General features: G+C 73.3%; 32 protein-coding genes and 1 pseudogene (2 of these 33 cut by a window edge). 19 read left to right on the forward strand and 14 right to left on the reverse strand.

Translation table 11 applies throughout. From position 1 onward, the window contains the following. Window positions 1–489 carry the end of a PfaD family polyunsaturated fatty acid/polyketide biosynthesis protein gene (locus tag ACZ79I_RS32070; RefSeq protein ID WP_471502004.1) on the forward strand. Its footprint begins 1947 nt before the window's first position, so only the last 489 of its 2436 coding nucleotides appear in the window; its start codon lies off the left edge, out of view; it ends in the stop codon at window positions 487–489. Here ACZ79I_RS32070 and ACZ79I_RS32075 read toward each other — a convergent pair. Next, on the reverse strand, window positions 428–2407 hold the full coding sequence (locus ACZ79I_RS32075) for an alpha/beta fold hydrolase (RefSeq protein ID WP_471502006.1): 1980 nt from the start codon (window positions 2405–2407) through the stop codon (window positions 428–430). The two genes, ACZ79I_RS32070 and ACZ79I_RS32075, sit on opposite strands and share 62 nt — an antisense overlap. A gap of 146 nt (window positions 2408–2553) precedes the next feature. Between ACZ79I_RS32075 and ACZ79I_RS32080 the strand changes: the two genes are divergently transcribed. Genes ACZ79I_RS32080 through ACZ79I_RS32100 form a run of 5 tightly spaced genes read left to right on the forward strand, consistent with a single transcriptional unit; the run spans window position 2554 to window position 25465 of the window. Then, window positions 2554–2811 (forward strand): acyl carrier protein, encoded by a 258-nt coding sequence (locus tag ACZ79I_RS32080; protein WP_471502008.1) that lies wholly within the window; start codon window positions 2554–2556, stop codon window positions 2809–2811. Beyond that, window positions 2808–4274, forward strand: coding sequence for an amino acid adenylation domain-containing protein (locus ACZ79I_RS32085; RefSeq protein WP_471502010.1), 1467 nt, complete (start codon window positions 2808–2810; stop codon window positions 4272–4274). Before ACZ79I_RS32080 ends, ACZ79I_RS32085 begins: the two co-directional genes overlap by 4 nt. Window positions 4275–4296: 22 nt before the next feature. Next, entirely contained in the window at window positions 4297–23937 is a 19641-nt protein-coding gene (locus ACZ79I_RS32090) for an SDR family NAD(P)-dependent oxidoreductase (RefSeq protein ID WP_471502012.1), read from the forward strand. After that, window positions 23934–24194 carry a phosphopantetheine-binding protein gene (locus ACZ79I_RS32095; RefSeq protein ID WP_471502014.1) on the forward strand — a complete coding sequence of 87 codons (261 nt, stop codon included), beginning with the start codon at window positions 23934–23936 and terminating at the stop codon, window positions 24192–24194. The genes ACZ79I_RS32090 and ACZ79I_RS32095 overlap by 4 nt, the downstream gene beginning before the upstream one ends. 11 nt (window positions 24195–24205) lie before the next feature. Next, on the forward strand, window positions 24206–25465 hold the full coding sequence (locus ACZ79I_RS32100) for a beta-ketoacyl synthase N-terminal-like domain-containing protein (protein ID WP_471502016.1): 1260 nt from the start codon (window positions 24206–24208) through the stop codon (window positions 25463–25465). Here the strand turns inward: ACZ79I_RS32100 and ACZ79I_RS32105 are convergent. Further along, window positions 25428–26942 (reverse strand): class I adenylate-forming enzyme family protein, encoded by a 1515-nt coding sequence (locus ACZ79I_RS32105; protein WP_471502018.1) that lies wholly within the window; start codon window positions 26940–26942, stop codon window positions 25428–25430. The genes ACZ79I_RS32100 and ACZ79I_RS32105 overlap by 38 nt on opposite strands. Before the next feature lie 141 nt (window positions 26943–27083). Between ACZ79I_RS32105 and ACZ79I_RS32110 the strand changes: the two genes are divergently transcribed. From ACZ79I_RS32110 to ACZ79I_RS32120, 3 genes are all read left to right on the forward strand, one after another. After that, window positions 27084–28649 carry an MFS transporter gene (locus ACZ79I_RS32110; RefSeq protein WP_471502020.1) on the forward strand — a complete coding sequence of 522 codons (1566 nt, stop codon included), beginning with the start codon at window positions 27084–27086 and terminating at the stop codon, window positions 28647–28649. A gap of 144 nt (window positions 28650–28793) precedes the next feature. Then, entirely contained in the window at window positions 28794–29861 is a 1068-nt protein-coding gene (locus ACZ79I_RS32115) for a flavin-containing monooxygenase (RefSeq protein ID WP_471502022.1), read from the forward strand. Then, window positions 29862–30173: a DUF6059 family protein gene (locus ACZ79I_RS32120; RefSeq protein ID WP_471502024.1), complete on the forward strand. Its 312-nt coding sequence runs from the start codon at window positions 29862–29864 to the stop codon at window positions 30171–30173. Window positions 30174–30262: 89 nt separating this feature from the next. Here ACZ79I_RS32120 and ACZ79I_RS32125 read toward each other — a convergent pair whose 3' ends face one another. Further along, complete coding sequence (locus tag ACZ79I_RS32125; protein ID WP_471502026.1) at window positions 30263–30664, reverse strand: DUF3224 domain-containing protein; 402 nt, start codon at window positions 30662–30664, stop codon at window positions 30263–30265. Window positions 30665–31018: 354 nt separating this feature from the next. On the opposite strand from ACZ79I_RS32125, the gene ACZ79I_RS32130 reads away from it, so the two are divergent. The 5 genes from ACZ79I_RS32130 to ACZ79I_RS32150 all read left to right on the forward strand — a co-directional run bounded on the left by ACZ79I_RS32130 (window position 31019) and on the right by ACZ79I_RS32150 (window position 38955). Continuing rightward, window positions 31019–32263 (forward strand): polysaccharide pyruvyl transferase family protein, encoded by a 1245-nt coding sequence (locus ACZ79I_RS32130; protein ID WP_471502028.1) that lies wholly within the window; start codon window positions 31019–31021, stop codon window positions 32261–32263. Further along, the gene (locus tag ACZ79I_RS32135; RefSeq protein WP_471502030.1) at window positions 32241–33686 is read left to right on the forward strand and encodes an FAD-dependent oxidoreductase; all 1446 of its coding nucleotides are present in this window, start codon (window positions 32241–32243) and stop codon (window positions 33684–33686) included. The genes ACZ79I_RS32130 and ACZ79I_RS32135 overlap by 23 nt, the downstream gene beginning before the upstream one ends. Before the next feature lie 211 nt (window positions 33687–33897). Further along, window positions 33898–34839 (forward strand): ABC transporter ATP-binding protein, encoded by a 942-nt coding sequence (locus tag ACZ79I_RS32140; RefSeq protein ID WP_471502032.1) that lies wholly within the window; start codon window positions 33898–33900, stop codon window positions 34837–34839. Then, window positions 34836–36194, forward strand: coding sequence for an ABC transporter permease (locus tag ACZ79I_RS32145; RefSeq protein WP_471502034.1), 1359 nt, complete (start codon window positions 34836–34838; stop codon window positions 36192–36194). Before ACZ79I_RS32140 ends, ACZ79I_RS32145 begins: the two co-directional genes overlap by 4 nt. Window positions 36195–36198: 4 nt before the next feature. After that, on the forward strand, window positions 36199–38955 hold the full coding sequence (locus ACZ79I_RS32150; protein WP_471502036.1) for a bifunctional YncE family protein/alkaline phosphatase family protein: 2757 nt from the start codon (window positions 36199–36201) through the stop codon (window positions 38953–38955). A 15-nt stretch (window positions 38956–38970) separates the two neighbouring features. On the opposite strand, the gene ACZ79I_RS32155 is transcribed toward ACZ79I_RS32150, so the two are convergent. The 3 genes from ACZ79I_RS32155 to ACZ79I_RS32165 all read right to left on the reverse strand — a co-directional run bounded on the left by ACZ79I_RS32155 (window position 38971) and on the right by ACZ79I_RS32165 (window position 40386). Then, entirely contained in the window at window positions 38971–39183 is a 213-nt protein-coding gene (locus tag ACZ79I_RS32155; protein ID WP_471502038.1) for a hypothetical protein, read from the reverse strand. 232 nt (window positions 39184–39415) lie between these two features. Beyond that, complete coding sequence (locus ACZ79I_RS32160; protein WP_471502039.1) at window positions 39416–39622, reverse strand: DUF397 domain-containing protein; 207 nt, start codon at window positions 39620–39622, stop codon at window positions 39416–39418. Continuing rightward, on the reverse strand, window positions 39619–40386 hold the full coding sequence (locus tag ACZ79I_RS32165) for a helix-turn-helix domain-containing protein (protein WP_471502041.1): 768 nt from the start codon (window positions 40384–40386) through the stop codon (window positions 39619–39621). The genes ACZ79I_RS32160 and ACZ79I_RS32165 overlap by 4 nt, the downstream gene beginning before the upstream one ends. A 322-nt stretch (window positions 40387–40708) precedes the next feature. Here ACZ79I_RS32165 and ACZ79I_RS32170 point away from each other — a divergent pair, with 322 nt between their 5' ends. Continuing rightward, window positions 40709–41659, forward strand: coding sequence for a hypothetical protein (locus tag ACZ79I_RS32170; protein ID WP_471502043.1), 951 nt, complete (start codon window positions 40709–40711; stop codon window positions 41657–41659). Between the two features lie 112 nt (window positions 41660–41771). Here the strand turns inward: ACZ79I_RS32170 and ACZ79I_RS32175 are convergent. Continuing rightward, window positions 41772–42035, reverse strand: a pseudogene (locus ACZ79I_RS32175) (hypothetical protein); the annotation flags it as partial. Window positions 42036–42571: 536 nt separating this feature from the next. Between ACZ79I_RS32175 and ACZ79I_RS32180 the strand changes: the two are divergent. Beyond that, window positions 42572–43795, forward strand: coding sequence for a hypothetical protein (locus tag ACZ79I_RS32180; protein WP_471502045.1), 1224 nt, complete (start codon window positions 42572–42574; stop codon window positions 43793–43795). Window positions 43796–43805: 10 nt separating this feature from the next. Then, window positions 43806–44564, forward strand: coding sequence for a type 1 glutamine amidotransferase (locus tag ACZ79I_RS32185; RefSeq protein WP_471502047.1), 759 nt, complete (start codon window positions 43806–43808; stop codon window positions 44562–44564). Between the two features lie 94 nt (window positions 44565–44658). Here ACZ79I_RS32185 and ACZ79I_RS32190 read toward each other — a convergent pair whose 3' ends face one another. The 6 genes from ACZ79I_RS32190 to ACZ79I_RS32215 all read right to left on the reverse strand — a co-directional run bounded on the left by ACZ79I_RS32190 (window position 44659) and on the right by ACZ79I_RS32215 (window position 53651). After that, on the reverse strand, window positions 44659–45741 hold the full coding sequence (locus ACZ79I_RS32190; RefSeq protein ID WP_471502049.1) for a DNA polymerase III subunit beta family protein: 1083 nt from the start codon (window positions 45739–45741) through the stop codon (window positions 44659–44661). Window positions 45742–46652: 911 nt separating this feature from the next. Further along, on the reverse strand, window positions 46653–47570 hold the full coding sequence (locus ACZ79I_RS32195) for a DUF4232 domain-containing protein (protein ID WP_471502051.1): 918 nt from the start codon (window positions 47568–47570) through the stop codon (window positions 46653–46655). 118 nt (window positions 47571–47688) lie between these two features. Beyond that, window positions 47689–48372, reverse strand: coding sequence for a formylglycine-generating enzyme family protein (locus tag ACZ79I_RS32200; protein WP_471502053.1), 684 nt, complete (start codon window positions 48370–48372; stop codon window positions 47689–47691). Between the two features lie 398 nt (window positions 48373–48770). Then, window positions 48771–49562: a S1 family peptidase gene (locus ACZ79I_RS32205; RefSeq protein ID WP_471502055.1), complete on the reverse strand. Its 792-nt coding sequence runs from the start codon at window positions 49560–49562 to the stop codon at window positions 48771–48773. A 216-nt stretch (window positions 49563–49778) separates the two neighbouring features. Continuing rightward, a complete protein-coding gene (locus tag ACZ79I_RS32210) occupies window positions 49779–52589 on the reverse strand; it encodes an ATP-binding protein (protein WP_471502057.1) in 2811 nt (936 codons plus the stop codon). Window positions 52590–52817: 228 nt separating this feature from the next. Continuing rightward, the gene (locus ACZ79I_RS32215; RefSeq protein ID WP_471502059.1) at window positions 52818–53651 is read right to left on the reverse strand and encodes a helix-turn-helix transcriptional regulator; all 834 of its coding nucleotides are present in this window, start codon (window positions 53649–53651) and stop codon (window positions 52818–52820) included. Between the two features lie 99 nt (window positions 53652–53750). On the opposite strand from ACZ79I_RS32215, the gene ACZ79I_RS32220 reads away from it, so the two are divergent. Both ACZ79I_RS32220 and ACZ79I_RS32225 read left to right on the forward strand, forming a co-directional pair. Further along, the gene (locus tag ACZ79I_RS32220) at window positions 53751–55439 is read left to right on the forward strand and encodes an AMP-binding protein (protein WP_471502061.1); all 1689 of its coding nucleotides are present in this window, start codon (window positions 53751–53753) and stop codon (window positions 55437–55439) included. After that, complete coding sequence (locus ACZ79I_RS32225; RefSeq protein ID WP_471502063.1) at window positions 55436–57049, forward strand: AMP-binding protein; 1614 nt, start codon at window positions 55436–55438, stop codon at window positions 57047–57049. Before ACZ79I_RS32220 ends, ACZ79I_RS32225 begins: the two co-directional genes overlap by 4 nt. Window positions 57050–57088: 39 nt before the next feature. Here the strand turns inward: ACZ79I_RS32225 and ACZ79I_RS32230 are convergent, their stop codons facing one another. Then, window positions 57089–57671: the 3' portion of a hypothetical protein gene (locus ACZ79I_RS32230; RefSeq protein ID WP_471502065.1), read on the reverse strand. It continues 119 nt past the right edge of the window; 583 of the gene's 702 nt are visible here — the last part of the coding sequence; its start codon lies beyond the right edge, outside the window — the gene reads right to left on this strand; its stop codon occupies window positions 57089–57091.

Raw genomic sequence — 57671 nt, forward strand, 5'->3', positions numbered from 1 at the left:
TACGGTTCGCGGGTCCAAGTGGTGCGCAAGGGCACACTGTTCGCGGCGCGGGGCAACAAGCTCTACCAGCTCTACCGGCAGTACGACGGCCTCGACGCCCTCGACGGGGCGACCCGGCGCAGCCTGGAGGAGAGCTGCTTCCGGCGCCCGCTGGAGGAGGTGTGGCGGCTCGTCAGGGAACGCTACGCCCGGTCCGGCCGCGCCGATCTGGCCGCCGCGGCCGAGCGGGACCCGAAGCGGCGGATGAGCGCCGTGTTCCGCTGGTACTTCGGGCACTCGACCCGGGTCGCGATGGCGGGGGACACGGCGGAACAGGCGAACTTCCAGATCCACTGCGGCCCCGCCATGGGCGCGTTCAACCGGTTCGTGGCGGGCAGCGGGCTGGCGGACTGGCGACGCCGCCACGTGGACGACGTCGCCGGCCTGCTCATGACCGGGGCAGCCGAAGCGCTGGGCCGCACGTCGTGGCGTCCAGAACGAAGTCGCTGATCAGCTCGCCGACCTCCTGGGCCCGGTCGTGCAGCAGATAGTGGGTGGCGCCCGGCAGGCTCAGATGCCGGGCGCCGGGGAACGCCCGCGCCGCCGCGCGCAGCCGCTCCGGTGAGGCGATGTCGTCGTACTCGCCGCCCAGGAACAGGACGGGCACGCGCACCTCGGCCGCACCGGCCAGGGGGTCGTGCGACCACAGGTCGAGGAGCTGGGCGGCGTACCGCAGCAGCGTCGGCCCCGCCGTGAAGGGCCGCCTCACCTCGTCCCGCAGCCGGGGGGCGACCCGGCGCAGCACGGCGGCCGGGTCGGGGGCACCGTCCTCCTCCTCGGCGGGCTCCCCGCCGAACAGGCCCATGAGGCGGTCCACCAGCCGGGGCTGACGGTGCAGCGAGGTGCACAGGAACTCGAGGTCGCGCTCGTACGGGGTGTCGAGGCCGTCGCCGTGGCCCAGGTGCTTGAACGACCCGTTCAGGAACACCATCGACCCGATCGCGCCGGGGCGGCGGCGGTACAGCTCCATGGCGACGCGCGGGCCCGTGCACCAGGCGGCCACATGACAGGACTCCACGCCCTCCTGCTCCAGGATCGCCTCGGCGTCGTCGGCCTGACCCGCGACGGCGGACGGGACGGGCCCGCTGCCGTACACGCCCCTGGGCTCCCAGGCGATCACCCGCCGCGGGGCGAGGTGACTGATCAGCCGGTGCCACCAACAGGTGCCGTAGCCCAGGGCGTTGAGCAGCAGCAGCGGAGGGCCGATGGTGCCGGCGGTCAGATACCGCAGCCGTGTGCCGCCGGCGACGGTGACCACCGAGGGAGCTCTGCCGAACAGCTCCCCCACACGCTGTTCCGCGGTGTGCCGCCGCAGCCGCTGCCCGGCCCGTACCGAGCCGATGAGCCGGCTGAGCGCGGGCCCGTCCAGGCCGTCCACGCAGACCGTCGCGGCGGCGGCCCCGTCCCCGCGCGCCGCGATCGCCTCCGCCCGCCGATGCCGGCCCGCGGGCCGGCTGAGCCGGCCGACGGCGCCGCCGAGCCGGTCGGCGAACTGCCGGTCCACCGGGTTCAGCCGCCCGGGATCGGCGACGGCGGTGACGGTCATACCGAACCCCTCGCTCAGCCGCCGGCACAGCTCCGGCACCGGGATGGGCGCGGCCGCCACCAGGTCGACGTGGGTGCGGCCCGCACCGCGCCGGTTCGCGACGGCCATCAGGGCCGCCGCCGTCCGGTCCACGGGCAGCGCGCCGAGCACGGACCCGTCGTGCGCGTGCAGCCGGAGGGGCTGGTCGCGGAAGTAGCCGGGGGCGCGCTCGTCCAGGTCCTCGCGTACCCGTTCCAGCGTCGTCAGCAGATGCAGCAGCCCGCCCTCCCGGTCGTCCGGGGGCTCACCCGGCCGGTCGACCGGGGGATCGGTGCGCACGATCCGGGCGGCGACGCCGAGTTCGCCGCACCGGGCGGCCACCTCCTCCTCCAGCTCCGCGCCGTGCTCCGGCTCCCCGGGCCACGGCCCCGCGGCCTCCGGCACCGGCCGGGCGGGCCCGACGTACCCGAAGCGGCGTGCTTCGAGGGCCGGGAGGAGCGTCAGCAGCGTCCGGGTGAGGGCGGTGTCCTCGGCGGTGCCGCGCTCACGGTCCGGGTCGCAGCCGGCGGCCAGGCACCAGACGTCCGTCGCGGACACCTCGGTGCCCCCGTCGTGCGGCTCGGGCACCAGCAGCCCGTGCGGGCCCGGTACGAGCGGCACATGGGTCAGCCGGGCCCGCGCGCCCGCCCGGTCACGCGGGGGCAGCCGGGCCACCACCCGGTCGACCAGATGACAGGCACCGCCGAGCAGGACCACCGTCGCGCCGGCGGCCGAGAGATAGCGGGCGGCGAGAGCCGTGGCCAGCGACCGCGGGCCGCCGGCGATGAGAACAGATGCGCGCATACACGTCTCACTTTTGTCGTCCGGGGAGGGTGGGACGTCCCATCGTGCGGACCCCTTCCGCAGCTCACCGCACACATTTGAGCACCGTCCGTCCCCGCCCTGTGCCTAGCATCGGGCCACTCGCAGGGCGACCACGGGAGACCCACGTGTGGGACAGGACATTCGAGCTGGTGCTGAGAACCTGGCTGCGCGGCCTGCCCGACCAGGCGGCCCTGGGGGCCGACGACCCGCTGGCGCCGTTCGGCCTCGACTCGCTCGCCACGGTCGGCCTGATCTCCGCGCTGGAGGACGCGTACGGGGTCAGCATTCCCGACGAGGCGGTCGTCCCGCTGAACTTCCGCACCCCGCGGACGATCTGGGCGGTGCTGTCGGCCGCCCGCGGCGGGGCGGAGGCGGCAGGATGAGCGCCAGGCTTCTGCACGAGTGGTTCCTGGACGGGCTGGCCCGCAACCCGCAGGGGCCGGCCCTCGCGGTCCAGGGCCGGGAGTGGACCTACACCGAACTGCACGCGCTGGCCACCGAGTACGCCGACAGGCTCACCGCGGGCTCCGGGCCCCCGCCGCGCCGGGTCGGGATACTCGCCGCCAAGAGCATCGAGGCGTACGCGGGAGTCCTCGGCGCGCTCTACGCGGGCGCGGCGTACGTCCCGCTGGGGCCGGAGGTGCCCGCGGAACGCAATCTCGCCATCGCCGCGGCCGCCGGCGTCGACGCCCTGGTGACCGACGCCTCGGGCGCCGAGCAGGCCGGGCGGCTGGAGCACGCCGTGCACAGCGCGCGGGAGTCCGCGGCGGCGCGGCCGGACCTGGCGTACATCCTGTTCACCTCCGGCTCCACCGGCACCCCCAAGGGCGTTCCCATCTCGCACGCCAACGTCAGCGCCTTCCTGCACGCCAGCCGGCCGCGCTACGACTTCCACGAACGGGACCGGTTCAGCCAGATCTACGAACTCACCTTCGACCTGGCCGTCTTCGACCAGTTCATGGCCTGGTCGGTGGGTGCCTGCGTCTGCGCCATGACACGGCTGCAGGCACTCGACCCGGTGCGCGCGGCCCGGCGCCACCGGCTGACGGTCTGGCACACCACGCCCAGCCTGGTCACCGCCGTCCAGCAGCGCGGCGGCCTGCCCGAGGGCGGGCTCGGCGGGCTGCGGCACAGCGTGTTCTGCGGCGAGGCACTGCCCGCCCGCACGGCACGTGCCTGGCACCGGGCGGCACCGAACGCGTCGATCCACAACATCTACGGGCCGACGGAGCTGACCATCGCCTGCACCGGCCACACCTGGGACCCGGCCCGGGACCCCACGGACTCGGGCACGGTGCCGATCGGCGAGCCCTACCCGGGCCTGGACGTGGTCCTCCTCGGAGAGGACGGCGGGATCCGCACGGACGCCGGGGAACTGTGCGTGACGGGCGCCCAGATGTTCGCCGGCTATCTCGATCCGGCCGCGGACGCCGGCAGGTTCCTGGACCACGACGGGCGCCGCTGGTACCGCACCGGCGACCGCGTCGGATACGAGGAGCACGTCGGGCTCGTGCATCTGGGCCGCACCGATCAGCAGGTCAAGATCCGCGGCTACCGGGTGGAGCTGGGGGAGATCGAGAACGCCGTCCGCCGGGCCACGGGCGCGGACGCGGTGGCTCTCGTCCTCGGCGAACCGGCGCGGGAGCTGGCCGTCTTCGTGCTCGGCGGCACCCCCGCCGATCTGCCGGCGCTGAGGAAGCGGCTGTCCGCGGAACTGCCCGGCTACATGGTGCCCGGCCATCTCTGGCACCTGCCGAAGGCGCCCCTGAACAGGCACGGAAAGGTCGACCGCGGAAGCCTGCGGACGGCTGCGGCACGGTACCTCGACCGGTCGGCCGGTGAGTGAGGACCAGGAAGGACTGGCGGACATGGCTCAGCGGACCATCACCTGCGATCTGCGCCTCACCCCGGACGACTTCATCCTGCGCGACCACCGGGTGCACGGCGTCTCCGTCCTCCCCGGCGCGGCGTTCCTCGACGTGGTCTACCGGATCCTTCAGGCCCGGGGTTTCGACTGCGCGGGCTGCGAACTGCGGGACATCGTCTTCGCGGAGGCCGTGGCCGCCGGCGCGGACACGGGCCGGGACATCAGGGTGACGCTCACCGAACGGGCCGACGGCGACTGGGACGTCGCCGCCCGCAGCCGCAGGAGCGGTACGGCGGACCCCGCGCCGTGGCGCGACAACCTCTCGGGACGGATCACCTGGACCACCGCCGAGCCGGAGCCCGCGACCGACCTCGCCGCGCTCAAGTCCGGGGCGGTCCGGCGCCGGGACCTTGCCGAGCTGTACGCCCAGGCACGCACCGAGCACATCCGGCACGGGCCGTCGATGACATGCTCCGGCGGCATGTGGGAGGGGCCGGACTATCTGCTGGCCGAGCTGAACCTCGACCCGGCCTCCCAGGAACTGGAGGACGGCTTCTATCTGCATCCGGCGAAGCTCGACGCCACCACGCTGGTCGCGTTCGGGATGACCGGCTCGCCCGGCGATCCCTACATCCCCATGTTCATCGAACGGTTCCGCGCGACCGGGCGGCTGCGCGGCCGGTGCTACGCCTTCCTGCCCGCGCCCGAGGTGGCTGCGCCGTCCCGCGAGATCGTGCGCAGCGACTGCCGCATCCTGGACGAACACGGTGGTCTCGTCGCCGAGTTCATTCAGCTGACGTGCAAGCGGATCAGGTTCCCCGAGCAGGTGACCGCCCTGGTCGCGGATCCGGAGACGGGAGACGCGACGGCCGACGCGGTGACGGCCGACGCGGTGACGTCCGAGGCGGTGACGTCCGAGGCGGTGACGTCCGAGGCGGTGACGTCCGAGGCGGTGACGGCCGACGTGAAGCCGGCTGATGTGAAGCCGGCCGACGTGAGGACGGCGGCCGGCTCCGTGGACCGGGCGGACCGCGCGGGTGCGGTGGCCGGCTATGTCGCGCTGCTGCGGGACCTCACCGCCGGTGCACTCGGGGTGACAGCCGGGGAGATCGACACCGGCACCGGCTTCTACGGCCTCGGACTGGACTCCGTCGCGCTGCTGAAGCTCGGCCGCGATCTGGAGAACGTACTCGGGGAACCGCTCTACCCCACCCTGCTGTTCGAGTACGGGACGGTCGACGACCTGGCACGGCATCTCGCGGAATCGGGTCCGGCGCTCCCGGCCGCCGACCCGCCGGCCGACCCGTCCGCCGGGACGGCCGTGGCGGACGCGCGGCAGGTCACCGTCGCCTACCGGCCCGTCTGGCACCCCGTCGACGCCGCGCCGGCCCCGGCCCCCGCCGGCGATGTGCTGCTCCTGGGCGCCGAGCCCGCGCTCGTGGCGTCCCTGCGGGCGGCCATGCCTCCGGGGCGGCGCCTCGTCGTCGCCGGGGACGACGGCGGCTTCGCCGCCGACGGTCCCGACGCCTACCGCCTCGACCCGCGCCGTCGAGACCACTGGGAGGCCCTGCTGGACCGGCTGGCCGACGACGGGACGTCCCCCGCCGCTTTCGTGCGGCTCCTGCCGGACGGGCCGGCACCCGGCGACCGCCACGCCTTCGAGACGGCACGCGCGCTGGCCGCGGCCCTCGCGTCGCGGCCGCTGCCGGCGCCGGCCGGGGTGCACCTGCTGTACCGGGCCGGGCAGGGCGATCCGCCACCCGAGTACGCCGCACTGGCCGCGCTGTGCCGCGCCCTCACCGCGGAGGTCCCCACGGTGCGCTGCCGTGCCGTCGAACTGGACCGGCCCGCGCGGGCCGAAGACGTGCTGGCGGTGGCGGCCGGCGACCCCGACGAGCCGTATGTGCGCTACGCGCACGGCCGGCCGCACGTGCTGCGGCACACCCGTGTCGACCTCCCGGCGCGCGAGGAACCGCCCGGGCCCGCGGCGTCCGTCTACCTGATCACCGGCGCCGGCGGCGGTCTGGCCGGCCACCTCGCCGCCCGGCTGGCCCGTGAACCCGGTGTCACCCTGGTCCTCTTGGGCCGTCGGCCCGCCGACGCCGAGCTGCGGCGCCGTATCGCCGGCTGGGAACGGCAGGGCGCCCGGGTCTGGTACCGCCCGGTGGACCTGGCCCGGGAGGCGGAGGTACGCGCCGCCGTGGGCGAGGCGGTCGCCAGGTTCGGCCGGATCGACCGGGTGCTGCACTGCGCGGGCGCCACCGCGGACGGGGTCTTCTTCCGGGAGGACCCGGCACGCACGGACCGGGTGCTCGCGCCCAAGACGGACGGCCTGCTGGCGCTGGACGCGGCCACCCGGGACCTCGCTCCCGAGTTCTTCGTCACCTTCTCCTCGCTGGCCGCGGTGCTGCCGAGCCCGGGGCAGAGCACGTATGCGTACGCCAACGCGTTCATGGACCACTTCGCCTCCCGCCGTAGCGGCCGGACGCTGTCCGTCGCCTGGCCGCAGTGGGCCGAGGGCGGCATGACCGTGCCCCCGGCCGCGGCCGCACGGGCGCGCACCGACCACGGGCTGTGGCCGATGCCGACGGCGGACGGGCTCAGGGCCCTGTGGTCCGCCCTCGCCTCCGGCGAGCACCGGATCGTCCTAGGGCACGGAGACCCGGACCGGATCGATGCGGCCCTGGGAACGCCCGAACCGGCGGCGCCCGAACCGGCGGGACCCGAACCGGCAGGACCCGAACCGGCGGCGGCCCAACCCACGGCGGCCCAACCCACGGTGGCCGAACCGGCGGTGGCCCGACCCGTGGCCGGTGCGCACCCGGGGGCCGGGCGGGCCGCCGCCGACGACGACATCGCGATCATCGGGCTCGCCGGCCGCTACCCGCAGGCCGACAGCCTCGACGAGTTCTGGGAGAACCTCAGGACCGGCCGTGACAGCGTCACCGGCATCCCCGCCGACCGGTGGGACCACGCGGCCGTCTTCGACCCGGACAAGAGCCGCCCGGGGCGCACCTACGGCCGCTGGGGTGGCTTCCTGAACGGCATCGACCGCTTCGACGCCGCGTTCTTCGGCATCTCCCGCAAGGACGCCGAACGGATGGACCCGCAGGAGCGGCTCTTCCTCACCACCGCCTGGCACACCCTGGAGGACGGCGGCTACCCGCCGCAGGCGCTGCGGGGCGAGACCGTCGGCGTCTTCGTCGGCGTCATGTGGAACCACTACCAGCTGGTCACCGGCGGCGACGGCGACGTGGCACCGACCGCGCTGCACTCCTCGGTGGCCAACCGGGTCTCGTACGCCCTGGACCTGAGCGGCCCGAGCATCGCGCTGGACACCGCGTGCTCGTCCTCTCTCACCGCGCTGCACCTGGCGGCCGAGAGCATCCGCCGCGGCGAGTCGGACCTGGCACTCGCCGGCGGCGTCAATGTGATGGTGCACCCGCAGAAGTACCTCCAACTGGCGCAGGGGCACTGGCTGTCGGAGGACGGCAGGTGCCGCAGCTTCGGTGCGGGAGGCACCGGTTACGTGCCGGGCGAGGGCGTGGGCGCGGTCCTGCTGAAGCCGCTGGCCCGCGCCCGCGCCGACGGCGACCACATCCATGCCGTGATCAAGGGCACGCGGGTCAACCACAACGGCCGCACCAGCGGATTCACCGTCCCCAGCCCGGCCGGACAGGCGGCCCTGATCAGCGACTCGCTGCGGTCGAGCGGCATCGACCCGGCGACGGTCGGCTATGTGGAGGCACACGGCACGGGCACCTCGCTCGGCGATCCCATCGAGATCGACGGACTGGAGCGCGGATTCGGGACGCGGGCGCCCGTGCGCTGCCCGATCGGCTCGGTGAAGTCGAACATCGGGCATCTGGAGAGCGCAGCCGGAATCGCCGCTCTCACGAAGGTCCTGTTGCAGCTGAAGCACCGGACCCTGGTGCCGTCGCTGCACGCCGGGACGCTCAACCCGCAGATCGACTTCGACCGTTCCCCCTTCGCCGTGCAGCGCGAGTGCGCCGACTGGACCGTTCCGGACGGCGTCCCGCGGCGGGCCGTCATCAGCGCGTTCGGGGCGGGCGGGGCCAACGCCCACGTGGTGGTCGAGGAGCACCTTCCCCCGCCGCGGGCCGCGGTGCCCCACGGCCCGCGGCGGGTGATCCTCTCGGCCCGCGACGAGGACGCGCTGCGCGACCAGGCCCGGGCGCTGGACGCCCATCTGGCCACGCTACGGCTGCCCGACGGCACGGAGGACGCCTACCTCGCCGACCTCGCGCACACCCTCCGGGCCGGCCGGGCGCGGATGTCCTGCCGGACGGAGGTGGTGGTGCGGAGCATTCCGGAACTGCGCCGGGAGCTGGCCCGGATCATCGACGACGGCGTCCCGGCGGGCTCAGGCGCCGCCGCGGACCGGGACCAGGGCCCGGACCCGGACAAGGACCAGGACCCGGACAAGGACCGGGACCCGGAACACGGGCAACTGCCGGCCGGTGACCTGCGGCGGATCCCGCTGCCCGGCTATCCGTTCCGGGAAGAGCCGTACTGGCTCGGCGCCTGGGAACGGGCGCACGGGCGGAAGCCCTCCCGGGCATCGGGCACCGTCACGTCGGCGACCGGCGGAGCGGAGCTGCGGGTGCTCGAACACGGCGTGGCCCTGGTCGTGCTCGGCGAGCCCATGTTCACCGACCGGCTGCTGCGCGAACTGGCCGATGTCTTCGCGGAGGTCGACACGCGTGACGATGTGCGCGCGGTGGTGGTCACCGGCAGCGACACCGTCTTCAGCATGGGTGCCACCCCCGAAGCCCTTGAGGACCTGGCCCGCGGCCGGGGCGCCTTCACCGACGAGCCCCTGGTCTACGGGGCGCTGACGGGGTGCCGCAAGCCGGTGGTGGCCGCGGTGCAGGGGCACGCGTCCGGCGGCGGCCTCACCTTCGGCATGTACGCGGACGTCGTGGTCCTGTCCGCGGACAGCACGTACAGCGCGAACTTCCTGAAGTACGGCTTCACTCCGGGCATGGGAGCCACGTACATCCTGGAGCACCGGCTCGGCCGGGCCCTCGCCCACGAGATGCTCCTGACCGGGCGCTCCTATCCGGGGAGCGAGCTGGCCGGGCGCGGCGCCGGTGTCACGGTGCTGCCGCAGGCCGAGGTGCTGCCCGCCGCCCTCGACCTGGCCCGGTCGATCGCCGGTCACCCGGCCGTCGCGACGGGCGCGCTCAAGGCCGAGTTCGCGAGCCGGGTGCGGACGGAGCTGCCCGGCGTCCTCGACCGGGAGGTGCGGATGCACCGGGAGGTGCTGGGCGAGGAGTCCCTGGACCGTATCCACGCCCGGCACAAGGACCGCGGCGACGGCCCCGCGCGGCCGGCGGCCCCGCAGCCGCCGCCCGTCGTGGAGCCGGGCGCCGCCGACCACGTCGAGCGGGCGGTACGGGAAGCGCTCGGCGCGCTGCTCTACGTCGAGCCGGCGGAGCTGGACGCGGGGCTGACGTTCAACGAGATGGGTCTGGACTCGGTCGGCGCCGTGGAGGTGGTCCGGGACCTGAACCAGCGCTACGGGCTCGACCTGGACTCCGTCGCGGTCTACGACCACCCCACGGTCCCCCGGCTGACCGAGCTGGTGACCACGGCGATCGAGGAGCAACGGTCCCTGCACGCGGCGGCGATGGCCCCTGCTCCGGCGCACCCCCGGGCGTTACCGGAGACGGCCCCGCCGGTCCCGCCGCAGTCACCCGACCCGGCGGGCTCGCCGGTCACCCTCGCCCCCCTGGAGCCGGAAAGCCACGCCCCGACGGCCGAACCGCCGTCACCCGGCGCGGTGCCGCCGTCCGGCGGGGTCGTACACCTCCCAGCGCCCGTGTCCGCGCCCGCGCCGGTGTCTGTGCCGGTGTCCGCGCCCGTGCCCGCGCCGGCGTCCGCGCCCGCGCCCGTGCCGGTGTCCGCGCCCGTGCCGATGGCCGGGGCGTCGGCCGGGGGACCGGCCGGGATGCCGGCCGGGGTGCCGGCCGGGGACGAAGCGGGACGCCCGGTCGATGCGCCGGCGCCGGCGCCTGCGCCTGTGCCCGCGACGGTGCCGTCGCGGGTGCACGGCGGGGCGGGCCTCCCCGCCGACGCCCCCACCGGCCCGGCAGACGCATCCCGCCCCGCCGGGGACCTCTCCACCGGGGCCGCGCGGCCTGCCGGCGGGGACCGGTTCACCGGGTCGCAGGAGATCGCCGTCATCGGCATGTCCGGTCGTCTCCCGGGCGCCGACGACCTGGACGCCTTCTGGCGCAACCTCGCCGCCGGCCGCTGTGAGATCGGCGAGGTGCCGGTCGAACGCTTCGACTGCCGGCCCGCCTTCGAGGCCCGCCGGGGTGCCGAGGGCAGGACCTACAGCCGGTGGGCGGCCATGCTCAGCGGGGTCGACGCGTTCGACCCGGCGTTCTTCCACCTGTCGCCGCTGGAGGCGCAGGCCATGGACCCGCAGCAACGGCTGTTCCTGCAGGAGGCGTTCCGGGCGCTGGAAGACGCCGGATACGCGGGCGGCACCGGTGAGCGCGACATCGGAGTGTTCGCCGGGTGCGCCGCCAACGACTACGCCCGTCTGCTCGCCGACAGCGGCCGCCAGGACTCCGGGCAGGCGTTCCTCGGCAACGCGCCGTCCATCCTCGCGGCCCGGATCGCGTACTTCCTCAACCTCACCGGCCCCACCCTCGCCGTCGACACCGCCTGCTCCTCCTCCCTGGTGGCGGTCCATCTCGCCTGTGAGAGCATCCGCCGCGGCGAGTGCACCGCGGCGCTGGCCGGTGGCGTCGCCGTGATGGTCACGCCCGAACTGCTGATCCGTACCAGCCAGACCGGGATGCTGTCCCCCAGCGGCAGGTCCGCGCCGTTCGACGCCACCGCCGACGGCATCGTCCTCGGCGAGGGGGTCGGCGTCGTCGTACTGAAACGCCTCGACGCCGCGCTCGCCGACGGTGACCAGGTGCACGGCGTGATCCGGGCCAGCGGCATCAACGGGGACGGCAAGACCAACGGCATCACGGCACCCAGCGCCGCCTCGCAGGCCGCCCTGATCCGCTCGGTGCTGCGAAGGGCCGGGCTGAGCGCGGAGGACATCGGCTACGTGGAGGCGCACGGCACGGGCACGCCGCTCGGCGACCCGATCGAAGTCAAGGCGCTCACGGAGGCGTTCCGCGCGGACACCGACCGGACCGGATACTGCGGCCTGGGCTCGGTGAAGGCGAACATCGGGCACACCACGACCGCCGCCGGGATCGCCTCCCTGCTGAAGGTGCTGCTGTCGCTGCGGCACGGGCGTCTCGCGCCCACCCCCGGCTACACCATCCCGAACGACAAGATCGACTTCCGGGGGAGCCCGTTCTTCCCGGTGACCGAACTGACGGAGTGGCGCCCGTCCCGCGGCGGCGCGCGGATCGCGGCGGTCAGCAGCTTCGGCTTCAGCGGCACGAACGGCCACCTCGTGGTGGCCGAGGCCCCGGCCCGCCCGGCCAACGCCCGGACGCACGGCACGGAGCGGCTCGTGGTGCCGGTCTCGGCGCGGACCGAAGCCACCCTGAACGAGATCCTGTCCCGGCTGGCCGACCACCTCGACGCCACCCCCGGGGTGCGACTGCGCGACGTCGCCCACACCCTCGCCACCGGACGCCGGCACCTGCGTGCGCGGGCGGCGTTCGTCGTCGACGGGACCGAACCGCTGCGCCACGCGCTGCGCGCCGCGGCGGCCGGCGAGCCGGGCCCCGGCCGGCTGCGGGGCATGGCCCCGCCCGACCCCGTGGACCCGGGGGACGGCCGCCGGCCGGGCGACACCTCACCGGAGGGGATCGCCGCCGCGTACGTACGGGGCGAACCGGTCGACTGGGCCGCGCTGTACGGGGGGCCGGGGGCGCGCCGGATCTCCCTGCCGGCGTACCCGTTCGCCCGCGAGCGGCACTGGCCGGACCGCGCCCCGAACCCGGGCGGTGGCCGGGACCGCGCCCCGAACCCGGGCGGTGGCCGGGACCGCGCCCCGAACCCGGGCGGTGGCCGGGACCGCGCCCCGAACCCGGGCGGTGGCCGGGACCGCGCCCCGAACCCGGGCGGTGGCCGGGACCGTGTCCTGAGCTCGGGCGGTGACAGGGACCGTGTCCCGAACTCGGACGGTGACAGGGACCGTGCCCTGAGCTCGGGCGGTGACAGGGACCGTGCCCTGAGCTCGGGCGGTGACAGGGACCCTGTCCCGAACCCGGACGGTGACAGGGACCGTGTCCCAGAACCGGACGGTGACCGGGACCCGGTCGGCGTCCCCACGTTCCGCCGGCGTATCGCCCCCGACGACCCGCTGGTCGACGGCCACCGCGTGGGCGGCCTCCGGCTCCTGCCCGCAGCCGCGGCGATCGCCCTCGCCGTGTCGGCGGCGGGCCCGGAGCCGCTGCGGCTCACGGCGGTCCGCTGGCCCCGCCCCTGCGAGTTCCGCGGCCCACGGGACCTGCTCGTCTCCCTGCGCCCGGCAGGGCCGGCGGACCGCCGATTCGCCCTGCACGACGAGAACGGCACCGAGTACGCCACCTGCGTGGCCGCACCGCCGCCCGCGGGCACCCGGGCGGAGCGCGTCGACGGCACGGCGGTGCTGCGCCGTTGCGGGCGACTGCGGACCGCGGCGGAGCTGTACGCGGACTTCGCCGCCGCCGGTGTGGTCTACGGACCGAACTTCCGGCTGCTCGGGGACGTCCGCTTCAGCGCCGACGAGGCCATCGCCACCCTCGACCCGGCGCCCGCCGGCCCTGCGGGCCCCTACCCCCTGCACCCGGCGGTGCTGGACGCGGCGATGCAGACCGTGTCCGTCCTGCTGCCCGCGGGACGGCCCGCGGTGCCGTTCGCCGCGGACGAGGTGACCGTGCTGCGGCCCCCGCCGGACGCCCCGCTGACCGTGCACGCGGTGCGCGAGGAGCGCGGCTTCAGGGTGCGCCTGGCCGACGGGCACGGAACCGTGTGCGTGACGATCGGCGGCTTCGCGCTGCGGCCGCCGGCCGACCCGCTGGAGGGCATGGTCTATGTGCCGGTCTGGCGGTCCGAGCCGCCGCGGGAACGCCCCGCGGCCGGCGGACGGACCGTGGTCCTGCACCTGAGCGGACCGGCGGAACTCGCCCGGGCCCTGGTGGCCGGCGTCCCCGGCCCGGACACCGCGCTGCTGACGGCGGACGCGTCCGGCCCGCCGTCCGGCGTGGACTGGGAGCGGTGCGACGCCGTGTACCTACTGGCCTGCGGGCGGCCCGACGAGGACACGGCGCCCGCCGTGCTGAGCGCACTGGGCGCCATGGCCTCCTCCGGGCAGGCGCACCGTGCGCCACGGCTCACCCTCGTGGTGGCGGGCGAGGACGACGTGGACCCGGCGGCACGGCTGCCGTATGCGGCGGCGGCGCAGGGCCTCGTCCGGGCCGTGGCCGCCGAATACCCGCGGTGGCTGGTGCAGTGCCTCGACATCGGCGCGGCCGACGGGGATCCGGAGGAACTGGCCGCCAGGATCCTCGCCGAACCCGGCACCGGCCGGCTCGTCGCCCTGCGCCGCACGGGCCGCTACGTCCAGCGGCTCGTCCCGGCCGGCCTGCCCGCCCCCGGCGCCGACCCCTACCGGGACGGCGGCGTCTACCTGGTCGTCGGCGGTGCCGGCGGCATCGGCCGGGAGCTGTGCCGCCACCTCGCGGCCACCCGGCACGCCCGGCTGGCGCTGGTCGGCAGGCGGCCCGCGGACGACCCGGACATCCGGGCGCTCCTCGGCGAGCTGACCGAACACGGCGGGCAGGCACGCTACTTCAGTGCCGATGTGGCCGACGCGCCGGCGCTGCGGGCGGCCGTCGCCGCCGTGCGCGCCGAGTGGGGCGGCGTCGACGGCGCCTTCCACAGCGCCCTGGTGCTGCGCGACCGCACGGTCGTCAACCTGGAACGGCAGACGTTGGACGAGGTCGGCCGCCCCAAGACCACCGGAGCGCAGAACCTGTACGAGGCGCTGCGCGACGAGGACCTGGACTTCCTCCTCTACTTCTCCTCCGCGGTCTCCTTCACCGACAGCGCCGGACAGGCCAACTACGCGGCGGCCAGCATGTTCGAGGACGCGTACGCCGCCCGGCTGCGCCGGCTCGGCCACCCCGTCTCCGTCATCAACTGGGGCTACTGGGGCGGTGTCGGCGCGGTGGCCGACGAACGCTACGCCCGCCGGCTCGCCGGGCTCGGCGTCGGCTCGGTCGAGCCGGCCGAGGGGCTGGCCGCCGTGTCCAGGGTGCTGTCCGCGGGCCTGCCGCAGGCCCTGGTCCTGCGGGCGGAGCCGCTCGGGCTGGCCCAGTTCGGCATCGGCGCACCGCCCGTCACCTCCGGGGCCGAGGCGAACGATCCGCGCCTGGACGGCGCGCGAGCCGCCTTCGCGGCCCTGGACGGGGCGGCCCGCGACCTGGTCCGGGCCGCCATGGCGGGCTTCGGCGGACTGGACCGGCCCGGCCGGCGGATCCCGGTCACCGAACTGGAGGCGCTGACCAGCGGCGCGCCCCACCACCGGAGGCTGCTCCACGCCGTCCTGCGGATGCTGGAACGCTCCGGCGCGCTCCGCCTGGACGGCGACACCGTGGTGCCGCTGCCCGCGGACGGCAGGGCGGCAGCCGGCCTCGCCGGCCTTCTGGAGACGCACCCGGAGATGGCACCGCACGTGCGGCTGCTGCAGACCTGCGCCGACGCCCTCCCGGACGTCCTCACCGGCAGGCGCGGCCACATGGAGGTGCTCTTCCCGCAGGGCAGCCTCGCGATCGTCGAGGACGTCTACCGCGGTCAGCCGATCGCCGACCACATCAACGCGCTGCTCGCGCACCGGGCCGCCGACGCCGTACGCGCGGCCGGCGACCGCCCGGCGCGGCTGCTGGAGATCGGCGCGGGCACCGGCGGCAGCACCGCGGCGGTGCTGGCCGCCTGCGCCGCGGCGGGGCGGCACCACACGTACTGCTACACCGACATCTCCACGGCGTTCCTGCGCCATGGCGAGCAGGAGTTCGGCGGCCGCTACGCCGGCCTCACCTTCCGGCAGCTCGACATCGCGCGCGACCCGGCCGGACAGGGCTTCGAGGAGGGCGTTCACGACGTCGTCCTCGCCACGAACGTCCTGCACGCCACCGCGGACATCCACACCGCACTCCGGAACGCCGCGTCCCTGCTGCGTCCCGGTGGGCTGCTGCTGATCAACGAGGTGACCCGGGTCTCCGACTATCTGACCGTCACCTTCGGCCTCACCCCGGACTGGTGGGCCGCCGAGGACGGCGAACGCAGGCTGCCCGGCGCCCCGCTGCTGGCCCCCGGCCAGTGGCAGGACGCGCTGGCCGCCGCGGGGCTGCACCCCCTGGGCGTCGAAGGCGCACCCGGTGTGCCGGCGGCGGACCTGGAGCAGTGCCTCATCGTGGCCGAGCGGCCGTCCGCGACGGCGGGGCGCCAGGCGCCGCCGGCGGTGGCGGGGCGTCGGGCGTCGACGACGGCGGGGCGTCAGGCGCCGCCGGCCGCGGATCGGCAGACGCCGACGGCGGCGGCGGACTATGTGCGGAAGGTCTTCGCCGAGGTGCTCGGTTTCCGCGAGGAGGACCTCGACGACCGGGCCACCTTCGAGACCTTCGGGATCGACTCCCTCGTCAGCCTGCGGATCGTCGACCGGTTCGCCCGGGACCTCGGCGATCTGCCGGCGACCCTGCTCTTCGAGCACCTCACCATCGAGCGGCTCGCCGCCCACCTGGAGCGCGAACACGCCGAGCGGCTCGGCACCGTGCTGCCCGCGGCGGCACCGCGGCCGCCCGCCCAGGCGCCGGCCCCCAGGACGCGTGACGGCGACATCGCCGTGATCGGCGTCAGCGGACGCTACCCCGGCGCGCCCGACGTGCGGCGTTTCTGGGAGAACCTGGCCGCGGGCACCATCAGCGTCACCGAGGTCCCGGCGGACCGCTGGGACTGGCGCACCCACTTCGACCCCCGGCGGGGCACCCCCCAGCACAGCTACAGCCGATGGGGCGGATTCCTCGACGACGTCGACCGGTTCGACCCTGCGTTCTTCGGCATCCTCGCCCGCGACGCGGCCGCCGTCGACCCGCAGGAACGGCTCTTCCTGGAGACCGTGTGGAACCTGCTGGAGGAGACCGGCTACCTGGGCACGCACACCCACGTGCCCCGCACCGGGGTCTTCGCGGGCCTGATGTACGGCACCTACGGCCAGCTCGGGGCCACGCTCTGGCGCGACGGGCAGCTCAGCGGCGCCCACTCGTCGTACTGGTCGGTGGCCAACCGGGTCTCGTACTTCTTCGACTTCACCGGTCCCAGCATGGCGGTCGACTCCGCCTGCTCCTCCTCCCTCACCGCCGTCCACCTGGCCTGCGAGAGCCTGCGCCGCGGCGAGTGCGACACCGCGATCGCGGGCGGGGTGAACCTGATCCTGCACCCGTCCCACCATGTGTCGCTGTCCGCGCTGAACATGCTGTCCGCCGACGGCGCGGCCAAGGTGTTCGACGAGCGGGCGGACGGGTTCGTCCCCGGCGAGGGCGTCGGCGCCGTGCTGCTCAAACCGCTCGGCCGGGCGATGGAGGACGGCGACGACATCTGGGCCGTGATCAAGGGCAGCGCGGTCAACGCGGGCGGCAAGACCGGTGGGTACACCGTGCCGAACCCGAACGCGCAGGCCGCGCTGATCAGCGACGCGCTGCGCCGGGCGGGCGTGGAGCCGCGCACCGTCTCGTACATCGAGGCCCACGGCACCGGCACCGAACTCGGCGACCCGATCGAGTTCGCGGCCCTCGCCCGGGCCTTCGCGGACGCGGGTGCCGCTCCGGGCAGGTGCGGGGTGAGCTCGGTGAAGGCGAACATCGGCCATCTGGAGGGCGCCGCCGGCATCGCGGGCCTGACCCGGACCCTGCTGCAACTGCGCCACCGCACGCTGGCACCCTGCGTCGGCCTGGACGTCGTGAACCCGAAGATCGCCCTGGCGGGCAGCCCGTTCTTCCTGCCCCGCACGTCGGCCGCGTGGGAGCCGGCGGAGCCGGGCGGACCCCTGCGCGCGGGAGTGAGCTCGTTCGGCGCGGGCGGCGCCAACGCGCATCTGGTCCTGGAGGAACCGCCGCCACGGCCCGCCGCGGCGGCCGGCCGCGCGGGCGAGCAGCTGTTCCTGCTGTCGGCAAGGACCCCGGCGCAGCTGACCGCGTACGCGGACCGGATCGCCGCCTTCCTCACGGCGGCCGACCCGGCGCCGCCCCTCGACGCGCTGTGCTTCACCAGCCAGACCGGCCGCCGTGAGATGGCCGTACGCGTGGCCTTCCGCGCCGCCGGCATCCCGGAACTCGCCGCGCTGCTCGGCGCGTTCGCCCGCGGGGAGGACGCTCCCGGTATCGTCCGCGCCGGGACGGACCCCTCGCCCCCGCCGCCCGACACCGCACCCGGCCTGCTGACGCGGGCCCGCTCCTGGGTGTCGGGCGGCCGACCGGACTGGCGCGCGCTGTGGCCGCCGCAGCCGCCCCGGAGGGTGCCCTACCCGACGTACCCGTTCGAGCGGACCCGGCACTGGATCACCCCGGCCACGCCGACGCCGCCCGCCGCGGCCGGCGCGCCGGTCACACCCCCGCTCGGCTCCCTCGCGGACGGGCAGGACGGCCGGGCCGTGGTCGCCCGTACCGCTCCCGGTGGGGAGCACGGCGGATCGGCGGCTCACGGTCCTGTCGCCGGAGGAGAGGACCGGCACCGGACCACCCCGGCCGGGACGGCGCCGCCCGCCGCGCCCGCCGCGCCCGCCGCGCCCGCCGCGCCGGACGCGTCGGTCGCGTCGGTCGCCTCGGGGCAGCGGCAGGGTGATGCGGCCGCCGTACCGGCCGGCGGCCGGGGCGACGGCGGGTCCGCCGCCGGCGGAGCGACGCGGTACCACGTGCCCGAGTGGCGGACGGAACCCGTCGCCGGTGCCCCGCGGGCGCCCGGCCGGGTCCTGGTGGTCGGTGCCGGCCCCGGCGTGCGCGAGGCCCTCGCGGCCGGCGTCCGCGAGGCGGGAGGGACATGCCCGTTCGCGGAGCCGGGGGACACGGACGACGACCGGCGCGCCTGGGTGGAGGAGCGCGCCGCCGAAGGGCGGCTGCCGGACACCCTCGTGTACGTCGCCGGAGCCGGCCCGCTGAGCGCCCAGCTCGACGCGGGAGTGCACACGGTGCTGTCCCTCACCGCCGCCGTGCTCGCCGCCGACCCGGGACGGCCGCTGCGGGTCGTCTTCGGCCATACGGCGGCGGAGCCGGCCTATGCCGCGGTGTCCGGCGCCCTGGCGTCCCTCTCCCTGGAGCACAGCGGGCTGCGCGCCACGAGCGTCCGGCTCGACGCGGACCCGCCGACGGTGGCAGGTCACCTCCTGTCCGAACTCGTCCACGAGCCGGCGGAGTCCGCGGAATCGGTCGCCTACGACGGGGGCGCGCGGTGGCGGCTGCACTGGGCGGAGCGCCGGCCTGCCGACAGCCCGCGGTTCCAGCCGGCCGGCACCTATCTGATCACCGGCGGCGCGGGCGCACTCGGCCTGCGCTTCGCCGCGTACCTCGCCCAGTGGCCCGTCACGGTCGTCCTGGCCGGCCGGCGCGCCCTGGACCCGGCCGAGACCGCACGGCTCACCGCCCTCGCCGGGCCGGGGGCGCGGATCCGCTATCTGCGCGCCGATGTGACGTCACGGCGCGAGGTCATGGACCTGATCGGCGTGATCCGCGAACGGTACGGTCCGCTGCGCGGGGTTCTGCACGCCGCGGGCATCACCCGTGACCGCCGGGCGGCGGAGAAGACCCGCGCCGAGGTGGCGGAGGTCATCGCGCCCAAGGTGTACGGGGCCGTGCACCTGGACGAGGCCACCCGGGACGAGCCGCTCGACTGCTTCGTCCTGTTCTCCTCGGTCGCCGCCGTCACCGGCAACCTCGGCCAGGCGGACTACGCGTTCGCCAACGCCTACCTCGACGCGTTCGCCGCGGCACGCGAGCAGCGGCGCCGGACGGGCGGGCGACGGGGCCGCACCGTGTCGATCGGCTGGCCGCTGTGGGACGGCGGCGGAATGAGCGTGGACGGACCCACGCGGCGGCTCTTCGAACGCCGATGGGGGATGGTGCCCATGCCGCCCGAGTCCGGACTGCGGGCGTTCGACCGGGCGCTGGCGCTGTCCGACAGCCACGTCGTCGTGGTCGAACGCACGGAGCGGGACGAGAGCCGTGCACCGGAGCCGCCCTCCGCCGCGGTCCCGGACGCGCTGCCCGAGGTGGAGCGGACCCTGCGGACCCTCGCCGCCGCGTTCCTCCTGGTGGACGAGGGCGAGGTCGACACGGACGCCGATCTCATGGAACTCGGCTTCGACTCGCTGTCGTTGACGGAGCTGGTCAACCAGGTCAACGAGACGTACGGTCTCGACCTGCTGCCCACCGCCCTGTTCGAGCACCCGACGCTGGCCCGGTTCGCCCGCCACCTGGTGAGGGAACATCGGGTGACCGGGACCCAGGTGGTGGAAGACAGGGTGGCGGAGACCGGGGTGGCGGAGACCGGGGTGGCGGAGACCGGGGTGGAGGAGACCCGGGCGGCGGAGACCCGGGCGGCGGAAGCCCGGGTGGCGGAGACCCGGGTGGCGGCCCATCAGGTCGGGGAACGCGGCGCCGCGATGCCCGCCGCCGCCGACCCCGTCGGTGACGTCCGCGCCGCCGTCCCCCACATCACCGGGGCCCGGGACACGGACATCGCCGTCATCGGCATGGCCGGCCGCATGCCGGGTGCCGACGACCTCGACGGGTTCTACCGTCGGCTGATCGCCGGGGACGACCTCACGGGACCCGTGCCCGAGGACCGGACCGACCTGCGCGCAGACCCGGAGATCGCCGGCCGGCGCGGCGGGTTCCTCGACTCGATCGGCGCCTTCGACGCCGGCCGGTTCCGGATCTCACCGCGCGAGGCGGCGCTGATGGACCCGCAGCAGCGGCTGTTCCTGGAGACCGCGTGGAGCGTCATCGAGGACGCCGGCTACCGCCCGGACGACCTGGCCGGCACGGACACCGGCCTTTTCGTCGGGGTCGCCACCACGGACTACAACGACCTGATGACCGGTCACGGCGTGCCCGTGCAGGCGCACATGGCCACCGGCATCGCACACTCCGTGCTCGCCAACCGGGTCTCGCACCGGTTCGACCTGCGCGGCCCCAGCGAAGCCGTGGACACGGCCTGCTCCAGTTCACTGGTCGCGCTGCACCACGCCGTCCGCTCGCTGGCCGACGGCGAGTGCACGATGGCCATCGTCGGCGGAGTCAACGCCGTCCTCGGTCCCTCCCTGTTCCGGGCCTTCCTGCGGGCGGAGATGCTCAGCCCCGACGGCCGCTGCAAGACCTTCGACGCCGCCGCCGACGGCTACGTCCGCGGCGAGGGCGTGGGCGCCGTGCTGCTGAAACCGCTGCGGCGGGCCGAGGCCGACGGCGACCACATCCACGCCGTGATCAAGGGCACCGCCGTCAACCACTGCGGCCGCACCGCCTCGCTCACCGCACCCGACCCGGAGGCACAGGCGCGGGTCCTGGTGCGGGCCCATCGCCGCGCGGGTGTCGACCCGCGCACCGTGACCTTCCTGGAGAGCCACGGCACCGGCACCCGGCTCGGCGATCCGATCGAGATCGAAGGGATGAAGAAGGCATTCGCCGCGCTGTACGAGGACTGGGAACTGCCCCCGCCCGAGGAGCCCCATGTCGCGATCGGCGCGGTCAAGACCAACATCGGTCACCTGGAGGCCGCTTCCGGCATCGCCGGCCTGCTGAAGCTGCTGCTGTGCCTGCGGCACCGGACCCTGCCCGGGAACCTGCACCTGGAGGCCGTCAACCCGTACCTGCGGCTCGACGGCTCCCCGTTCCGGCTCCTGAGCGGCGCCGAGCCGTGGCGGGGCGCGCGGGACGGCGACCGCACCGTGTGGCGGGCGGGCGTCAGCTCCTTCGGTTTCGGCGGCAGCAACGCGCACGTCGTGGTGGAGGCGTACGACCCTCCCGGGCGCCCCGCCACGGGCGGACACCCCCGGGTGTTCCCGCTGTCGGCGCCGAACGGGGAAGCGCTGCGGGAATACGCCGCGAAGCTGGCCCAGGCCCTGGAACGCGACCCCGCGATCCCGCTGGACAGGGTGGCGTACACCATGCAGAGGGGCCGTGCGGAGTTCCCGGTCCGCCACGCCGTGGTCGCCGCCGGCCCGGACGAACTCCGCGCCGCACTGCAGGAGCTGGCCGCCGCCACGGTGTCCGCTCCGACGGGTGCCGCCGCATCCGGGGCGGCCCTCGACCTCGACGACCCGCACGCGGTGGCAGCCGCCTGGACGGCCGGGGCACAGGTCCCGTGGGAGCGTCTGTGGACCACGGTCCCGGGCCGGACGACGCTGCCGGGAGTCCCGTTCACCCGCACCGGGCACTGGTTCACCGTCCCGGAACCGGCCCCCGCGCCACGGACCGCCGAGCCGGGGCCACGGCGCCGGAACGGCAGGATCGTCCTCAGCACTCGGGCCTCCGCGGCGGATCCGGACGAACCCCGGCTGCGCGAACGGCAGCTCGCCGCGCACGGACACAACCCCGTCCTGCTGCCCGCCGGGCAGGTCCCCTTCGACCTCCTCACCGACTCCTGGGCCGAGCTCGACCACCCGTCGGTGACCCGGCGGATGGCCGAACTCACCGCCGGGGCCTTCACCGACGGGCAGGACATCGAGGACCGCGGTGCGCCATGGCTGCCGTTCAAGCATGTCGTCGCCACCCCGTCGGGCCGGGCCGCCGAGTCCCTGCTGTGCCAGCTGTGGCCCGGCGGACGCGGCACCGTCCTGCACAACGGGCTCTTCCCGACCTGGCTGTTCAGCCTGGCCGAGAACGGGTTCCGCCCCGTCGCACTGGACCCGCCCGGCACCCCCTCGCGGCCGTTCAGGTCCGATGTGGATCCCGTCGCGCTGCGCGCGGCCCTGGACGCGGCCGTGCCGCCGGTCTCCTTCGTCTGTCTGGAGGTCTCCACGAACTCCGGGGGCGGGCACCCGGTCTCCCTGCGCGGCCTGACCGAGGTCCGCAGGACGCTCGGCGGTGACATCCCGCTGGTCATCGACGCGACCCGGATCGTGGACAACGCCTTCCACGTCGCCGCCGACGAGGCGGGACGGCCGGACCGCGAGGTGTGGGCGGCGGTGCGCGACCTCCTCGCGACCGCCGACGCGGTCACCATCAGCATGCCGAAGGACTTCGGCGTCGACTCCGGCGGTCTGCTCGCCACCGGCCTGCCCGGCCTCGCCGACCGGCTCGGCACCGAACGGGCCGCGCACGGCCCGTTCCTGCACGACCTGGGCCGGCGCACGCTCGCCGTGGCGGCGAACGACCTGGACCGGGTGGCGGGTCAGGTCAGGGACCGGATGCGGCACACCGCCACGCTGTGGGGGCGACTGCACGACGCGGGCGCCCCGCTGGACGGGCCGGCCGCCGCGCACTGCGTCGTCCTCGACATCGGCCGGCTGGCGCCGTACGCGCAACTGCCCGCGCCGGTACCGTCGTTCCTGGCCACGCTCTACCGGGAGACGGGCGTGCGGGGCGGCCCGCACCTGACGGGCGGCCCGGACGGGCGCCTGGTACGGCTCGCGGTGCCCGTGGGCCTCACCGACGCCGAGACGGACACCGTCGCGGACGCGGTCGCCGGATTCCTGGCCGGCCCCGTGGAGCCGATCGTCCTGACGCCCGCCGACGGTACCGCCGGCCCGGGCCACGCGGCGCGGGCCCGCTACCGCCGCACCGGCACCCGCCCCCGCGCCGTCCCGGCGCCCGAACCCGAACCCGAACCGAATCCCAACCTCGACGTGCTGCGCGAGGCGCTGCCCGGCGTACGCGCGCGCATGGTCCCGGTGCCCGGCGGCGTGGTCGAGGTCTTCGACGCGGGCCGGGGCCCCGCCGTACTGCTGATGCCGCCGTTCAACCTCGGCGCCGGTCTGTTCGCCGAGCAGTTCCGCACCCTGAGCGCGCACCACCGGATGCTGGCGGTGCACCGCCCGGGCGTGGGCCGTACCCGGGTCGACGGGGGTCTCGGGCTCGACGAGGTGTCCGCGCTGCACCGGCACGTCCTGGACGCGCTGGGCGTCAGCGGGCCGGTGCACGTCGTCGGTGCCTCCTTCGGGGGACTGCAGGCGCAGAGCTTCGTCCTCGGCCACCCCGAACGCGCGGCCAGCCTCACGCTGATCTCCAGCTCCCACCGCTTCGCGAACCGTCCCGGCGACGTCGCGAAGCTGGCCCGGGTGGCCGCCGAGGACCTGGACGCGGCCATCACCGGAAGCGGGTCCGAGCGGCTGGCGGCGGCCCGCGAGCGACTGCTGGCGACGCTGCTGCGCTGCGAGAGCATGGACCCGCAGACGGGGATGCGCTACCTCGACACGTTCGCCGGACACACCGGTACCCAGGACAGGCTGGCGGACATCAGCACACCCACACTCATCGTGCACGGCCGGTACGACACCGTCGTCCCGGTCAGGACCGTCCATCTGCTGCACGGACTGATCGGCGACAGCGAACTCACCGAGATCCCCGACGCCGGGCACTTTCCCGGGCTCACCAGCCCCGTCCCCGTCAACGAGGCCCTCACCGAGTTCTTCGCCGCACACCGACCCGAGGGGAGTCACCGATGACCGACGCGGCGAAGAACAGCGAAGGGCACATCCTCGACACCATCCGGCGGCGCGCCGTCGAGGTGGTGCCCGGCGCCGCCGACGGCGGGCGCCTGGACGCCGATCACACCCTGATGGAGGCCGGCTGCAACAGCATCGACCGGGCCGAGATCCTGGCCCTGGTCATGGAGGACCTGGACGTCGTCGTGCCGCTCGACGACTTCGAACGCTCCCTCACGCTGCGTCAGGTCGCCGAGCTGCTGCGGAAGCACCGGTGACACCGCCCGCGGTGGGAACCCTGGTGACCGGCTTCGGCGTCGTGTGCGCGGCGGGCGGGGACCCGGCCGCGTTCGGCGCGTCCCTGCGCGCCGGCCGCACGGGTGTCACCCGCGTCGGCGGCGGCCGGCCGGAGGGGGCGGGCTGGCCGGACCGGGCCGCGGTGATCCACGGCTTCGTGCTGTCCGACGCCCTGGCGGCCTGCGAGGGCCTGCCCGCCCCCCTGCTCGACACCGCGCGGCGGACCGCGGGGCGTTCGCCGTACGGCGTCCAGGTCGCCACCGTCGCGGCGCTGCAGGGGTGGACGTCGGCGGGTCTGGCCCGGGAACCCGCGCCGCCCGGGCGCACAGGCGTCGTCGTGGCCGGCTCGAATCTGACCGGCGGCTACGCCTGGCGGCAACAGGCCAGGTATGCCCGTGATCCGGCCTATCTGCCGCCCACGTTCGCGCTGCACTACCAGGACACCGACCATGTGGGGACGCTCAGCCAGCTGCTGGACATCCGGGGCGAGGGGTTCACCGTCGGCGGTGCGTCGGCCAGCGGCAACGTCGGGATCATCCAGGGCGCCCGGCTGATCGAGTGCGGGGCGCTGGACGTGTGCCTCGTCGTCGGGGCGCTGACCGAGCTGTCGCCGATGGAACTGCGCAGCTACTGCAATCTGCGGGCCGCCGCGACCGGTGACGGCGGCGCCGCGGCCTTCGGGGCACCGTTCGACAGCGGCCACCGCGGTTTCGTCCCCGGCGAGGGCTGCGCCGTGCTGGTCCTGGAATCCGAGCCGTCCGCGGCGCGGCGCGGCGTGCACCCGCTCGCCGAACTGTGCGGCTACGCCCAGCGGCTCGATGCCAACCGGCTGGCCGACCCCTCAGCGGACGGCGAGGCGGCCGTCATGACCGCCGCGCTCGACCGGGCCGGCCTGCCGCCCGCCGCCATCGACTACGTCAGCGCCCACGGAACCGGCGCGCCGCTCGGCGACGCCGCCGAACTGGAGGCGCTGCGCCGGGTCTTCGGCGTTCCCGGGCCGTGGCTCAACGCCACCAAGGCGCTGACCGGCCACTGTCTGTCGGCCGCGGGCGTGGTGGAGGCCGTAGCGACGCTGATCCAGCTGCGGGACTCCTTCGTGCATCCGACCGTGGGGCTGACCCGCCCGGTCGACGCCGCGCACCGGTTCGTGGGTCCCACCGCCAAGGGCGTGCCGTTGCGGCACGCCCTGTCCAACAGCTTCGGGTTCGGCGGGATCAGTACCAGCGTCGTGTTCCGCGCAACTCCCGCTTGAGGACCTTGCCGATCGGCCCGTGCGGCAGCGCGTCGACGGCGACGACCCGGTCGGGCAGGTCCTCGGCCGTGAGCCGTTCGGCGAGGAAGTCCCGCAGCCCGTCGGCGGACCGGGACGGGAGCAGCTCCACGGCGGCCACCATCAGCGTGCCGCCGTCCGGGCCGGGCGCCGCGAACACCGCGGCCTCCACCACGTCGGGATGCCAGTACAGCTCCTGCTCCGCGCGCAGTGAGGAGACCGCGCGGCCGTCGCGGGTGACGATGTCGGCGGCCCGGTCGTGGAAGGTCAGGATCCCGTCCTCGTCGAGCGAGCCGAGATCGCCCATATGGGTCCAGCCGTCCCGGAACACGCGCGCGGTCGCCTCGGGATCGCGGTAGTACGAGCGCTGCGGCGCGGTGGAGTACAGACAGATCTCGCCGACCCGCCCGGGCCCCAGGACGCGCCCCTCCGCATCGATGATCTTCACCCGGGTCTCGCGTCGTGGCTCGCCGACCGTTGCCGATTCCGGCCGGCGGTAGTACTCCGGGTCGTTGTGCTCGTGCCACGGCTGCGTGATCAGCGATGTGAGCGCGGGGGCCGACTCGGTGGAGCCGTAGCCGATGATCATCTGGGTTCGGGGCAGCGCCTGCGACAGCCTGTTCACCATTCCGAGCGGCACGCTGGCGGAGCCGAACATCAGCATCCGCAGACAGGTCAGGTCGTAGGCGTCGAGTACGCCGTCGGCCAGCATCCGGATGGCGGCGGCGGGCGGTAGCACCGCCAGTTCCAGGCGCAGCCCGGCGATGGTGGCGGCGATGTGCCCGGACTGCGACCGGCTGAGCACATGGATGGCCGAGTCCGTGGTCAGCGCCAGGATCAGCGCGTTGTGGCCCGCGTTGGTGCCGAGCGGTACGGCGCACACGATGCTCCCGACGTCCTGGAAGAGATGCCCCCAGGCGAAGGTGGGGTAGGTCAGGCTCGCGTGGCTGACGGCGACGGGTTTGGCGCTGCCCGTGGTGCCGGAGGTGTAGAGGATGTCGGCGAGATCGTCACTGCGGACCGCCGGGGGGTGGGGCAACTCCCGCCCGGGCGCGGGGCGTTCGGCACCGGACGCGATCCACCAGGCGCCGTCCGGCGGTCGGGTGCCGGCGCCGCACAGCACCCCGCGGGCCTCGCAGTACGCCAGCCGGCGCCGTATCTCCGCGTCCGTCAGCCGGGTGGACAGGGCGACGGCCGTGCCGCCGGCCAGATAGACCGCGACATGCCCGATCGCGTACTCGATCCAGTCCGCCTCGTCGTAGAGCAGGCCGACCCGGTCACCGGGGCGCGTGCCGAGTGATTCCAGCCGCCGTGCGAGGGCGCCGGAAGTGAGTATCCACTCTCCGTATGTGAGGGAATTGCCGCCGTCCACAACCAGAGCGACATGTTCCGGTTTCTTCGCGGCGCGTTCGACGATGAGCTCGGGGACCGTCGGCGGGACTTGGGCGTTTTCGGTCATGAACCGAACGTAGGCGCCGGTACGCACGTGCGCCGCTCACAATTGAGTGGCGATGGCGCTCAACTTGCCATTGACAGGCCCTTCCCGGACCGACATTCTCGCCAACGCGCATCGGCGCGCGTTGATCGAGGAGGTAGGGGAATGGCAGTCCTGCAGAAGGACGGACCCGCGGGAATTTTACCTCGAAACAGAGTGATAGCGACCGTCGGCGTTTTGCTGGCGCTCGCGCTGACATCCATCGACCTGTCCGTCGTCGGGGCGGCCATGCCCAAGATCGCGGATGATCTGGGCGGGCTGCGGCTCTACTCCTGGGTGGGCGTCGGCTATTCGGTCGCGGCGGCGGTGGTGCTGCCGGTCGCCGGAAAGCTCGGTGATCTTTTCGGTCGCAAGCCGTTCCTGCTCACGGGCCTGATCGGGTTCCTGGCGGCGTCCTTTCTGTGCGGGGCGGCCCAGTCCATGACCCAACTGGTCGTCTACCGCTGCGTCCAGGGCCTGTTCGCGGGCATCCTCATGGCCAACATCTACACCGTGGTGGCCGACATCTACACGCCCGAGCGCCGGGCGCAGACACAGGGGATCTTCTTCAGCGTCTCCGGGCTGAGCATGGTGATCGGCCCGCCCATCGGCGGCGCGATCACCGACAACCTCGAATGGCGCTGGGTGTTCTACATCAATGTGCCGATCCTGCTGCTGGCGGTGATCGCGATCGTGGCCGGCGTTCCGTACGTCAGGTCCCGTTACAGCTGGCGGGACATCGACTTCCTCGGGGTCGCCCTGTTGGTCGCCGGCCTGGTGCCGATCCTCATCGGGCTGAGCCTGGCGGGCGACGGACACGCCTGGACCTCGGCCGAGGTGCTGATCCTGCTGCTCGGCGGCGTGGTGCTGCTGGTGGGCTTCTTCATGGCCGAGAGCCGCGCGGAGCACGCGATCGTGCCGCTGTCGCTGTTCCGCGGCAACCAGTTCACCACGCTGGCGATCATGTCGTTCTTCACCGCGTTCGCCATGATGGGTGCCATCTTCTACGTGCCGCTGCTGATGCAGGGGGTGCTCGGATCCAGTGCCACCTTCGCGGGCAGCCTGCTCAGCCCCATGATGTTCGCCCTGATGATCGTGCCGCCGTTCGCCAGCAAGGCGATCACGTCGGTACCCCGGTACCGGGTGCTGGGCGCGCTCGCGATGGCCCTCATCGCGAGCGGCCTGTTCGTGCTGTCCACCGTGGACACCGGCAGCGGCCGGGCCTCGACCGTGATCGCGATGATCATGCTGGGCATCGGCATCGGCATCTCCTTCCCGATGGCGACGATCGTGGTGCAGAGCGCGGTCGCGAAGGAGATGATCGGCGTCGGCACCAGCCAGATGCAGTTCTGGCGGATGATCGCCGGTCCGGTGTCCCTGGCCCTGCTGGGCTCGCTGCTGACGTCGCGACTGGGCCGCGAGGCCACCGGTGCCGGCTCGGCGCCGCCGGGCGAACTCGCCGACGCGTTGCACACCGTCTTCCTGACGGCGACGTTCATCGTGCTCATCGGATTCGTGGCGACGCTGTTCCTCAAGGAGGTTCCGGTGCGTGCCATGCCGAGCATGGGGCGGCGCAAGAAGAAGCCGGCGGCGCAGGCGGCGGGGGAGTCGGCGGAGTCGGCGGAGTCGGCGCCCGCGCCCGCCGTCCAGGAGGCGGAAGCCACGCGGCCGAAGGAGTCCGAGGAGCGCTGACGGGGTGCCGGATCACGGTGTACGGGCGGGCCTTCGGTCCGCCCGTAAGTGTTTCCGGCGGCCGTGCGCAGTCTTGAGCAGGAATTCGGTGCACGCGTCACTACGCTCGCCCTCCAGCGGCCGGGCCGAGGAGGAATTCAGATCATGGCGGAACGCGCAGAGGTGATCGTAGTAGGCGGAGGCCAGACGGGTTTGGTGGCCGGATACTTTCTGGCGAAGGCCGGCATACCCTTCCTGATTCTGGACGCGGGCGAACGGGTCGGCGACGCATGGCGCAAACGCTGGGATTCTCTGGAACTGTTCACCATCGCCCAGTACTGCGAACTGCCGGGCCTGCGCTTTCCCGGCCGGCGCCAGCACTTCCCGGACAAGGACGAGATGGCGGACTACGTCGAGGAGTACGCGCGCACAAACGCATTGCCCGTCCGGCTGGGCACCGAGGTCACGTCGCTCACCAGGCGCCCGGGCGGTGGCTATCTCCTCGAATCGAACCAGGGCTCCTTCGAGGCCGAGCACGTGATCGTCGCCACCGGGGCCCAAAGGCTCGGCAACACGCCGCCGCTCTCGAAGAAGGTCGGCGACGAGGTGTTCCAGGTGCACTCCGGCGAATATCTCAACCCCCGCCAGATTCCGGGCCGTCGGGTCCTGGTCGTGGGCGCCGCGAACTCGGGCGCCCAGATCGCCACGGAACTGGCGAAGACCCATCGGGTCGTCCTGTCCCAGGGTTCTCCGCTGCCCCACCTCGGCCGCCGCTTCCTGGGCATCGGCATCCACTGGTGGGGGGACAAACTCGGCATCATCAAGAAACCCCTCATCGGTGAGCGCGACCGGCTGCACAAGAAGACACTGCTGGTCGGCCCCAGCCTCACGACGCTCTCCAAACGGCACGGCTTCACGCTCGCCGGACGCACCGTCGCCGCCGAGGGCCGGACGATGCGGTTCGAGGACGGGGACACGACCGACGTGGACGCAGTGGTCTGGGCGACGGGTTTCCGCTACGACTTCAGCTGGATCGGTCCCTCGGTCATGGACAAGAACGGGGTGCCGGTCCAGGATCGCGGGGTCACCGGTGAGCCGGGCCTCTACTTCCTCGGCCTCCAGTGCCAGTACTCCTACGGTTCCGGGCTCATCTGGTGGGTCAAGGACGACGCCGCCTACGTGGTCGAGCATCTGCGCACCAGGCGCTCCCGGGCCGGCCGGCCGGTCGGGTAGATGAGCCGGCCGTCACGGGCGGCCGAGGGCCGGTGGCGGCCCGCCGGCCGCCGCGCCGTCCGGCCCCGGGTACGCCGGGCGATGAGCCGGCTGCGCACCGATCTCGTGGCCGGACTCCTCGCCACCACGTGGCTCTTCGGGCACTACCGCGCCGAGACGGCGCTCCTGCTGTGGCCGGGCCCGTACCCGCAGGGCCCGTACCCGCCGGGCCCGTATGCGGCGGACCCTCCGCCAGGGCATCCCGAGCGCGTCGTCCCGGGACTGCCCCCCTCGCGCGCAGAGCGGGAACTGTGGGCCCAGTTCCCCGACTGAGGACCGCGGGCCTGCCCGCGGCACGGCCGAGCGCCCGGGCCGCAAGGCCCGGGCGCTCGGCGCCGACCGCCCCGGCGGCTCCCGCCGGGTCACGCCCCGAAGTCGTACTCCAGGGTCACATCGCACTGCCCGTCAGGACGCGCGGTGTAGCCGCCCTTGCCGGTGAGACCGGTCAGATCCCCGGTTCCCGACCCCGGTACCACGAACCAGTCGGCCCTGGCCACACCGCCCTCCCAGGTCCCCTCCTGCTGGAGCACGAAGCTGCCCTTCCGGCCGCCGACGGAGCCGGTCACGGTCTGCAGACCGACGAAGCTCGCACTGCTGTCGGTGGGGTAGACCATGAGCGTCTCCGCCGCGCCCTGTCCTTCGATGCCCCCGCTGAAGACGTTGGTGAAATGGGCTTTGGTGAGTTTCGGGGCGCCGGCATCCTCCGAGTAGGGCTTCTCGTCCCAGCCCGTGATCTGGTAGCTGCCGGTGGCTTTGGTGGTCATGTGAGCCTCCATCGAACGGTGGTGGCGTCGGAGCTGGGTCACCCGTGGCGCGCGGGGGGTGCCGGTGTGATCCCACCCTCCATACCCGTGTGGCTCACGCTACAGCGCACGCGCAGGGACGGTCCGTGGAAACGGCCAACGGCGCCCGGACGCCGGGCACCCCGGCCATGGAAAGCGCCCCTCACTCCCCGTAGGCCGGTCACCCCTGCCTCGTGAATGGCGACTGTCGGGCGGCCTCGGCTTTGGATTATGAGGTAATTCCTTCTCGCGACCTCTGAAAATGAGCCTCCCTGGTCGACGGATGGGTCCCCGCACATACGGGTACCCGGCGTGCACGAACGAGGGAACACGACTGTGAACGTAGGCATGGCGACGGGTGCGGTGCAGGCGCCCGTGATCGGAGTGCTGGGCTCGTACGGCGGCTTCAACCTCGGCGACGAGTCCATCCTGGCCTGTGTGCTCGGCCGCCTGCGCACCGCACGCCCGGACGCACGGCTGGTCGTCTTCAGCAGGAACCCCGCGCACACCACCGCACATCACCGCTGCGCGGACCATGTGACGGGGTGGGAGGGCATCAGCCAGCAGCAGATCCGGGAGTCGGTGTCCGGTCTCGACCTGCTCGTCCTCGGCGGCGGCGGGATCCTCTACGACAGCGAGGCCCGCCGCTATCTGCGGCCGGTGGGCGTGGCACAGGACGCGGGCGTGCGCACCTTCGCCTACGCCGTCGGCGCCGGACCGCTCCGGGAGCCCGACGACCTCAGCACGGTACGTGCCGTCCTGGCGGCGATGGACGACGTGGTGGTACGCGACGACGAGTCCCGCCTGGTCCTGGAGGGGGCCGGTGTCGAGCGGGACATCACGGTCACCGCGGACCCGGCCATGATGCTCGCGCCGGAGGAGTTCACCCGGCGGATGCTGCGGGACGAGGGCATCCCGTGCGGCCCGCGTCTGGTGGCGATGTCCGTACGGGAGCCCGGCCGGGCGGCCGAGCATCTGGATGTGTCCGACTACCACGCGCTGCTCGCCGATGTGGGGGACTTCCTGGTGCGACGCCTCGATGCGCATGTGGTGTTCATGCCGATGGAGCGGCAGGACGTGCGCCACGCGCACGCGGTCCTGTCCCATATGACGGCCCCGGACCGCTGCCGGATCCTGCACGGTGAGTACCGGCCCGCGCAGTTGCTGGGGTTCATGCGGCACGTGGACCTGGCCGTGGGGATGCGGCTGCATTTTCTGATCTTCGCCGCCCTGGCCGGCGTGCCGTTCCTGCCGCTTCCCTACGCGGGGAAGGTCTTCGACTTCGCCCGCAGACTGGGGGCCCCGGCGCTGGTCGGGGTGGCGAGAGAACAGGCCGGGCTGCTGATCGCAGAGGTGGACCGGCTGTGGGACGAGTATCCGGGGCGGCGTGAAGCGCTCGCCGCGCGCGTCGCGGAACTGCGTGACCTGTCCCGCACGACGTGGGGCCGCTGCGACGCGCTGCTGGCGGACCTGGAAGCTGCGCGGGCCGGGCCTCGCCACCGTGCGGCCGTGCCGCACCTCAGCGCCGAAGTGCTCGCCCCTGCGGACGGGGAAGCCGATGCCGATCCTGACCCCACCTGACCCACCGCACACCGTCACTCTGCCGCCCCGCACGGCCGCGTACGGCGGCGCGGTCGACGTGCTCGTGGTGGGCGGCGGGCCGGCCGGGCTCGGCGCGGCGCTCGCCGCCGCGGACGCCGGGGCCGATGTGATCCTCGTCGAACGCTACGGATTCCTCGGCGGCAACGCGACCGTCGCCCTCGTCATGCCGCTGATGTCCTTCCACAACGAGATGCGGCAGGCCGTGGGGGGCGACACCACCCGCCTGCTCCCGCCCGACCACGGCCGGGGCGACCCGGTGGTCGGTGGGGCCGTGTCACGGCTGCTGGGCCGGCTCACCCGGCGCGGCGGCGCCGTCCCTCCCACCGTGGAGACCGGCTACACCGTGCCCTTCGACCCCGAGGTCTTCAAACTCGTCACCCTCGACCTGCTGGACGAGGCCGGGGTGCGGCTGCTGCTGCACGCCTTCGCGTCCGCGGCGCTCCCGCTGGAGGACGGCTGGCGGGTGGTCTTCGAGACCAAGTCGGGTCCGGTCGTCATCGACGCGCGGGTGGTCGTGGACTGCACCGGGGACGGCGACCTGGCGGCAGCGGCGGGAGCCCCGTACGAGATCGGACGGCCCGAGGACGGGCTGGTGCAGCCGATGACCCTGATGTTCCGCGTGGTGGACTTCCTGCAGCCGGAGTTCGCCGCCTACGTGCGTGCACACCCCGACCAGTGGCGCGGCGTGCACGGTCTGTGGGACCTCGTCCAGGAGGCCGCGGAGGCGGGTGAACTGGATCTGCCCCGGGAGGACATCCTCTTCTTCGCCACCCCGCACCCCCGCGAGGTCAGCGTCAACAGCACCCGCATCACCCGCGCGCTGGGCACCAGCGTGTGGGACCTGACCCGGGCCGAGTGGATGACACGCCGTCAGATGGCTCAGATCGACCGTTTCCTGCGCACCCGCGTCCCCGGCTTCGAAGGCTCCTACGCCGTGCAGAGCGGGACACAGGTCGGGGTCCGCGAGACCCGCCGCATCCTGGGTGACTACCAGCTCACCGGCCACGACATCCTGGCCGCGCGGCACTTCCCGGACGCGATCGCGCACGGCGCCTACCCCGTCGACATCCACAACCCCCGCGGCACCGGCACCACGCTGCGGCGCGTGCCGCGGGGCAGCATGTACGACATCCCGCTGCGCTGTCTGCTCCCCACGGGCGCCGAGCGGATGCTCGTCGCGGGCCGGTGCATCTCGGGAACGCACGTGGCCCACTCCTCGTACCGCGTGATGCCCATCGCCATGGCGACCGGACAGGCGGCGGGCGTGTGCGCGGCCCTCGCGATCCACCTCGACAGCGCCCCACGGGCCGTGCCCGCCGCCCGGGTCCAACGCGAACTCGTCCGCCAGGGCGCCTATGTGCGCGAGGAGATCCGCGCCGAACTCGGTCCGCCGCCCCGGTGAGCCCGTCCACGGCCGATCAGGCCGGAACTCGCCGCTCCCGCACGCCTCTCCACGGATAGGGTCGCGCCGGGCGTCAGACGAGCAGGCACCTGCCCGGTCCATCCCGCGGCGGATGCCGATCGCCTCTTGTTCCACGAACGTTCAATCCGCCGTGACCGCCCGCGTCGTGTGCCGTCCCTAAGTTCCCTGGAGGCGTCGAAAGAAGGGACTCATGGACACACTCCCCGCAGTGCGGGCCCGCGGGATCACCAAGTGCTTCGGCAACGTTGTCGCGCTCGACGGCATCGATCTGGATGTGGCGCGGGGGCGGATCCACGGCTTGGCCGGACCGAACGGCGCCGGCAAGACGACCCTGCTCGGGCTGCTGCTGGGCCTGGCCGTCGCCGACAGCGGCCGACTTGAGATCCTGGGCACGCCGGCCGGGCGCGCGCCGGCCGCTCCCGACGGCGTCGCCGGCTTCGTGGACGGGCCCGGACTCTACCCCTCGCTCACCGCCAGGCAGAACCTCGCCGCGCTGGCCGCCCTCCGCGGCAGCGACGCGCGGACCGCGGGAATCGACGACGTGCTCGACCAGGTCGGGCTCACCGATGTCGCCGACGACCGCACCCGCGGGTTCTCCCTCGGCATGCGCCAGCGGCTCGGGCTCGCCGCCGCCCTGCTCGCCAGGCCCCGGCTGCTCGTGCTCGACGAACCCGCCAACGGGCTCGACCCGGCCGGCAAGAGACACGTCCACGGTGTCCTCACCCGGCTCGCGGCGGACGGAACCGGCGTCGTGCTCTCCAGCCACCGCATGGACGACCTTGAGGCGCTGTGCTCCGAGGTCACCATCATCGCCACCGGGCGGATCGTCTTCTCCGGCCCGCTGGGCAAACTGGCCGCCGAGAACCGGGAACTCGACTACCGGCTGCTGACCTCCGACCCGCGGGCCGCCCGCGGGGTGGCCGCCGGCACGGCCGGGATCCGCGTCGTCGACGACGCCCCCGCACGGCATGACGCCGAAGGGCTCGTCGTGCGCGCGCTGATCCCCGCGCTCGACGACCTGGTGGTGCGGCTCGTGCACGCGGGCATAGCGCTGCGCGAACTCACCCCCGTGGTGTCGCCGCTCGAAGCCGCGTTCCTCGCCCTCACCGAGCCGCAGGAGGCCGGCAGATGACCGCGACCACCGTCGACGACCGCGCTCCCGCCGCGCCCCGCGTCCCAGTGGCCCGCGGCTACCGCTTCGAGCTGGTCAAGCTTGTCGCGCAGTGGCGGATCCGCCTGCTGGTCCTCGCCTGCTGGATCGCGCCGGCGCTCTTCGTCGCCGCGGTCAGCCGGCAGAGCACACTCCCCACCGACACCCTCTTCGGCCGCTGGATGCACGCCACGGGATGGGCCGGGCCCCTGGTGGTGCTCGGTTTCGCAGGCACCTGGGCGCTTCCGCTGCTGACCTCGGTGGTCGCCGGCGACGTCTTCGCCTCCGAGGACCGGCTCGGCACCTGGCGCCATCTGCTGGTCGCGGTCCGCTCGCCCCGGCGGATCTTCGCGGCGAAGGCACTGGCCAGCCTGACCGTCATCCTGCTGCTCGTGGCCGGGCTGGCCTGTTCCAGCACGGCCGGCGGGCTCCTGGCGGTCGGCAACCGTCCACTGGCCGGCCTCGACGGCCACCTGCTGACGCCGTCGGACGCCGCGGGGAAGGTCCTCCTCGCCTGGGCGTGCGCGCTCGCCCCGACCCTGGCCCTCGCCGCGATCGGACTGCTCGGGTCGGTCGCGCTGGGACGGTCCCCGATGGGACTGCTGCTGCCCGCGGTCGTCGCGCTCGCCATGCAGCTCGCCCAGATGCTGCCGCTGCCCGTCGCCGTACGACTCGCCCTGCCCGGCTACGCCTTCATCGCCTGGAACGGCCTGTTCACCCGCCCGGCACAGCTGGGCCCGCTGCTGATCGGCGTCGTGGTCGCCCTGGTCTGGGCGGTGACCGCGACCGCCCTGGCCTATCTGCTCTTCGTACGGCGCGACTTCACCAACCCGGCCTACGACGGCTCCGGGCGCCGCGCGATCACCGCCGGACTCCTGCCGCCGGCCGCACTGCTCGCCCTCACGGTCACGGTCGTCGCCGTGGCGACCCCGTCCACGGGCTCCGGAATCGAGCAGGACAAGGTGCAGCGGTCGGTCGCCACGGCCTTCGCCCACCTCTACCGTCTGCAGACCCGGCAGCTCAACCGCTCCGATGTCACCGAGGCGCAGCTGCGGGCCACGGCGGCGTGCAACAAGGGCGCCGGCCAGCTCGACGCCGAGGGGCCGGGCAACGACTGGCGCTGCGTCGTCTCCTGGCACCTCCCCGGCACAACGGCCCCCGGGACGGCCGTCTACCAGCTCGACATTACCGCCGACGGGCGGTTCGTGGCCGACGGCGACGGACCGAAGGAAGTGAACGGCTACTTCCTGGTGCGGACCCCGAACGGGGACACGCCGAACCCGCTCTGGCAGTTCGACGGGAACGTCGACCTGCTCTCCACCACCGCGAAGGGATAACTCCATGCAGGTAACACGCCGCCGCAGGCGTGTCGAGAAGGAGCATTCCGGCTTTCTCGCCAGACGCGTCCGCCGCCGGATACCCCTGCTGACGGCAGGCACGACCGCGCTCGCCCTGGTCGCAGTCGGCACCGCTTTCGCCCAGACGCACCAGTTCGGCACCGACCAGGTCGGCCAGATCACCGACCGGGGCCAGGTCATCTCCAGCGACCAGTACATCGCCCCGTACGGCGACCGCCTCGTCGTCGACAACGGCAAGATCATGTCGTCCTCGGTCAGCCCGGACGGCACCCACCTCGCGGCCTCGGTCACCGACGGCGGGATGGCGCTGTCCGTCGTCGACCTGAAGAACTGGACGGTGCAGCAGCTCGTCGGCACCTCCGCGTCCGCGGACCTGCGCATCCGCAGCAACGCCGTGGGCCAGGAGGGACCCACCTACTCGCCCGACGGCTCGCAGCTGTGGCTGGGCCAGGCCGACGGCTACACCAGGTTCACCGTGAACCCGGACGGCAGCGTCTCCGACCCGACGTCCGTCACGATCCCGGCGGACGGGCCCAGGCACGCGCTGGTGGGCGAGGCGGTGTTCTCGCCGGACGGCTCCACCGTGTACTCCGCCGTCAACGGCCAGAACCGCGTGGTCGCCATCGACGCCGCGACCGGGACCGTCGAGCGGAGCTGGGCCGTGGGCAACGCCCCGCGCGACATGGTCGAGGCCGGCGGCAAGCTCTACGTGAGCAACGAGGGCGGGCGTCCGGCGAAGCCCGGCGACACCACGATCAACTCCTACCACACCCAGGTGCCGGCCGACCCGAAGACCGCCGCCACCACCACCGGCACGGTCAGCGTCATCGACCCGGGGAAGCCGGACGCCGCCGTCGAGAGCATCGACGTCGGTCTGCACCCGACGGCCCTGTACGCGAAGAAGGGGGCGCTGTTCGTCACCAACACCGCCACCAACGACGTGTCGGTCATCGACACCCGCAGCGACAAGGTCGTGCAGACGATCGCCACCCAGCCGTGGCCGGAGGCGTCGGTGGGCTACGAGCCCGACGCGGTGACGCTCACCGACGACGGCCATCTGCTGGTCACGCTCGGGCGAGCCAACGCGGTCGCCGTCTACCGGTACACGACCCCGCAGGAACCCGTCGGCTACGTCGGACTGCTCCCCACGGACTACTTCCCCGCGGAGATCGCCACCGTCGGCGACGAGGTCGTGGTCTCCAACACCCGCGGTGTCGACGCACGCCGCCCCACCGACCGCGCCGGGCACGGCACCCACGACACGACCTCCAGCGTGCAGCGGTTCACGCTGCCGGACGACAGGGTCATCAGGTCCGAGACGGCCAAGGTCTTCCGGCAGAACGGCTGGAACGGCGGCGCCGTCACCCTGACCCGGGGCAGGACCCACGCCAGGCCGGTGCCGGTCCCCGCGCGGCTCGGCGACCCCTCGACGATCAAGCACGTGTTCCTGATCGTCAAGGAGAACCGGACCTACGACCAGGTCCTCGGTGACGTTCCCGAGGGCGACGGCGACGCGTCGCTGGCGGAGTTCGGCGAGAACGTGACGCCGAACCAGCACGCCCTTGCACGGCAGTTCGGGCTGTACGACAACACGTACGACATCGGCACGAACTCCGCCGAGGGGCACAACTGGCTGATGCAGGCCGACAATCCCGAGTACACCGAGTCCTCGGCCGGCGAGTACGCGCGCAGCTACGACACCGAGGACGACGCCCTCGGCCACCAGCGGACCGGCTTCCTGTGGACGGGCGCGCAGGCGGCGGGGAAGTCCGTGCGGAACTTCGGCGAGTTCCAGCAGTTCCTGACCAAGCCGTCGGGCGCGAGCTGGCAGAACCTGTACTGCGACGCCAAGAACATGGAGGCGACCGGGCAGGACACCGCCTACCCCCTGGACTCGTCGTCGCCGATCCCGTCCCTCAACGACGTGTCGGTGCACGGCTTCCCGAAGTTCGACACCAGCATCCCGGACGTCTACCGGTACCAGATCTGGAAGCGTGACTTCGAGAGGAACGGCCCGGCGAACCTGAACATGTTCTGGCTCTCCAGCGACCACACCGGCGGTCCGGCCAACGCCGCCGCCCAGGTCGCCGACAACGACCTCGCGACCGGCAGGATCGTCGACGAGATCTCGCACAGCAGGTACTGGAAGGACTCGGCGGTCTTCGTCGTCGAGGACGACTCCCAGGCCGGCCTCGACCACGTCGACGGCCACCGCGCCCCGGTCCAGATCATCAGCCCCTGGGCCCGGCACGGCGCCGTGGACAGCCACTACTACTCCCAGATCACGATGATCCGGACCATCGAGCAGATCCTCGGGATCCACCCGATGAACCAGAAGGACAGCGCGGCCAGCCCGATGCGGGCGGCGTTCACCGGGCACCCGGACCTCACGCCCTTCAAGGCGCTGCCCAACCGGACCTCGCTGACCGCGGGCCTGTCGACCCCGCCCGCCTGCGGCGTGGACACCCCCGCACCGCAGGACCCGGCCGCGGCCGCCGCGCCGTCGGCGAAGGTGCCGGCGGACAAGCAGGCGATCGCGGCGCAGTGGGAGAAGTGGAAGTCGCATCAGCGGCTGACCGGGCCGAGCGCCGTGCCCGACTTCGCCAACCCCGCGCAGATGAACCACTTCACGTGGTACCAGACGCACGACTGGAAGAAGCCCTACCCCGGCGAGAACAGGATCTTCGCGCCCCAGGACGTACCGGGCGCCTACATCCCGTCGTCGGAGTCCGACGGCTGACGCAGACGGACCGCGTCAAGGGGCCCCCGGCCGGCGGTTCACCGCGGGCCGGGGACCCCTCCCGCCTGAAGGCCAGGCGGTCAGCCCACCCGCCGCAAGCCGATCGTTCAGATCGCTCACCAACCCCCTGCCCAGACCGTCGGCCTTGGCGAGCAGCACCTCGAAGGCGCCGAGGCGGCGGAACGTCTCTGCGTACGCCGCCTGCTTCTCCAGGGGAAGCTGGAGCACCTGGAGCAGTTGTCGGGGCCCGGCTCGCGCGCTCCCGGTCGTGCGAAACGCGTGGCGTCCACCAGGAGGGCGTCCTGGCCCGGCGGAGTGGCGGCAGGGCCGTCCGCCGCTGCCCGGTCTTCGACGCGTCCCTCACGCGACCCACGGGACCGGCCAGGGCATCCGTTACACCATCGGTCTGCTTGCCCGGACTGAGATCATCGACCGCCTGCGCCAACGGGCCTGCTCGGCTCTACTCCGCCGCGAGCGCCACGAACGCCGCCCACTCGTCCCGGCCGACCCGCAGCACGGGACCGCCGTCCACGGCCTTGGAGTCCCTTACGTACACGGCGTCCACACCGGCGGCCACCTCCACGCAGTCGCCGCCCCCCGACCCGCTGTAGCTGCTCTTGAACCAGCGCAGCCCGTCCACGTTCCCGGATACCTGCTCCACGCTCATGTCTCTCCCACCAGCCGTTCGATGAGCCGCGCAGACTCGACAGCGTTCAGAGCCTGCGATCGCAGCTTGCCATACCGCAACCCGAAGGCGCTGACCTCCGCCGGGTCTTGCACGACGCACCCGACTTCCTGAGATTCGATGTACCCGAGGTGTTGGTGCTCCTTCGTCTCCAGCACCACGAACGGCCCGTTCAGACCGGAGTGGAACCCGGGCCTGGCAGGCATGACCTGCACCTCGACGTTCCGAAACGTACCGACCTCCAGCAGGTGTTGCCACTGCCCGCGCATGACCTCCGTGTCGCCGACCGGATTCCGTAGCGCCTCCTCACTGATGATGAACGACAACTCGGCAAGCGGCACCCGAGCCAACAGCTTCTGCCGACTCAACCGCCCCTCCGTGTGCTGGTCGACGATCTCCTCGCTCAGCGGCGGGCAGTGCCCGGCGAACACGGCCCGTGCGTACGCCTCCGTCTGCAACAGCCCCGGCACCAGCAGCGGATCGTACGAGAAGCGGCTCACCACCTCCGCCTCGATGACCGCGAAGTTCCGGAAGAACCGCGGCAACTTAGCCCGGTCCACCTCATCCTGGAGCACCTGCAGCACGCCGCCCGCCTCCAGCACCCGGTCCGCCGCCACCGTGAACGCTGCCTTCGCCGGGCGCCGTCCCTGCTCGACCGAGGCCACCTGCTCCAGCGAGTAGCCGATCGCCTCCCCGAGCTGCTGCTGGTTCAACCCGGCCCGTTTCCGCAGGTACTGCAGCAGCACCCCGTACGCCGACCACACACCCGGCAGGTCGGGTCCCTCGTCCTTCGCCCTCGCCGTGCGACTGTTCCGCCTGTCCCGTACCGTCTTCACGCTCCCACGCCCTTCCGTGCCGAAGCGGACGCCCCGCCACACCACCCACCGCGGCGCCCGTCACCCCGGACGCCACCGGGGCTATGACCAACGCGGCCCGCAGGACCCAGGGCACGGCTCAGGGACCCGTACAACGGCCGTACACAAACCCGTATGACACCGGGCCCACCATCGGTAGGGTGGGGATCTTCGGGCGGCGTCGGCCCCCGGAGTCCCCGAGGTGACCGTTCCGATGTCACGTCACGCGATGAATGCCCATGCCGATGCCGCCGTGCAGGAGGCGTGGAGCCTGCCCTCCGCCGATGTCTCGCGGGGACACGAAGCCCTGTGGTGGACGGTCGGACCGGCCGGGGAACTCGCGGTCATGCTGGTCCACCGGCGGTACCTGGAGCGCAGCCCCTATGTCAAAGGGTGGGTCGGGTGGGGGCCGAAGGGCCCGTTCACCGGCGAGCTGGTCACCGTCACGGGACAGGGGGAGCGGCGCACCCTCGTCGAGGACGTCCGGATACGGCCCAGCCACCTGGCTCTGCTCCCGGACTCGCGGTTCCTGCTGGTGAGCGGCCGTGTACGGCGGGGCGGGACCGAAGGCGCCTGGGAGCCCAACGCCGTGGTGTACTCCGCCTCGGGAACGCCCGAGGGCGAGTTCTGCATCGGTGACGACATACCCGCCCTGGTGACCGACCGCCGCGGAGGCATCTGGACGGCCTACGGGGACGAGGGTATCTACGGCGGCCACCCCGAGTCCGCGGCCGGGCTCGCGGGCTGGAACACCGAGGGCCGCGCGACATGGCACCCTCGCGGCCGGTTGCCCGACCACCCGCTGGAGGGCTGCACGGCCGCGACCGAGGGAGACAGGGTGTGGCTGGTCTGGTACTCCGGCAGCCGGTCCGGCACCCACCTGACCCGAATCACCCCGTCCACCGGCGAAGTGACCAGCCACCGCAGCCCCGTGCGCGACCCTGACGGGTTCGCGGTCCGCGGCGACCGGGCGGTGCTGACCCGCCGCAAGCACAACGAGCGGACCGTCGAACTCACCCGCGCCGAGTTCGACGGGACCGCCTGGACCGTGGCCGACCGCCGCACACTCGACGTACCCGGCCGGGTCGTCAAGCACTGCGGCCAGGGCCGCGACGGCACCCTCTGGCTCCGCACCGGCGACACCTGGCTGCGCGTCGAGGCCTGAAGCCCCTGGCGTCTTGGCGACCTCCGCCGGTGAACGCTCCGGAACCACCTGGCCGCGAGTGCCACATGACGGATCTGCGCCCACCATCCGGTGAAGGGAGCCTTCGGCAACAGCCCGGCACCGGCATCGGGTCGTACGAGAAGCGGCTGACGGCCTCGGCCTCCGGCGAGGCGAAGTCCTGCAAGAAGAGGGGGAGTTTCGCCCGGTCCACGTCGCCCTGGAGCACCCGCAGTGCCCCGCCCGCGTCCAGGACGTGTTCCGCGGCCTCCGTGAAGGCCGCCTTCGCCGGTCTGCGGCCCTGCTCGACGGAGGCGACCTGTTCCAACGAGTAACCGATGTCCCTGCCGCCGTCCGACGACTGGTGGGTTTGTGCCACGCGCGGTCCACCACACGCCTGGTCGCGGCACCCGGAGCCGGCACAGATCCTCCAATCGCTGCCGTGTGGTACGTGAGCACCCCCGTGCGTCGGCCCACGCACCGCCCGGCTTCGGGAACGCGGAAGGGCCCAGGGGCTCGAGTACGCCTGTCAAGAGGCAGCAGGGGGGATCGCGTTCACGGTCTACGAGGCGAGCTCGGCGGAGGTGACCTGGTGGTGGCGAGGGCGTCGGCAACGAAGGGTGCGGGCATCTCCAAGACGTGCCGACGGATGGCTGCGGCCCGGCCGGCGGTTGTCCCCACCCCTGAGACAGCCCGGTCCAGCCGTGCGGGTCCACGTCGAGCCGGACTGAGCGCTGGCAGCTTGGCGGGCGACGGCACCCGCGGCCTGCTGCCGGAGGTCTTCGGGACCGACGGACCCTCATGGGTGAGGCGGGATGCGGGCGGGCAACGAGCCCCATCGGATGCCTGTATCGGACCTCGAAGTGACGGTAGCCTGCACCGTCGAGATGTCTGAATCGCCGGGGGGACGGTCGCATGGACGGGTCCGAACTTGTTCAGGAGAAGGGCGGGGCACCGGACGGAGTGGAGCTGCCGCATGCCCGTGTGGTTGTCGGGCCGCCGCCTGCGGAGCCGGGTGACGTCGACTTCTGCGGCGACGCCCTGCTGCTGCTGACCGGGCCCTTCTATCCGGGGTCCGTGTCGCTCACGGATCATCCCAGCTTCGCGGTTCCGGCGGACGGCACGCTTGAGCCGGAGGGGCGCCTCACGGTGGTGCAACGGTCCTTGGACCAGTTCCTGCGTGGCTCGCTCACCTTCGGCAATCCCCCCGTCAACCTGCTCACGCACCTCGCCGGCTCCGACGCGTTACACGCGCGGCTGACGACGATCGTGCAGGAAGCGGCGCTGCTCCCGGTGGAAGTGAAGGTCACCGGCATTCTGTTCCCGGACGGCTACGGCTCGGTGGCCGTGCAGATGCGCATCGCCGACGGGTGGTCCGAGGTACGGCGGGAGCAGCTCATGGACAGCTTCGGGCCGAAGGGCCGCGACGATGTCACCGCGCGCATCAGGGACGAGCTGCTGCCGGCCCTCACCGCGATGTCCGACCGATGCCGACAGGGGCCGCCGTGTCCCACGGTCCTGCCCTACTTCAACCTCGCTTACGCGGGTAGCACCAGCCACCCGGCTCCAGGCCGGGCGATGCTCTCCGATTCCCTACGGCACCTGATCTACCCCCGCTCCGCCGAGCCGATCCCCTCCGAATCGACGTGGCCGGAAGAGTTCTTCTACCCCGGGTACGCCTTCTTCCTGCTGGCCGCCCGGAACCCTCACGACACGCTCGGCCAGCTTGAGCACCTGCTGGGTCAGCTGAACGTGCACTACGCCCGGCTGGAACACTCCGCCAACGCCGCGGAACGGATCATCCGCGAATCGGCCCTGGACGAAGACCCCGAACTGCTCATCAGGCTGGAACAACGGCTGCGTGCCGACTACCAGGCGTTGGTGCGGCCCACGTTCAGCTACGACTTCCACGTCCTCAAGATGCGTGACAGCGTGCTGAAGGCGTGGGAGACCGAAAAGGTGCGCGAGCGTACCGACACCCTGCTCGAAATGGCGCGGCGCGCGGTGGAACGAAAGCTGGAGCACGAGCAGCTGCGCCGGGTGACGCGAGTCAACCTGGCTGTGACGATCGTGGCTATCCTGAGTTTCGTCCAGTGCGTGGACGCGGGGGCCAGCCTGTGGTCGAGGTTCTTCGGGTAAAGGGGAGAGCATGCCGGTGGACGTGCTGATCTGTGTCGCGGACGGGCTGATCTACGACGGTCTCGACTACGCCGACCGGATCGAGCAACGACTGACCCGGGCCGGCCTGAGCTGTGGCCGCCTGAACCTGCCGGCCGAGGCGGCCGATGCGGCCGGGCGCTTGCCCCGACCGACCCTGGCGTATGTGTTCACCGGAGGCCAGACCTCGGTGCACTCGGACGCCGAGTGGATGCGCGCGACCATCAGGCTGGTGCGGGAGCTCATCGCGGACACGGACAAGCGCGACGGGGGCGCCGAGCCCGCAAGCCCGGGCCCCGCGGTGATCGGCGTGTGCCTCGGCTCGCAGTTGATCGCCGAGGCACTGCGTCCGGATTCGATCATCGGCACCTCGGGCATAGAGGTCGGCCTGACCCCGGTGAGCCGAGCCGGCGACAGCCACCGCGGCGGGGGCGGCGACCACGACGATCGTGTCGTGCCGTCGTTCCACTATCAGGCAATCAGTCCGCAGATCGAGGAGGTCGACGGGGTGCGCATCGAGTACCGCAACGAGCACACCTCGGTCCAGGCACTGAGCTTCGGCGAGCGGGTCTTCGGATGCCAGTTCCATCCCGAGTTGACGCCGGACGACGTACACCGCCTGATCGACTTCAACAAGGACGTCATCACTGACTGGAACGGGGACACGGCGGCCGCGCACCGGTCGGTCGAGCAGCACCAACTGGACGACGACCTCTTCGAGCGCCTGGTGATCGACCGGATCACGCGCTGAGGCCGACGGAGTACGCCCCCTCTCGGCGGCGCCGCCCCCGCGTCTCCGGCGGCTCTGCCGTCACCGAGAGGCACTGCGGGCCGTGGGGACCACGCTAGTTGTCCAGGCGGACCGGCATCAGGATCGAGAAGGCCGGTTCGTCGTCGGGCCGGCGGATCGCGAGGGGTGCCGTGGGGGCGCCGAACTCCAGGATCAGCCGGTCCCGGGCCCCGGCCGCGAGCGCGTCCAGCAGGAACTCGCGGTTGACGCCGACGTTGCCCTGCTCGTCGTCAGCGTCCTCGCAGAGGGCCACCGTGCCGTCGTCCGCCACCCTGAGCACACTCACGTCGCAAGGCACACCGTCCTGTCCGCGCACCTCGCTCGCGCGGACCGGACCGGTCCGGAGCGCCTCCCTGAAGGCCGCCGTGTCGACGAGGGCCCGGCGCCCGGCCGGCAGGTGGACGAGGCGGCGGTAGTCGGGGAAGTCGTGGTCGAGGCACTGGCCGGCCGCCTGGCGGTCCCCGGCCGCCAGCGTCACGCGGTCACCGTCCACGGTGAGTTCGACGGGTTCCCCGCCGTTCAGCAGGGCCCGCATCGCGTCGGCGAGCGGGAGGGGCACGATGGCCTGGACTCGGGGGCCGCCGTGTCCGGCGGTGTCTGCCTGGGCGACAGCCATGCGGTAGCGGTCGGTGGCCGCGACGCGGAGTTCTTCGCCCTCGATGTCGAACAGGATTCCGCCGAGCATCGGCAGCTCCGGGTCGGTACCGGCCGCGAAACGGACCGCGTCCAGCGCGGCGGCCAGCTCCGGCGCGGGGACGGACAGCCGGACGGTGGCGGTGCGGAGCGACGTCATGGGGTTCTCCCTGTGGTCGAGTAGGGCTCGGAGCGTGGAGAACTCGCTGCGGGCGTCGGACAGCACCCGTTCGAGACGGCGCAGGTGGGCCTGGAGGAGCCCCCGCACCAGGTCCGTGTCCGGGGCGGACCAGCCGGCCAGTACCAGCCGGATGTCCGTCAGCGGCACACCGGCCCGGCGCAACCGGGCCAGCAACCGGGCCTCGTCGAGCTGCTCGGGGCCGTACCAGCGGTAGCCGCTGACCGGATCCACCCAGGCGGGGGCCAGCACACCGGCCCGGTCGTAGAACCGAAGCGCACTCACGCTCAGTCCGCTGTCCCGCGCCATCTCCCCGATACTGCGCATCTCGCTCTCCACACCTGGAACTCTGGGCCCTCGACAAGGTCGAGGGTCAAACCCGCCGGGCCCCGCCCCATCCCGAACGCGTCGCTCATGCGGGGCAGTCGGCCTGCGTGGTGGCCGTGCCCCAACGCATCATCAGGTAGTGGGACCGCCGACCTCCGCCACGGCGTAGCGCGAGTACGGCCACGCGCTGCCCGCGCTCTCCTGCTGGTTCACCAGGGCCCGGCATGCCTCACCGGCTGCCATGGCCGCCCATGACTCGACCTGATCCGAATTCTCCCTGGCCGGGGAGCGGGAGTTCGACCGGATCGTCCGCCGGGCCCTGCTGCCGATGTGCGCGGCTATGTCGCCGCCCTGCGGCGGGCCCGGGACACGGTCCGGGTCCGCACCGTGTGGAGCGGCCCCCCGACACCGGCCGTACCGGTGCGTGCCACCGTCCAGGTGCTCGTCGAGGTCATCGACGAGGCGCAGCACGAACTACTGGCCATGACGTACGCGGCGCGTCCGTATCCGGCGCCGACCCAGGTTCTGGCCAAGGTCGCGGACAGGGGCGTGGAGACGCGCATCGTGGTCGAGACCCTGGCGGGTGCGGGCGGACTTCTTTCGGGAAGGGAGCCCGCCGACGCGTTCGCGGCCGCACCCTCTGCCTCGGCAGCGCCAGCAGTTCCGCCGACGGGCGACGGGAGCATGTGCGAGCCAAGGTTCGCTCGACGTCTTCACGCACCCACGCCCTTCCGTCCCGAAGTGCGCTCCGCGCCCACGCCACCCGCCGCGGCGCTCGTCACCCCGCACGCCACCGGGACCATCTCCAACGCGGCCCGACGGAACCGGGACACGGCTCGGGGACCCGTACAACGGCCGTCCAGGACCCGTACGAGCAAGGTCGCAGTGGAGGCGCCGAGACCGGACGGGTCCTACTTCGGCGGGCGCGTCCAGGCGCGGACCGCCAGCTTGCCGGTGGTGCCGAGATCGAGGTCGGGTGTCACGGTCACCGGAGCGGCGCCCTGTTGGGCCCGCACCCTGACGTACGGGACGTCGACGGCGGTGCCGGACTCGGTGGTGTTGCGCCACATGAGGCCCGACAGGGCGCTCTCGCCCGGCTTCAGGACCAGTGGGCGGGCCGGCTCGTCGAATCCGGTACCGGTGCCGATGCCGCCACTTCCATGGACGATCCGGACGCCGTGGACGGGTGACAGATCCTCGTCCAGCAGTTCCAGGAGCGGGTAGTCGTCGAGCGGGTAGGCGCGCTTCCCGCAGTTCTCCAGGTGCAGACCCACCACGCGCAGCCCCATCGCGGCGTCGCCGTCATCGGCGGTGAGGCGCAGGCCGGAGGGCGGGCACTCACCGGACGCGGGCGGCGCCTCGGCGGCGGGCACCTTGGTCACCCGGGAGACCTTGACGCGAGTCACCCGGGACGCTCCGGGGGACGACATCCCCAGCCGGACCGTGCCGCGCGCGGTCGCGCCGGGGCGGACCCGACGCACGGTCTCGTGGCTGTTGTCCATGACCTCGCCGGTGTCCGTGATGAAGTCGAACAGGATCGTGTACGTCAGCGCCTCGGTGCCGTGGTTGGTGACTTCGTAGGCGGCCGATATCCCGGAGTCACCGGTGGGCAGGGGGTCGGCGTGGACGGGCAATCCGTCGGAGCCGGGGGTGGGCGTCGGGGAGGGGATGGTCACCGAAGTGATCCGGACGCCGTCCACGGGCGGGGCGGTGACGGGGGTTCCGGACGCGGGGGCGGCCGCGCCGGAGGCGCCCGCCTGTTCGGAACCGCAGGCCGTGAGCAGCAGGAGTGCGGTGAGGGCCGGAAGAAGGGGGGTGGCTTTGCGCATCGGACCATCCCATCAGCGCCGTGAGCGCCGAGCCGTGACGCAGGCCACAGGTCCGGTCACAGGCGCGTCACGGGCGGCGGGAGTTTCACGAGCGTTTGACCGGGTTGCAGGCGCACTGTCACGGCCGAGGGTGTGGTGCGGAGCGCGCGATGCGAAATCCCACGTCGTCGATCCGGAAGGTCGGGTGGCTTCGCCGCCGCACCGACGCCCGGCAGCTCCAGTGCTCGTCGGCCCATCCACCACCACGGAGCACCCGGTAGGTGCCGTACACCTCGGCGTCGTAGACGTCCCAGCACCAGTCCCACACATTGCCCAGCATGTCGTACAGGCCCCACGCGTTGGGTTGCCTGCCGCCGACAGAGTGGATCCGCCCGTCGGAGTTGCCCCGGTACCAGGCGACCTCGTCGAGCCGGCCGTACCGCGGGCCAGTAGTACCCGCACGGCAGGCGTGCTCCCATTCGGCCTCGGTCGGCAACCGGTAGCCGTCAGCGGAGGTGTCCCATTCGGCCGTCTCGGCGCCGACGCACGGGTGGTACGCGGGCGCCAGCCCCTCCTGTCGGGACAAGGCGTTGCAGAACTGGACCGCGTCCCACCACGAAACACCCTCGACCGGCAGCCGTTCGCCTTGGGCGCTGCTCGGCCGTCGGCCTGTGACTCGTGCGTACCAGGACTGGGTGACCGGGAACGCCGACATCTGAAACGGCGCGACCTCGACCGGCCAACTGTTCTGCGTCCGCCGGTCCGACAGCGTCACCCGCCCCGACGGGACCGCAACCATCTCGTTCCCTGCCCCCGCGCCCATGACAGGCCACCCTACCGGTGTCTTCCCACGGTTCTGCCGATCACTCCGGTCCCCGAAGAAGTGCATGTTCGACCTGGCATCTGCCCGGTTGCCAGGTCGTTCGCGTTCCCCCGGGTCACGGGGGCGGCGGCCGTGCGTCGGTGACGACCGTGTGGCGGTCCCGCCCGGGACGCCGAGAGCGAGGGCGTACGGCCCCTTTCCGAGATGCCGCCGCGAGTGTCGGGGCCACCGCTCCAGCGGTGGTGGAGGCCGGGTCGGTCCTGCGAACCGCCAGGTGCCGGCCCCCAGACCGGCGGGACCGGGGAGGGGGCAATGGATAGGGGGCGTTGCGGGCCGCTCGTGGAGGCCCGCAACGCCCCCTGGTATCTACCTGAGGGGTACTCAGGAGCTTTGTGGGGTTATGAGTTGACCTGGGCCGTCACCAGGTTCGAGAAGGTGGTCAGCCGGGTGTAGACACCCGGGTAGCCGGCCTGGGCGCAGCCGTTGCCCCACGATGTGATGCCCGCCAGGACACCCCCGATGAGCAGAGGACCGCCGCTGTCGCCCTGGCAGGTGTCCACGCCGCCGGAGGAGTAGCCGGCGCACACCATGTCGCTGGCGAGGAAGTCCGAGCCGTACGAGCTCGCGCAGCTGGAGTCGGACACGATCGGCACGGTGGCGGTGCGCAGCTGGTTGGAGGAGCTGCCGCCCTCGGAGGTGGTGCCCCAGCCGAGGACCCGGGCGGTGGTGCCGGCCGCGTACACGCCCGTCTGGGAGGACGAGACATAGGACGCCGTGGTGTACGGCATCGAGGTGGACAGGGTCAGCACCGCCACGTCGTCGCCGTTGGTGGCGTCCGTGTAGGCGGGGTTGATCCATATCTTGCTGACTCTGCTGACCGTGCCGTTCGTGCCGTTGAGGTAGGTGCGGCCGCCGACCACGCGGACGCTGCCGGTGGTCTCGCCGACCATGCAGTGCGCGGCGGTGACGACCTTCTTGGCCGCGACCAGGGTGCCGCCGCAGAACTGGTTACCGGAGGCGTCCGTGATCTGCATCATGAAGGGGTACGCCGTGGTCGTGGTGGTCGTGCCGCCGACGATCGGCTGGGGCGCGGCGACGGCGCCGGGGGCACCCAGCAGCACGGTCGTGGCGGCGGCGGCACTCGCCACGAGGGCGGCGGCGGCCTTCCTGGCGCGGTTGAGCCCGAACATGAGTCTCCTCAGGGTTGCCGGTGGGGGGTCGCGCGGGTGGGGGGTGGTGCATGGGGGTGGCGGGACCGGCCCCCATGTGTCCGGCGAGCGGCACGCCCTTACGCTAGAAGCAGGACGGGTACTCCCCCAATGAGGGAACCCCCTAGCGGAGTTGGGCAGGGAAAACCCTCGGTCTGCGCGCGTAAACCCGCCCCGCCGGTGCACCGGGAGCGGTGATCAGCCGGAGCGGTGCCCCGCGGCCAGCCGTACGATGTCCACCCGCGACCGGATCCCCAGCTTGCGGTAGACCCGGGTCAGCGTGGCCTCCACGGTCTTCACGCTGATGAACAGACGAGCCGCGATCTCCCGGTTGGTCGCGCCCTCCATGACCAGCGCGGCCACCTGACGCTCGGTCGCGGCGAGGGTGTCGAGGGCGGGCCCGGCCAGCGACGGCCGGGCCGGGCCCGTCACCATCGCCGTCTCCACCTGGCGCAGCCACGGCATCGCGCGGCAGCGGCGGAACAGCCGCGCCGCCTCGTCGTACGACGTCGGTCCCGGCCGCTGGGTGCGCAGGCCCGCCAGCGCGTAGGCCGCCCGCGCCTCCTCCAGGCCGTAGCCCAGCTTCGCCAGCCGGTCCTGAGACAGCGTCAGCTTCCTTTCGGCCGCCTCGGTCTCACCACGCGCGGCGCGCACGAGCGCCTCGGCACGGTCCAGCACCGCCAGCACGCTGTCGCGCCCGAGCCGCAGCGCCCGGGTGCGCGTGTCGTCGATGACGTCCTGCGCCTCGGCCGGCTCCCCGATGGCGACCAGCGCCTCGGCCAGGTCGCCGTGCCAGCGCCCCCGGGCCGGGTCGACGACCCCGAGACCCTCCTCCAACTCCCGTACCCGGCGCAGCGACCGCACCGTTCCCGGCGCGTCCCCGGCCACCAGTTCGGCGTGGCCCAGCGCGGCCAGCGCACGCGACAGGTACAGCACGTCGCCGTCCTCCTCGGCGCGCGCCACGGCCTCTCGCGCAAGGGCCAGCGCCCTGTCCACCTCGCCGCCCGCGGCCTCCGCGAGCGAGGTGAGCATGGCGCTCGCGGCCTCCCCGATCCCGGTGTCCCGGGCCAGCCGCAGGCTCTCCCGGGCCAGGTCCAGCGCGCGCCCGCAGTGCCCGGCGCGCAGCTCGGTCTCGGCGAGGCCCCGCAGGAAGTGCACCTCGGCCTCGACCATTCCACGCCGCCGTACCTCGCGCAGCAGTGCGCTGATCGTCTTGCGCGCCTCGGACAGCTGGTCGCTCATGATCAGCCAGCGGAACCGCACGGCCCCCGCGCCGTTGTGGCTGCACGCCACCCGGGGGTCCTGCGGCTCCTTCAGCGCGCGCTTGATGGTGGCGGGCGCGTTCGGATGCCCCATCAGCGTCTCCGTCTGCGCCTGGAAGGCCAGCGCCAGCAGTTCGTTGCGCCGGTCGCCGGCCCGGGCCGCCAGGTCGGCGGCGAGCGCGCCCTCCTCCCGGGCCCGGTCGAAGTCGCCCTCCACGAGCAGCGCCCGCCACGCGAGCTGGTAGTGCACCAGGGTGAGCAGCCCGGGGTCGTCACCCGCGTCGGCCAGTGCCTGCGGGAAGGCCGCGTCGACCTCGGCCATGGCGTGCCCGGCGGCATCGATGACGATCATCCAGGCCCGCACCCGGTCCGAGGGATCGGTCGCCTGGGCCAGCACCTCGTGGGCGATGTCCCGGGCGAAGTCGGTCTCCCCGGCGGTGAGCGCGTCCGCGGCGGCCTGCAGCCGCCGCTCCTGGGGACCCGGTGCCGCGTCCACCGGGGTGTGCCGGGCCGCGAGCAGCCCGAGTTCCGCCGCCACCGACGGCGCGCCCCGGTCCCGGGCGGCGGCGGCGGCTTCGCCGAGGCGGGCGGCCACCTGCGGATCCTTGCCGGTGGTGGCGAGCGCCAGGTGCCGGGCCCGCTCGATCGGATCGGAGGCCGCCGTCGACAGCGCGGCGTGCGCGGCCCGCCGCTCCTGTGCGCTCGCCTCCGCGTACAGCGCGGCCGATATGAGGGGGTGGGCGAACCGTACGACCGGTGCGTCCCGTTCCGTCACCAGCAGGCCGAGCGCGGCGGCCTGCGCGGTCTCCGCCTCCGCGTTCTCCCGGCCCGCCGCGCGCAGCAGGGCCGGTGTGGGACGTGCCCCCGCGCTGGCCACCAGCAGCGTGCGGCGTGCCTCGGCGGACAGCGCGCCCAGCCGGTTGAGGACCAGGGTGCGCAGCGAGGTCGGCACGGGCAGCGGTTCGCCGGGGCTCGGCGGGGTCGTGCTCTCGAACAGGGCACGGCCCAGCTCCAGCGCGAACAGCGGGTTGCCGCCGCTGGTGCGGTGGATGTCGCGGACGGTGGAGCGGGGCAGGTTGGTGTAGCCGCGGTGGTCGAGGAGCTGGGCGACCTGGGCGCGCGAGAGGGGGTTGATCCTGACCGCGAGCGTGTCCGGCGGGGCGGCGCGCAGATAGCGGTCGTGTTCCTGGCCCTGCGGCTCGGTGTGCGTGCGCACCGCGCACAGCATGCGCACCGGGGTGCCGCCGAGGCGGCGGGCGGCGAAGCCGAGGAGTTCGGCGCTGGCCGGATCCAGCCACTGGAGGTCGTCGGCGACGATCAGGACGGGGCCGCGGGCAGCGAGCGCGCGGAGCGTCGACAGCACCGCGAGGCGCAGGGCGAGTCCGTCCCGCTGCAGCGTGGACTCGCCGCGGCCGGTCAGCGCGGACTCCAGGGCGGTGCGCTGCGGGGCCGGCAGCTGGTAGGCGACCTCGTCCACGACGAGACCGAGGAGGTCGGCCAGGGCCAGGAAGGGAAGATGGGATTCGGACTCGGTCGCCGAACAGCGCAGCACGGTGCGCACGGCTTCACCGTATTCCGCGGCCAGGGCCCGCAGCACGGTCGACTTTCCAATTCCGGCCGGGCCGTGCACCAGGACACTGCCCCCGCCGGCGAGCTGCGCGCGTGCCCCCGCGAACAACTCCTCGCGGCCGATGACCACGTCGGGGCGGGGTCTGCCGGACTCCCTGAAGTCCCGTCGCACGGTCACCGCTCCCCTCCGTGGTCCGTGTGTGTCGCGTCCTGGCCAATATTAGGCAATCACTCATTGAATTTCGGACAGACAGCGTGGTGAGCGATATAACACGCGGTCGGCGCGGGGGAATTCACCGGGGTCGCGAATGCCGGAAGAGCCGGCCGCCGGGGAGAGTGCAAAAGGGACGGGTGGGGGTAATCCACCGGAAGCCGTGCGGCACGGCGCCACGAACACGCCCGGGCGCTACGGCAACGCCCCGGCCCGCCGGGCCGCAACCACCGCCTCCCACCTCGTGTGCGCGCCCAGTTTCCGCATGGCGGAGCGCAGATACCCCTTCACGGTCTCGGGGCGCAGCCCCAGACGGTCCGCGGTCGCCGCGTTGGTCGAGCCCACCGCCACGCACGACAGGACGTCCACCTCCCGCGGCGAGAGCTCCACGACCCGGGCGGAGGGGCCGGCGGAGGTGGCCCCGGCCAGCCGCCCGCACACCTGGAGGATCTCGGCCCGCAGCACCGGGTCCTCGACCCGCTGGGCCAGTGTGCGCAGCGTGCCGTGCGCCTCACGGACCTGCTCCCACGCCGCGCCCTGCGGGGCGGGCTCCCGCACGGCCGCCAGCAGGGCACGCGCCTCGTCCCGGGCCACCAGCGCCTGCTCCACGTCCCGCGCCGCCTCCACGGCCGCGGCCAGCGTGCGGTCGCCCAGCGGCTGGGCCGTCCGCAGGGCGCCGTACAGCACCCCGCGCACCCGGCGGCGGACCACGACCGGCACCGCGAGCACCGACCGCAGGCCCTCGGTCGCCACCGCCATGTCGTACTCGTGGCTGATCTGCCGTGAGGCCGAGTAGTCCGTCACCGCGCACGGCCGGGCCAGCGCCGCCACCTTCCCCCCGAGGCCGTTGCCGGAGACGACGGCGAGCGAGCTGAGCGCCGCCGTCACATTGCCGCTCAGTTCGCTGATGCGAATCTGCGGCCGCCCGGCCTCCACCAGTCCGCCGAAGGCGACCGGCAGCCCCGTCGCGCGCCGCAGCCGCACCAGCGCGCCACGCACCTCCACCGCTTCGGTTGCGTCAGCTGCCACGTCCTCGCCCCTTCATCGCGGCGTACCCCCGTTCGGGGGTGGTGAGACCTTCATCAGGGATTACACGATGTGACGGCTGTCCGGCAATGAGGAGGACACATGACGGCGAACACCGATGCCATCGACGCCACGGACGCGTTCAGGGCCGCGCGGGACTTCCTGCTGGCGCACCGGGAAGACTACGCGACGGCGTACGAGGGCTTCCGCTGGCCGCGTCCGGCGTACTTCAACTGGGCGCTCGACTGGTTCGACGTCATCGCCGAGGGCAACGGCCGCACCGCGCTGCACATCGTCGAGGAGGACGGCGCCACCACCCGGCTGTCCTTCGCCGAGATGTCCGAGCGCTCGAACCGGGTCGCCAACCGGCTGCGCGAATGGGGGGTGCGGGCCGAGGACCGCCTCCTGGTCATGCTCGGCAACCAGGCCGAGCTGTGGGAGACCGCGCTGGCCGCGATGAAGCTGCGCGCGGTGGTCATCCCGGCCACCCCGCTGCTCGGCCCCGCCGACCTGCGCGACCGCGTCGACCGGGGCCGGGTCCGGCATGTCGTCGTGCGCTCCGGGGACGCCGCCAAGTTCGACGACGTGCCGGGGGACTACACCCGGATCGCGGTCGGGGGCGCGCCCGAGGGCTGGCGTGCCTACGAGGACGCGTACGCGGCCGGGGCGGACTTCGTGCCGGACGGGCCCACGCACGCCGACGACCCGCTGATGCTCTACTTCACCTCGGGCACCACCGCCCGCCCCAAGCTGGTCGAGCACACCCATGTCTCGTACCCGGTCGGCCATCTGGCGACGATGTACTGGATCGGCCTCAAGCCGGGGGACGTGCACCTGAACATCTCCTCGCCGGGCTGGGCCAAGCACGCCTGGTCGAACCTGTTCGCCCCCTGGAACGCGGAGGCGACCGTGTTCCTGCACAACTACACCCGCTTCGACGCCCCCCGGCTGATGGCCGAGATGGACCGCGCGGGCGTGACCACCTTCTGCGCCCCGCCCACCGTCTGGCGCATGCTCATCCAGGCCGACCTGAGCCAGCTGCGCACCCCGCCGCGCGAGGCGGTCGCCGCCGGTGAGCCGCTCAACCCCGAGGTCATCGAGCAGGTGCGCCGGGCCTGGGGGGTGACCATCCGGGACGGCTTCGGGCAGACGGAGACCGCCGTGCAGGTCTCCAACAGCCCCGGCCAGCCGCTCAAGACCGGCTCGATGGGCCGCCCCAGCCCGGGCTTCCGCGTCGAACTGCTCGACCCGGTGACCGGGGCGCCGGGCGCGACGGAGGGCGAGATCGCCCTGGACCTGTCCCAGCGGCCCGTCGGCCTGATGACCGGCTACCACGGCGACCCCGACCGCACCGCCGAGGCCATGGCGGGCGGCTACTACCGCACGGGCGACATCGGCTCCCGGGACGACGACGGGTACATCACCTACGTCGGGCGGGCCGACGACGTCTTCAAGGCGTCCGACTACAAGATCTCCCCCTTCGAGCTGGAGAGCGCGCTCCTGGAGCACGAGGCGGTGGCCGAGGCGGCCGTGGTGCCGGCCCCGGACGAGGTGCGCCTGGCCGTCCCGAAGGCGTACATCGTGCTCGCCGCGGGCTGGGAACCCGGCCCGGACACCGCGAAGGTCATCTTCGAGCACTCCCGCGAGGTGCTCGCCCCGTACAAGCGCGTGCGCCGGCTGGAGTTCGCCGACCTGCCCAAGACCGTCTCCGGCAAGATCCGCCGGATCGAGCTGCGCGAGGCCACGGCCGCCGGCTCCCAGAACGAGTACCGCGAGGAGGACTTCCGGTGACCGCACTGTCGTACACGCACGGAACCAGCACGACGCCGCTGCTGGGCGACACCATCGGCGCCAACCTCGACCGTGCGATCGCCGCGTACCCCGACCGTGACGCGCTGGTGGACGTGCCGTCCGGACGCCGCTGGACGTACGCCGAGTTCGGCGCCGCCGTCGACGAGGTCGCGCGTGGACTGCTCGCCAAGGGCGTGCGCAAGGGCGACCGGGTCGGCATCTGGGCGATCAACTGCCCCGAGTGGGTGCTGGTGCAGTACGCCACCGCCCGCATCGGCGTGATCATGGTGAACATCAACCCCGCCTACCGCTCCCACGAGCTGGAGTACGTGCTCAAGCAGGCCGGGATCTCGCTCCTGATCGCCTCCCTCGCGCACAAGACGAGCGACTACCGCGCCCTCGTGGACGAGGTCCGCGGCCGCTGCCCCGAGCTGCGCGAGACGGTCTACATCGGGGATCCGTCCTGGGACGCGCTCACGGCGGGCGCGGCCTCGGTGCCGCACGAGCAACTCGCCTCCATCGCGGCCGAGCTGAGCTGCGACGACCCGGTCAACATCCAGTACACCTCGGGCACCACCGGCTTCCCCAAGGGCGCCACGCTCTCGCACCACAACATCCTGAACAACGGCTACTGGGTGGGCCGCACCGTCGGCTACACCGAGCACGACCGGGTGTGCCTGCCCGTGCCCTTCTACCACTGCTTCGGCATGGTGATGGGCAACCTCGGCGCCACCTCGCACGGCGCGTGCATCGTCATCCCGGCGCCGTCCTTCGAGCCGGCGGCCACGCTGCGGGCGGTGCAGCAGGAGCGCTGCACGTCCCTGTACGGCGTGCCGACGATGTTCATCGCCGAGCTGAACCTGCCCGACTTCGCCACCTACGACCTGTCGTCCCTGCGGACCGGCATCATGGCGGGCTCGCCGTGCCCCGTCGAGGTGATGAAGCGGGTGGTCGCCGAGATGCACATGGAGGAGGTGTCCATCTGCTACGGCATGACCGAGACCTCGCCGGTGTCGCTGCAGACGCGGATGGACGACGACCTGGAGCACCGCACCGCGACCGTGGGCCGGGTGCTGCCGCACATCGAGGTCAAGGTCGTCGACCCGGCGACCGGGGTGACCCTGCCGCGCGGCTCGGCGGGGGAACTGTGCACCCGCGGCTACAGCGTCATGCTCGGCTACTGGAACGAGCCCGACAAGACCGCGGAGGCCGTCGACCCCGGCCGCTGGATGCACACCGGTGACCTGGCGATGATGCGCGAGGACGGCTACGTCGAGATCGTCGGCCGCATCAAGGACATGATCATCCGCGGGGGCGAGAACATCTACCCGCGCGAGATCGAGGAGTTCCTGTACGCGCATCCGAAGATCGCCGACGTCCAGGTGGTCGGGATCCCGCACGAGCGGTACGGCGAGGAGGTCCTCGCCTGCGTGATCCCGCGCGACCCCGCCGACCCGCTGACGCTGGAGGAGCTGCGCGCCTTCTGCGAGGAGCGGCTCGCGCACTACAAGATCCCGAGCAGGCTGCGGATCCTCGACTCCTTCCCGATGACGGTCTCGGGCAAGGTGCGGAAGATCGAGCTGCGGGAGACGTACGCGGCCCGGGAGTAGGCGCGGAGGAGGGCGCGCGGAGGAGGGCGCGCAGGCGGTTCAGGCCCGGTCGGCGACCAGTTCGTCGGCCGGGCTGTTGACCGGCTGGGGCGTGCCGGACAGATCGAGGACGAAGAGCGGGACGCCGAGGCGGTCGGCGACCCCGCGGGCGTCGTCGGCGTAGCCCGAGAGCGAGAAGTACACGGAGCGCGCGGACTCCGACAGGGCGGTGAGCCACAGGCACTCCACGTCCCGCGGCGAGGCGGGCCGCACCGTCGGGTCCACCTGCGCCAGGACGCCGTGTGCCGCGAGCCCGATCCCGTTCGGCTGCCGCCGGCCGGCGCGCCGGACGTCGCGGTAGCCGAGCCAGCGCAGATAGAGCGCGGCGGCGGTGACGGCGTCCCGCGCGGTGCGGATGGCGACGGGCTGGAAGGCGGCCCGCGGTGGCGTCGGGTCCTCGCCCCCGCCGGGCGGCGGGCCGTCCCCGCCCAGGGGTCGCACCGCCCCGTTCACCGGGATCCGGAGGATCGCCCCGCAGGGGCAGCCCAGATCCGGCTGCGGCCACTGGCCCTCGCGGCCGCAGAGCGTGCAGCGGACCGCGACCCAGTCGTCGTCCCAGGTGCGGTGGGTGACGACGGAGGGT

The sequence above is a fragment of the Streptomyces sp. PSU-S4-23 genome (assembly GCF_055632315.1).

Bases quoted from the DNA above. Each gene is read 5' to 3' on its own strand.
- ACZ79I_RS32075 (WP_471502006.1), bottom strand. From the start codon at position 2,407: ATGCGCGCATCTGTTCTCATCGCCGGCGGCCCGCGGTCGCTGGCCACG.
- ACZ79I_RS32085 (WP_471502010.1), top strand. From the start codon at position 2,808: ATGAGCGCCAGGCTTCTGCACGAGTGGTTCCTGGACGGGCTGGCCCGC.
- ACZ79I_RS32090 (WP_471502012.1), top strand. From the start codon at position 4,297: ATGGCTCAGCGGACCATCACCTGCGATCTGCGCCTCACCCCGGACGAC.
- ACZ79I_RS32095 (WP_471502014.1), top strand. From the start codon at position 23,934: ATGACCGACGCGGCGAAGAACAGCGAAGGGCACATCCTCGACACCATC.
- ACZ79I_RS32105 (WP_471502018.1), bottom strand. From the start codon at position 26,942: ATGACCGAAAACGCCCAAGTCCCGCCGACGGTCCCCGAGCTCATCGTC.
- ACZ79I_RS32110 (WP_471502020.1), top strand. From the start codon at position 27,084: ATGGCAGTCCTGCAGAAGGACGGACCCGCGGGAATTTTACCTCGAAAC.
- ACZ79I_RS32115 (WP_471502022.1), top strand. From the start codon at position 28,794: ATGGCGGAACGCGCAGAGGTGATCGTAGTAGGCGGAGGCCAGACGGGT.
- ACZ79I_RS32120 (WP_471502024.1), top strand. From the start codon at position 29,862: ATGAGCCGGCCGTCACGGGCGGCCGAGGGCCGGTGGCGGCCCGCCGGC.
- ACZ79I_RS32125 (WP_471502026.1), bottom strand. From the start codon at position 30,664: ATGACCACCAAAGCCACCGGCAGCTACCAGATCACGGGCTGGGACGAG.
- ACZ79I_RS32135 (WP_471502030.1), top strand. From the start codon at position 32,241: ATGCCGATCCTGACCCCACCTGACCCACCGCACACCGTCACTCTGCCG.
- ACZ79I_RS32140 (WP_471502032.1), top strand. From the start codon at position 33,898: ATGGACACACTCCCCGCAGTGCGGGCCCGCGGGATCACCAAGTGCTTC.
- ACZ79I_RS32145 (WP_471502034.1), top strand. From the start codon at position 34,836: ATGACCGCGACCACCGTCGACGACCGCGCTCCCGCCGCGCCCCGCGTC.
- ACZ79I_RS32150 (WP_471502036.1), top strand. From the start codon at position 36,199: ATGCAGGTAACACGCCGCCGCAGGCGTGTCGAGAAGGAGCATTCCGGC.
- ACZ79I_RS32160 (WP_471502039.1), bottom strand. From the start codon at position 39,622: ATGAGCGTGGAGCAGGTATCCGGGAACGTGGACGGGCTGCGCTGGTTC.
- ACZ79I_RS32170 (WP_471502043.1), top strand. From the start codon at position 40,709: ATGTCACGTCACGCGATGAATGCCCATGCCGATGCCGCCGTGCAGGAG.
- ACZ79I_RS32180 (WP_471502045.1), top strand. From the start codon at position 42,572: ATGGACGGGTCCGAACTTGTTCAGGAGAAGGGCGGGGCACCGGACGGA.
- ACZ79I_RS32185 (WP_471502047.1), top strand. From the start codon at position 43,806: ATGCCGGTGGACGTGCTGATCTGTGTCGCGGACGGGCTGATCTACGAC.
- ACZ79I_RS32190 (WP_471502049.1), bottom strand. From the start codon at position 45,741: ATGCGCAGTATCGGGGAGATGGCGCGGGACAGCGGACTGAGCGTGAGT.
- ACZ79I_RS32195 (WP_471502051.1), bottom strand. From the start codon at position 47,570: ATGCGCAAAGCCACCCCCCTTCTTCCGGCCCTCACCGCACTCCTGCTG.
- ACZ79I_RS32200 (WP_471502053.1), bottom strand. From the start codon at position 48,372: ATGGGCGCGGGGGCAGGGAACGAGATGGTTGCGGTCCCGTCGGGGCGG.
- ACZ79I_RS32205 (WP_471502055.1), bottom strand. From the start codon at position 49,562: ATGTTCGGGCTCAACCGCGCCAGGAAGGCCGCCGCCGCCCTCGTGGCG.
- ACZ79I_RS32220 (WP_471502061.1), top strand. From the start codon at position 53,751: ATGACGGCGAACACCGATGCCATCGACGCCACGGACGCGTTCAGGGCC.